Annotated in this window: 49 protein-coding genes and 1 pseudogene (1 of these 50 running past the window's edge); 20 read left to right on the top strand and 30 right to left on the bottom strand. The window is 61.7% G+C overall.

What is annotated here, in order from left to right:
- Positions 1–830 carry the 3' portion of a glycosyltransferase family 39 protein gene (locus ACMUVN_RS13885; protein ID WP_063474216.1) on the top strand. It extends 670 nt beyond the left edge of the window, so the window shows 830 of its 1500 coding nt (coding positions 671–1500); its start codon lies off the left edge, out of view; it ends in the stop codon at positions 828–830.
- Between the two features lies 1 nt (position 831).
- Positions 832–2316 (top strand): ArnT family glycosyltransferase, encoded by a 1485-nt coding sequence (locus ACMUVN_RS13880; RefSeq protein ID WP_414815187.1) that lies wholly within the window; start codon positions 832–834, stop codon positions 2314–2316.
- 25 nt (positions 2317–2341) lie between these two features.
- Here the strand turns inward: ACMUVN_RS13880 and ACMUVN_RS13875 are convergent, their stop codons facing one another.
- Entirely contained in the window at positions 2342–2845 is a 504-nt protein-coding gene (locus tag ACMUVN_RS13875) for a hypothetical protein (protein ID WP_097631103.1), read from the bottom strand.
- Between the two features lie 257 nt (positions 2846–3102).
- Here ACMUVN_RS13875 and ACMUVN_RS13870 point away from each other — a divergent pair, with 257 nt between their 5' ends.
- Positions 3103–3621 (top strand): tetratricopeptide repeat protein, encoded by a 519-nt coding sequence (locus tag ACMUVN_RS13870; RefSeq protein ID WP_097631124.1) that lies wholly within the window; start codon positions 3103–3105, stop codon positions 3619–3621.
- A gap of 221 nt (positions 3622–3842) precedes the next feature.
- Here ACMUVN_RS13870 and ACMUVN_RS13865 read toward each other — a convergent pair whose 3' ends face one another.
- The 14 genes from ACMUVN_RS13865 to ACMUVN_RS13800 form a co-directional block, all read right to left on the bottom strand.
- The gene (locus tag ACMUVN_RS13865) at positions 3843–4403 is read right to left on the bottom strand and encodes a hypothetical protein (protein ID WP_047616191.1); all 561 of its coding nucleotides are present in this window, start codon (positions 4401–4403) and stop codon (positions 3843–3845) included.
- A gap of 60 nt (positions 4404–4463) precedes the next feature.
- On the bottom strand, positions 4464–5768 hold the full coding sequence (locus tag ACMUVN_RS13860) for an AAA family ATPase (protein WP_168332355.1): 1305 nt from the start codon (positions 5766–5768) through the stop codon (positions 4464–4466).
- Between the two features lie 15 nt (positions 5769–5783).
- The gene (locus tag ACMUVN_RS13855; RefSeq protein ID WP_047616187.1) at positions 5784–6728 is read right to left on the bottom strand and encodes a type II secretion system F family protein; all 945 of its coding nucleotides are present in this window, start codon (positions 6726–6728) and stop codon (positions 5784–5786) included.
- Positions 6729–6731: 3 nt separating this feature from the next.
- On the bottom strand, positions 6732–7685 hold the full coding sequence (locus tag ACMUVN_RS13850; RefSeq protein ID WP_097542946.1) for a type II secretion system F family protein: 954 nt from the start codon (positions 7683–7685) through the stop codon (positions 6732–6734).
- Positions 7682–9130 (bottom strand): CpaF family protein, encoded by a 1449-nt coding sequence (locus ACMUVN_RS13845; protein WP_063474213.1) that lies wholly within the window; start codon positions 9128–9130, stop codon positions 7682–7684. The genes ACMUVN_RS13850 and ACMUVN_RS13845 overlap by 4 nt, the downstream gene beginning before the upstream one ends.
- 19 nt (positions 9131–9149) lie before the next feature.
- The gene (locus tag ACMUVN_RS13840) at positions 9150–9689 is read right to left on the bottom strand and encodes a L,D-transpeptidase (RefSeq protein ID WP_414815186.1); all 540 of its coding nucleotides are present in this window, start codon (positions 9687–9689) and stop codon (positions 9150–9152) included.
- The gene (locus ACMUVN_RS13835) at positions 9686–10828 is read right to left on the bottom strand and encodes a response regulator/pilus assembly protein (RefSeq protein WP_097631107.1); all 1143 of its coding nucleotides are present in this window, start codon (positions 10826–10828) and stop codon (positions 9686–9688) included. Before ACMUVN_RS13835 ends, ACMUVN_RS13840 begins: the two co-directional genes overlap by 4 nt.
- 28 nt (positions 10829–10856) lie before the next feature.
- On the bottom strand, positions 10857–11480 hold the full coding sequence (locus ACMUVN_RS13830; protein WP_063474210.1) for a TadE/TadG family type IV pilus assembly protein: 624 nt from the start codon (positions 11478–11480) through the stop codon (positions 10857–10859).
- Entirely contained in the window at positions 11474–11953 is a 480-nt protein-coding gene (locus ACMUVN_RS13825) for a TadE/TadG family type IV pilus assembly protein (protein ID WP_047616175.1), read from the bottom strand. Before ACMUVN_RS13825 ends, ACMUVN_RS13830 begins: the two co-directional genes overlap by 7 nt.
- The gene (locus ACMUVN_RS13820; protein WP_047616173.1) at positions 11950–13551 is read right to left on the bottom strand and encodes a TadE/TadG family type IV pilus assembly protein; all 1602 of its coding nucleotides are present in this window, start codon (positions 13549–13551) and stop codon (positions 11950–11952) included. Before ACMUVN_RS13820 ends, ACMUVN_RS13825 begins: the two co-directional genes overlap by 4 nt.
- Positions 13552–13645: 94 nt before the next feature.
- Positions 13646–13951, bottom strand: coding sequence for a hypothetical protein (locus tag ACMUVN_RS13815; RefSeq protein WP_047616171.1), 306 nt, complete (start codon positions 13949–13951; stop codon positions 13646–13648).
- Positions 13935–15422, bottom strand: coding sequence for a type II and III secretion system protein family protein (locus tag ACMUVN_RS13810; protein ID WP_097542945.1), 1488 nt, complete (start codon positions 15420–15422; stop codon positions 13935–13937). Before ACMUVN_RS13810 ends, ACMUVN_RS13815 begins: the two co-directional genes overlap by 17 nt.
- A gap of 55 nt (positions 15423–15477) precedes the next feature.
- A complete protein-coding gene (gene cpaB / locus ACMUVN_RS13805) occupies positions 15478–16395 on the bottom strand; it encodes a Flp pilus assembly protein CpaB (protein WP_414815185.1) in 918 nt (305 codons plus the stop codon).
- A gap of 99 nt (positions 16396–16494) precedes the next feature.
- Positions 16495–16692 carry a Flp family type IVb pilin gene (locus tag ACMUVN_RS13800; protein WP_097542943.1) on the bottom strand — a complete coding sequence of 66 codons (198 nt, stop codon included), beginning with the start codon at positions 16690–16692 and terminating at the stop codon, positions 16495–16497.
- Between the two features lie 258 nt (positions 16693–16950).
- On the opposite strand from ACMUVN_RS13800, the gene ACMUVN_RS13795 reads away from it, so the two are divergent.
- Together ACMUVN_RS13795 and ACMUVN_RS13790 are read left to right on the top strand one after the other, a co-directional pair.
- Positions 16951–17481, top strand: coding sequence for a prepilin peptidase (locus tag ACMUVN_RS13795; protein WP_097542942.1), 531 nt, complete (start codon positions 16951–16953; stop codon positions 17479–17481).
- Positions 17478–17726, top strand: coding sequence for a hypothetical protein (locus tag ACMUVN_RS13790; RefSeq protein ID WP_097631110.1), 249 nt, complete (start codon positions 17478–17480; stop codon positions 17724–17726). The genes ACMUVN_RS13795 and ACMUVN_RS13790 overlap by 4 nt, the downstream gene beginning before the upstream one ends.
- Before the next feature lie 6 nt (positions 17727–17732).
- On the opposite strand, the gene ACMUVN_RS13785 is transcribed toward ACMUVN_RS13790, so the two are convergent.
- Positions 17733–19100, bottom strand: a complete 1368-nt coding sequence (locus tag ACMUVN_RS13785) for an aspartate aminotransferase family protein (protein WP_414815184.1) — start codon at positions 19098–19100, stop codon at positions 17733–17735.
- A gap of 81 nt (positions 19101–19181) precedes the next feature.
- Between ACMUVN_RS13785 and ACMUVN_RS13780 the strand changes: the two genes are divergently transcribed.
- Positions 19182–20534 carry a glutamine synthetase family protein gene (locus ACMUVN_RS13780; protein ID WP_414815266.1) on the top strand — a complete coding sequence of 451 codons (1353 nt, stop codon included), beginning with the start codon at positions 19182–19184 and terminating at the stop codon, positions 20532–20534.
- A 17-nt stretch (positions 20535–20551) separates the two neighbouring features.
- On the opposite strand, the gene ACMUVN_RS13775 is transcribed toward ACMUVN_RS13780, so the two are convergent.
- On the bottom strand, positions 20552–21496 hold the full coding sequence (locus tag ACMUVN_RS13775; protein WP_047616159.1) for a diacylglycerol/lipid kinase family protein: 945 nt from the start codon (positions 21494–21496) through the stop codon (positions 20552–20554).
- Between the two features lie 300 nt (positions 21497–21796).
- On the opposite strand from ACMUVN_RS13775, the gene ACMUVN_RS13770 reads away from it, so the two are divergent.
- On the top strand, positions 21797–23023 hold the full coding sequence (locus ACMUVN_RS13770; RefSeq protein ID WP_414815183.1) for an MFS transporter: 1227 nt from the start codon (positions 21797–21799) through the stop codon (positions 23021–23023).
- Here the strand turns inward: ACMUVN_RS13770 and ACMUVN_RS13765 are convergent.
- On the bottom strand, positions 22949–23386 hold the full coding sequence (locus tag ACMUVN_RS13765) for a winged helix-turn-helix transcriptional regulator (RefSeq protein WP_097542936.1): 438 nt from the start codon (positions 23384–23386) through the stop codon (positions 22949–22951). The genes ACMUVN_RS13770 and ACMUVN_RS13765 overlap by 75 nt on opposite strands.
- Before the next feature lie 103 nt (positions 23387–23489).
- On the opposite strand from ACMUVN_RS13765, the gene ACMUVN_RS13760 reads away from it, so the two are divergent.
- Positions 23490–24503, top strand: a complete 1014-nt coding sequence (locus ACMUVN_RS13760) for a zinc-binding alcohol dehydrogenase family protein (protein WP_097542935.1) — start codon at positions 23490–23492, stop codon at positions 24501–24503.
- Positions 24504–24815: 312 nt separating this feature from the next.
- Positions 24816–26189, top strand: a complete 1374-nt coding sequence (mgtE, locus tag ACMUVN_RS13755; protein ID WP_063474203.1) for a magnesium transporter — start codon at positions 24816–24818, stop codon at positions 26187–26189.
- A 27-nt stretch (positions 26190–26216) separates the two neighbouring features.
- On the opposite strand, the gene ACMUVN_RS13750 is transcribed toward mgtE, so the two are convergent.
- Positions 26217–26738 (bottom strand): Lrp/AsnC family transcriptional regulator, encoded by a 522-nt coding sequence (locus tag ACMUVN_RS13750; RefSeq protein WP_174824460.1) that lies wholly within the window; start codon positions 26736–26738, stop codon positions 26217–26219.
- Between the two features lie 95 nt (positions 26739–26833).
- Here ACMUVN_RS13750 and ACMUVN_RS13745 point away from each other — a divergent pair, with 95 nt between their 5' ends.
- A complete protein-coding gene (locus ACMUVN_RS13745) occupies positions 26834–27739 on the top strand; it encodes a DMT family transporter (RefSeq protein WP_414815182.1) in 906 nt (301 codons plus the stop codon).
- 74 nt (positions 27740–27813) lie between these two features.
- Here ACMUVN_RS13745 and ACMUVN_RS13740 read toward each other — a convergent pair whose 3' ends face one another.
- Both ACMUVN_RS13740 and ACMUVN_RS13735 read right to left on the bottom strand, forming a co-directional pair.
- Entirely contained in the window at positions 27814–28428 is a 615-nt protein-coding gene (locus ACMUVN_RS13740) for a L,D-transpeptidase (RefSeq protein ID WP_047616146.1), read from the bottom strand.
- 136 nt (positions 28429–28564) lie between these two features.
- Entirely contained in the window at positions 28565–30229 is a 1665-nt protein-coding gene (locus ACMUVN_RS13735) for an electron transfer flavoprotein-ubiquinone oxidoreductase (protein ID WP_414815181.1), read from the bottom strand.
- 251 nt (positions 30230–30480) lie between these two features.
- On the opposite strand from ACMUVN_RS13735, the gene ACMUVN_RS13730 reads away from it, so the two are divergent.
- Positions 30481–31269 carry an SDR family oxidoreductase gene (locus ACMUVN_RS13730; protein WP_047616141.1) on the top strand — a complete coding sequence of 263 codons (789 nt, stop codon included), beginning with the start codon at positions 30481–30483 and terminating at the stop codon, positions 31267–31269.
- Positions 31270–31279: 10 nt separating this feature from the next.
- Here the strand turns inward: ACMUVN_RS13730 and ACMUVN_RS13725 are convergent, their stop codons facing one another.
- On the bottom strand, positions 31280–32158 hold the full coding sequence (locus ACMUVN_RS13725) for a phosphotransferase family protein (protein ID WP_063474868.1): 879 nt from the start codon (positions 32156–32158) through the stop codon (positions 31280–31282).
- A gap of 306 nt (positions 32159–32464) precedes the next feature.
- Here ACMUVN_RS13725 and ACMUVN_RS13720 point away from each other — a divergent pair, with 306 nt between their 5' ends.
- The 6 genes from ACMUVN_RS13720 to ACMUVN_RS13695 all read left to right on the top strand — a co-directional run bounded on the left by ACMUVN_RS13720 (position 32465) and on the right by ACMUVN_RS13695 (position 39939).
- On the top strand, positions 32465–33772 hold the full coding sequence (locus ACMUVN_RS13720) for an efflux RND transporter periplasmic adaptor subunit (RefSeq protein WP_414815180.1): 1308 nt from the start codon (positions 32465–32467) through the stop codon (positions 33770–33772).
- Entirely contained in the window at positions 33769–36891 is a 3123-nt protein-coding gene (locus ACMUVN_RS13715; RefSeq protein ID WP_414815179.1) for an efflux RND transporter permease subunit, read from the top strand. Before ACMUVN_RS13720 ends, ACMUVN_RS13715 begins: the two co-directional genes overlap by 4 nt.
- A gap of 219 nt (positions 36892–37110) precedes the next feature.
- Positions 37111–38403: an Hsp70 family protein gene (locus ACMUVN_RS13710; protein ID WP_414815178.1), complete on the top strand. Its 1293-nt coding sequence runs from the start codon at positions 37111–37113 to the stop codon at positions 38401–38403.
- 68 nt (positions 38404–38471) lie between these two features.
- Positions 38472–39362, top strand: a complete 891-nt coding sequence (locus tag ACMUVN_RS13705; RefSeq protein WP_097545377.1) for a uracil-DNA glycosylase — start codon at positions 38472–38474, stop codon at positions 39360–39362.
- A 132-nt stretch (positions 39363–39494) separates the two neighbouring features.
- Positions 39495–39686 (top strand): hypothetical protein, encoded by a 192-nt coding sequence (locus ACMUVN_RS13700; RefSeq protein ID WP_047616129.1) that lies wholly within the window; start codon positions 39495–39497, stop codon positions 39684–39686.
- A gap of 94 nt (positions 39687–39780) precedes the next feature.
- The gene (locus ACMUVN_RS13695; protein WP_414815177.1) at positions 39781–39939 is read left to right on the top strand and encodes a hypothetical protein; all 159 of its coding nucleotides are present in this window, start codon (positions 39781–39783) and stop codon (positions 39937–39939) included.
- Here ACMUVN_RS13695 and ACMUVN_RS13690 read toward each other — a convergent pair whose 3' ends face one another.
- Positions 39940–40812, bottom strand: coding sequence for a hypothetical protein (locus ACMUVN_RS13690; protein WP_048338623.1), 873 nt, complete (start codon positions 40810–40812; stop codon positions 39940–39942).
- A gap of 245 nt (positions 40813–41057) precedes the next feature.
- On the bottom strand, positions 41058–41996 hold the full coding sequence (locus tag ACMUVN_RS13685; RefSeq protein WP_097545380.1) for a DMT family transporter: 939 nt from the start codon (positions 41994–41996) through the stop codon (positions 41058–41060).
- 341 nt (positions 41997–42337) lie between these two features.
- Here ACMUVN_RS13685 and ACMUVN_RS13680 point away from each other — a divergent pair, with 341 nt between their 5' ends.
- The 3 genes from ACMUVN_RS13680 to ACMUVN_RS13670 all read left to right on the top strand — a co-directional run bounded on the left by ACMUVN_RS13680 (position 42338) and on the right by ACMUVN_RS13670 (position 48783).
- A complete protein-coding gene (locus ACMUVN_RS13680; protein WP_414815176.1) occupies positions 42338–43444 on the top strand; it encodes a methyl-accepting chemotaxis protein in 1107 nt (368 codons plus the stop codon).
- A 188-nt stretch (positions 43445–43632) separates the two neighbouring features.
- Positions 43633–46281 (top strand): aminopeptidase N, encoded by a 2649-nt coding sequence (gene pepN / locus ACMUVN_RS13675; protein WP_414815175.1) that lies wholly within the window; start codon positions 43633–43635, stop codon positions 46279–46281.
- Between the two features lie 192 nt (positions 46282–46473).
- Entirely contained in the window at positions 46474–48783 is a 2310-nt protein-coding gene (locus tag ACMUVN_RS13670; RefSeq protein ID WP_414815174.1) for a PAS domain-containing sensor histidine kinase, read from the top strand.
- Positions 48784–48808: 25 nt separating this feature from the next.
- Here ACMUVN_RS13670 and ACMUVN_RS13665 read toward each other — a convergent pair whose 3' ends face one another.
- The 6 genes and pseudogenes from ACMUVN_RS13665 to ACMUVN_RS13640 form a co-directional block, all read right to left on the bottom strand.
- Positions 48809–49459: a glutathione S-transferase family protein gene (locus ACMUVN_RS13665; protein WP_414815173.1), complete on the bottom strand. Its 651-nt coding sequence runs from the start codon at positions 49457–49459 to the stop codon at positions 48809–48811.
- A 103-nt stretch (positions 49460–49562) separates the two neighbouring features.
- Positions 49563–52535 (bottom strand): bifunctional [glutamine synthetase] adenylyltransferase/[glutamine synthetase]-adenylyl-L-tyrosine phosphorylase, encoded by a 2973-nt coding sequence (locus ACMUVN_RS13660; protein WP_097623080.1) that lies wholly within the window; start codon positions 52533–52535, stop codon positions 49563–49565.
- Between the two features lie 135 nt (positions 52536–52670).
- Entirely contained in the window at positions 52671–54080 is a 1410-nt protein-coding gene (locus ACMUVN_RS13655) for a sensor histidine kinase (protein ID WP_414815172.1), read from the bottom strand.
- Complete coding sequence (locus tag ACMUVN_RS13650) at positions 54077–54832, bottom strand: response regulator transcription factor (protein ID WP_373289194.1); 756 nt, start codon at positions 54830–54832, stop codon at positions 54077–54079. Before ACMUVN_RS13650 ends, ACMUVN_RS13655 begins: the two co-directional genes overlap by 4 nt.
- Positions 54833–54898: 66 nt before the next feature.
- Entirely contained in the window at positions 54899–56491 is a 1593-nt protein-coding gene (locus ACMUVN_RS13645) for a Do family serine endopeptidase (protein WP_414815171.1), read from the bottom strand.
- A gap of 213 nt (positions 56492–56704) precedes the next feature.
- Positions 56705–56831: pseudogene (locus ACMUVN_RS13640) on the bottom strand (cytochrome c-type biogenesis protein CcmH); the annotation flags it as partial.

Below are 56831 nucleotides of genomic sequence, written 5' to 3'. Positions count from 1 at the left end.
CCTCCTCCGACACTCTGGTCAAGATGGCCGCCGGCAGCGAACCGGCCGGCATTGTACGGATCGGCAAAGGCCTTCTCGCCTTTCTCGTCGCCATCATCGCCTTTGCGGCGCTGCCGGTCGCAATCTTCGCCGTCACCTTCCGCCGGGATTTCGTCCGGGCGCTTTCGGCCGGAAACCGCTGGACCGGGATGATGGAGCGGATGATGCTCGCAAGTCTTGCCGGCATCGCTTTGATCGTGCTGTTCACCGGCTCAACCACCGTGCGCGAACGCTGGCTCGACCCGTTCCTGCTGGTGCTGCCGCTCTATTTCCTGGCGAAGATGCAGGCTGCCGACCTCGACCTTTCCGCCGGGCTGCGCCGCTTCCGGCCGGTGCTGCCGGTGCTGATGGCCTGCGTGCTGATCGCGCTCGGTTTCCGTGTCGTCGGCGCCGGGCTGATCGGCATCTACAGCAGGCCGAATGTGCCGATGGCGGGTTTTTCGCGCGATATGACGCGACAGGCTGAACCGGCGCTGGTGATCGCTTCCGATCCCTATATCGGCGGCAACATGCGGCTGCAGCTTCCCGACGTCCCGGTGGTGATCCCGGATTTTCCGGCACCGGGCATTCCGGCCTATGCCGAGGCCAAGGGGCCGGTGCTGATCGTCTGGCGCGGCAAGAAGACGGCGACGGCTGCGGATGCCGTCATGCCGGAGCGGTTTTCATCGGCGCTGATGGCGGCGGGCATCGCACCGCAGGAGATCGGCTCGCTGTCGCTTCCCTATTATTTCGGCCGACCGGGCGACAATTTCGCGCTCGGTTATGGCTGGGTTCGGCCGGAGACCAGATAGGATGACCGAAACCAATCGTCGCGACATCAGTTGGATTTTCGCCCTGCTGGCCGCCTATTTCATGCTTCAGGTCGGCGTACGGCTCGCAACCTCGCATTCGCTCGATCTCGACGAGGCCGAACAGGTCTTCCGGTCGCAATGGCTTGCCGCCGGCTACGGCCCGCAGCCGCCCTTCTACAATTGGCTGCAATACACCGTCTTCCAATTGACAGGCGTCTCGCTTGCCGCCCTTTCGGTGGTCAAGAATCTTCTGCTGTTCATCTCCTACCTGCTCTACGGCCTGACAGCGCGGCTTATCCTGCGCGACAAGGCGCTGGTGGCGATCGCCACGCTCGGCCTGCTCACCATCCCGCAGATGGTTTTCGAGATGCAGCGCGACCTGACGCATACGGTTGCCGTGTTCTTCTCGGCGAGCATCTTCTTCTACGGCTTCATCCGCAGCCTGAAACAGCCTAGTCTTGCCTCCTATCTGATAGCAGGCGTCGGCATCGGTTTCGGCCTGCTTGCCAAATATAATTTTGCGATCCTGCCGGCGGCAGCCCTCATCGCCGCACTGGCGGATGCGCGTCTGCGGCCGCGGATCTTCGATAGGCGGCTGGTACTGACGGCGGTGGTGGCGCTCATCATCATCCTGCCACATCTCTTCTGGCTGAAGGACAATCTCGATTTCGCCACAGCACGCACCCTGGAGAAGATGACCGCCAGCGGCCATGCGAGCTATCCCGCGCAGGTGGCGATGGGCGTCAGCTCGCTCGCCCTCGCCGTCATCAGCTTTGCCGGATTGACCGTGGCGATATTCGCGATCATCTTCGGCAAAAGCCTTCGTCCGGCGCTCGGCTCCGGCTCGCAATGGACGCAGTTGCTCGAGCGGATGATGCTGGTCTTCCTCATCGGCATTCTACTTCTGATCGTCTTCGGGGGTGCTGCCGGCATCAAGGATCGCTGGCTGGTGCCGATGCTCTTCATCTTGCCGCTCTATGTCTGCCTGAAGATCGAGGCCGCAGGTGTCACGACCGCCAAGGCATTCCGGCGTTTCATGGCTGTCGTCGCCATCATCATGATCGGCGTACCGGCGGCCCTTTACGGCAGCGTCGCGGCCGCACGTTTCACCGGCCATTACGAGCGGCTGAACAGGCCTTATGCCCCGATGCTGGAAACCTTGCGCAAACAGGCCGAACCGGCGGCGATCCTTGCCGGCGACAGTCTGCTCGCCGGCAATCTCAGGCAGGATATTCCCGGCGTGCCGGTCCTCTCGGTGGATTATCCCGGTTTCAGCCCGGATCTCTCCGGCCGGCGACCGCTTCTCCTGGTGTGGCTCCTCCCCAAGGACGGAAGCGAAGCACTGCCGCCTGATATGGCGCAATGGCTACAGACCAATCTCGGCGCATCCACGCCTGAGGCATTGGTGATCGACAAGCCCTATTTCTATCAGCGCGGCGACGACCGCTATCGTTTCGGTTATGCCTGGGTCAACCAGCCGGGCTGAACGAAATCAGGATTTTGACCCTTTTCTATCGCGCCGATATTGCACGCTTGATGACTGTCAAATGGCAGCAAATGCAAGCCAAAAACACGGATATGAAAAGGAAGGTCCCAAGCGGTTGGGATAGCGGCAGGAACGACCAGTCGCCTCGTTGAAATTGAGGCAATGCAAACTCGGAAAGGCCGGCTTGCGCAACGGCTCCCCGCCCCATAGGCAGACCGGTCGCGATCAGCGCGATATGGGCATGGATGAAGCCTGAACGGGGGTGCCTTTGTGGCTGCATGGCCACTCTGACCCCGAAAATCGATGCAAGCATCAACAGGACCGTGGCGCTCCAAATTCCAATGCCGGGTACCGCCAAAAGCAGATAGATGGGCTCGCGCATGACCGGAAGTATTGTCATGTAAAGCCACCAGGCGGAGGCACTTGAGGGGTGGCTTTCCAGGAGCGGTATGCTGAGTACGAAGATCGATGCTATCGCGTAAGCCAGCGATGGCCCAAGTCGCATCAGCGTGAAAATCGCGATCCACATGCGGCGTTCCATCCGTTGACCTGACGAGCAGGATAGGCGACGTCGATTGATTTCTACTCAGGAGTCACGAGGCAGATGATGCCTACCTTGGATAGTAGGCATTTTTATCACACCGTCGCATTCCGGCGAAGACCGCCTCTCTCGCTTTTTTGTGAGTATATGCTTAAATTCTTGAGTTGTTAGCTTTTTTTCACGATGATCTCAGGTGAACACATCCGAGTCTTAGGTAAGAATGTCTGATGGGGATCAAATTGCCAATGTTGCAGATCAGAGCTGGAACGAAATGCATTGCGCTTTTGATAGCGACCGGAGCGATTTTAGCTGGTTGCCAGTCATCCAGCGATGGTCTGGCTGCTTATGGCGATAGTGCAAAGACCCTCGAGGATGACTCAGCCGTCGCCTTCTATAAGAACGACGAGTTGATAACCAACGGCAAACTGCAGTTTCAGGAAAAGAACTACGGAAAATCTTACGCCATTTACAAGCGAGCAGTTGACGTTTTTCCGCAGGATCCGGCCGCTTGGCTAGGCTTGGCAGCCTCCGCCGATATGGTTGCCCGCTTCGACACCTCCGACCGCGCCTACCAGCAACTCTCGCGCATGATCGGCAACACCCCGGTCTACTACAACAATATTGGATATTCTCACCTTTTACGCGGCGATTTGCGCACTGCCAGAGGGTATTTCCTGAAAGCCTATGAGCTTGATCCCGGAAACGAAGTCACAGCCCGTAATCTCGAGTTGATGAAGAACAGCGTCAATTACGCTCAGCGGTGATCGGCCCTTCGGCGATCGGCAATCTGTGTAGAGATGAGAGCGCCCCTTGCCGCGTTGCGAGCATCGGCGCGGCGCCCCTGGCAGCGTCCGGCGATTGCCTTAAAACTGTCGCGCAAAACTGTGCGGCGGTTTGCGGCAGGGAGATCATGTAAAAGCAAAGATCTGAAGCACGTCACATGAAGCACGTTTGATGCCACGTGCTTTGCAGGTGAAGCCTTTATCTACCGTGCCTTGCGAAGGATGAGCTGGCCTTCCGGCGAGAGTGTTCGTTCGTAACGCGGCAGGTCGCTGACGGCAATGCCCCCGGCTGCGATCGACGCAAGACTGCTATCCGGCATCAGAGTCTCCGCCGGCGCAGCACGGGGTGCGAAAAATTGTGCCGGTTCCTTGCCGGGCGCGCTCAGGACCAAAGCGGAACCCATGCGAAGACCGTCTGTGTCGTTGTGCCGTTCGTTGACCACGGCTTTTTGCAGCTCATCCATCCCCTGGCGGATCAGCGCGACGTCGTCGGCCTTGGCATTGTCGTCGATCTTGCGCGACTGCTTTTCCATCTGTCCTTTCAGGCCGTCGATGGACCTTTTCAGCGCGGCGATGGTCTCGCGGCTCTCGCGAACATCCGCCGAGTTTTTGGCGGTATAGATGAGAACGCCGGCATTCACCGGCAGGAGCATCAGGAGCAAACCGATGAGCAGCGGGCTTTTTGAGCCCCTCTGCTCTACTGTTCGCAAATTGCCTGGTTTTGGGCGTTCTGCTTCGACCTCGATACTCGGAATGCTGGTCATTCGTTTACTCCCCCGTAAGTCATCAAATCTACCTGGCCGCGATCGGCGGCAAGTGCGCAATCATTCCGACGTAAAGACACCTTCCCACGCCCGTTCGAGCATATCGAGCGACGCGTTTCCTGCTATGCCGTTGAACTCGCAGTAAGAACCGACGAAATCCAGAAGATATTTCGGATGATAGCAAGACGCCAGCACATCGCCCTTGTACTTGCGATCGTAGAACAGGTTCAGGTCTGGATCACAGACAGCCAATCCGGTGCTGCTGGCATAGGATTTGAAAATTCTGATATATTCGTCGCGCGACGGCGTGTTCACAAAGATCTTGTACTTGAGTCGCCGCAAGCCCGCCTCGTCGGAAAGGTCCTTCGGTGCGATATTCGTCGAAAATACCACCAGCTCGTCAAAGGGAACCCTGAACTTCTTGCCGGTGTGCAGCGTCAGGAAGTCATATCCGCGCTCGAGCGGCACAATCCAGCGATTGATGAGCGCCTGCGGCGCCACTTGTTGGCGTCCGAAGTCGTCGATGATGAAAACACCTCCGGACGCCTTTAAGTGTATGGGCGCTTCATAGACATTCGGTCCTTCGTTGAAGGTGAGATCGAGCTGATCGAGGGTCAATTCCCCGCCCGTCTTGATCACCGGACGGCGGCATTCGATCCATCGTTGATCCGCTTTCGGATGAGATTCCGTGTCAGCCTGCGATACGGGGTGATGCACCGCTTCGTCATAGAAACTGATGACATGGCCGCCGACCTCGATGGCATAGGGCACCCAGATCGTTTGGCGAAACAGTTGCGACGTCCGCTCGGCGATGCTCGTCTTTCCGTTGCCGGGGGGGCCGTAAAGCAGGATAGAGCGACCGGAGTTGATGGCCGGGCCGAGCTTTTCGACCAGGGCGTCTGAGAGCACCAGCCCGTCAAGGCTGTCGTTCAGCCGCTCCGGGGTCACGCGCTCGTAATGGATGGACTGCAAACCGACTTGCCGGCAGAACGCGTCGAGCGACACCGGCGCCGGCCCGACATATTGGCTTTGACGCGACGCCGCGTGGGCATATTCGAGCCCCTTCATGGAAAGAGCATATCGAATATCGGATCGCACATCCTCACCAGCCAAGCCGCGAGCTTCAAGGTATGCGAGTTTCACGAGCTCCTTGATCAGGATATTGACGATCACTTTCGGCAATTTCATGCGGTCAGCCAGATGAGATACCGTGGTCGTATCCTGCTCGGCCGCGCATTTTGCCGCCAGCCGAAGCAGGAACGACGGATCCAGTCCGGCTTGTTCTATGCTTGCCGGTGCCATGGGCATACGCGGATCGAGGGTAATGATGGCCTCGTTACGATTCTGTTCGAGCGAATACTGCATACGACCTCGCTTGGCTCAACCGCCGGGTTTCATGCCGATGAGAAGACTGACGACACGCATAACAACGGGTACAAGAACGATGACCAGGCTTACCGGAAAAAGGAATGCGCCGAGCGGCAGCAGCATTTTGACCGGCAGGGCGTTTGCCTTTTCCTCCGCGCGAACAACACGGAGGTCGCGCATTTCCTTGCAGTAGACCCGCAACGTCTGCGTTACGCTAGTCCCGAGTTCCTCCGATTGGCGGAACAGAACGGAAAGGGCCCTGGCCTCGTCGATCCTCAGGCGGACGGCAAGATTGGCGAGCGCCTCACGCAATCGCCGGCCGCCTCGCACTTCCAGCATCATGATCGAGAGATGCAGGCCGAAGTCCTGCTGCTTGGCAACGAATTCCCGGGCAACGCGGTTCGCCGCCGCCTCGATGCTCATCCCCGCATCAAGGCAGACGATCAGCATATCCATGAAATCGGGAAAGAGGCGGCGGTACTCCCTCTCTTTGGCGGCACCACGCCGGTCAATATAGATGTTGACCAGAATAAAGGTCGCGCCCGCAGCAAACATGCCAAGGATGAGCATCACTATCTGCGACATATCAGGCGCGAACCGGTTTAGGGCCCAGACCGCTGCGACGAGCATGCTGATACAGACCACCGCGCGAACCACCTGGAAGGTGGTCACGGCGCCGGCAGCGAAATACCCCGCCCGGATCAGCCGGTTCTGGGTGGAGTTCACATTGGTGTCACGTCGCGTAATCTCGAAATAGCGACGGATCAGACGGTTTTCCGCCTCGCCGAGATCGGCAATCGTCGTATCGCCAAGGTGGAACTCGTCGCCTGATGCCACCGAGCTCTTCGACACCCGGACCGAGACCTCGCGCTGTCGAAAAAACAATTCCGATGCTGCTGCGGAAAAGATCAGCACTGCAAAGAAGACGATGAGGTAAATTCCATACTCACTCGACATGACTCAGTACTCGAAGTTGACCATCTTGTAGAGAATGACATTCCCGACCGCCATGACGGCCAGCAGCACGCTCACCACCATGGTTCCGTGGCCGCTATCCCAGAGGGGATCGAAGTAGGTCGGCGACAACGCCTTGATCATCGCGTAGAGCAGAAACGGATAGGCCGACATGAAGATCGCCGTGATGCGTCCTTCCGACGAAATCGCCTTGACCTTTGCCTTCAGCATCATCCGGTCACGCAGCGTCTTCGAAAGGTTCTGCAGGATCTCCACGAGGTTTCCACCGGTTCCGGCCTGCACGCTCAGCGATATCGCAAGCAGGTTCAGATCCTCGACGCCGACCCGGTTCGCCAAGTTGACAAGGGCATCGTCCAACGTCACGCCGTAGGTGAGCTCATCCGAGAGGAGGCCGAACTCGGTGCCGATCGGATCAGGCATCTCGCGTGCCACCAAAGAAATCGCCGCCGGCAGCGGGTGGCCGGCGGCCAAGCTGCGATTGGCGACATCGAGCGCTTCAGGAAGCTTCAGTTCGAATTTCCGCATGCGGCGCGCCCGGGTTCGCCAGACGACGAGTACAGGGATGAGGAGGCAGATCAGGAGGAAGACGGGGATCCGAAACAGAGGGTTCGGCACGAGGAATCCCACGGCCAACCACGTCAAAAGGGCGCCCGCGATCGCGAAGAGAGCAAATCGCCTGGCATCGAACTTGATTCCGGACTGGGCGTAGAACTGCAGCAGCCGCTGCGTGATGGGGGTTTGCCGCCAACCGCCGCCGGCACCGCGCTCCTTCAGCATATCGCTATAGGTCTTGCGATGATCATCGCTGACCTCGAGCAAGCTCAGCCGATGGTTCACGGCCCGGTGTCGTTCGGAGCTCTTGAAGTAGCTGCGCATGATCGCTTCGACAGCAACAAGGGCGGCGGTGAAAACGGCGGCATAAAGGAGCGTCAGGGTCATTGAACAGGTCCTGTCTGCAGCGGTTTGCCGGGATCAAAAATCGTCAAAGGGATCTCGATCCCGAGTTCGGCAAATTCCTCGACGAACCGCGGCCGGATGCCGGTGGCGCGGAATTCTCCATGGATCCGTCCGCCTTCGTCGGTGCCGATCTTCTTGAATTTCATGATCTCCTGCATCTGCACGACTTCGCCCTCCATGCCGGTGATCTCGGAAATCGAGACGATCTTGCGGCTGCCGTCGCTCAGGCGCTGGACCTGCACGATCATGGTGATGGCGGACGAGATCTGCGAGCGAATGCTCAACTGCGACATCGGCATCCCTGCCATGCCGACCATCTGCTCAAGCCGACCGACGGCGTCGCGCGGCGTGTTGGCGTGAATGGTCGTCATCGACCCCTCGTGACCGGTATTCATCGCCTGCAGCATGTCGAACGCCTCGTCGCCGCGTACTTCGCCGACGATGATGCGGTCGGGACGCATGCGCAGGGCGTTTTTCAAAAGCTCGCGTTGCCGGATCTCGTTGCGCCCGTCGAGCGTCGGCGGCCGGGTTTCCAGACGCCCGACATGTGGCTGCTGCAGTTGAAGCTCGGCCGCATCCTCGATGGTGATCAGGCGCTCCTTTGGAGAAATCTGCGACGAGAGCGCGTTCAGCAAGGTGGTCTTGCCAGAACCGGTGCCGCCTGAAATGACCATGGACACCTTGCCCTTGACCGCGGCGCTGAGCAGGACGCGCATCGCATCGGCCATGGCGCCATATTGCACCAGGCGCTCCATTGTCAGCGGCTTGCGCGTGAATTTGCGAATGGAAACGAGCGGTCCATCGACAGAGATCGGCCGGATGGCGACGTTGACACGCGAGCCATCCTTGAGGCGGGCGTCAACCATCGGCGTTGACTCGTCGACACGGCGGCCGACCGCCGAGACGATCTTGTTGATCACCCGAAGCAGGTGGTCCTCGTCTTTGAAACGCACGGCGGTGCCTTCCAGCTTGCCGCTCCGCTCGACATAGACGCTGTTGTAGCCGTTGATGAGAATATCTGCGATTGTATCATCGGCCAGCAGCGGCTCGATCGGTCCCAGCCCCAGCATCTCGTCGGTGATATCGCGGATCAGATCATTGATTTCCTTGGCATTCAGCGGAAAGTTGTTGTTCCGGATATAGTCCTTGACCAACGGCCGGATCTCGGTCGCGATCTCCTCGTTGTCGAGCGTGTCGAGGATCCCGAGGTTGATGCGATCGAGCAGGTAGCGGTGCAGATTGACCCGCTCGGAAACCATGTCCGGCCCCAGCGAAGCCTCTTCGCCGCTCGCAGTGGCGCTGTTGGAGGCCGGTTGGGCAGGCATGTTCTCAACGGCGCCGACCAAAGACAGTTCGGCCGCCTCCAGATCTTCGCGGCTTTCCGGCTCCCGCTGCTTATAGAAACGCCCGATGATACCGTTCGCCATGTTTCCCATCCCCGAACTCTTATTTTACAATGACCGTGGAACCGACTTTCACCCTCGCATAGAGATCGATGACGTCGGCATTGCTCATGCGAAAACAGCCCGATGACGCGAAACCGCCGACCGTCGACTGCTCGTTCGTTCCATGAATGCGATAGAGCGTGTCGGTCCCGCGCTTGTAGAGATAGATCCCGCGGGCACCCAATGGATTGAGCGGCCCAGCCGGCACAAGGTCCGGAAGTCCGGCCGCGCGCGCCTTCATCTCGGCAGGCGGGCGCCAGTCAGGCCACTCTGCCTTGCGTCCAACCTTGACGGTACCGCTCCAGCGAAATCCGTCTCGTCCGACTCCGATTTTGTAACGGATCGCGCGTCCTTCGGAGATGACGAGATCCAGCGTACGATTGCCGCTGACGATGACGATCGTCCCAGCCGCGTAGCTTTTTTCGATCGTCACCACGGCGCTTGTCGTCGGCCCAAGGCTTCGCGGCACAAGCCCGCCTGCCGCGGCGTCGCCGACAGCGGCCAGAATTGCCAAAACTGCAAGGCCGACGATCGCCTTCATCGCACCAGTGCTCCAAGCTTACCGACCGCGCCGCAGAAGCGCGCCCGGGAATTCACTTGAAATGGCAGCACGCCGCGGTTGACTGCCTCGCTCAGAGTATCCCAGTCATCCGCAATGACATGCGTCGGGATCTCCTTGAAGATCTTCTCCGTTTGTTGTCGGCGCAGGCCGAGGCCGAAAAGCTTGCTGCGGTATTTGTTGATGACGATGAATATCTGATCCGAACTACCGCGCAGCCGTACCAGATTGGCAAACAAATCCTTGGCTTGAGAAAGCGCAGGGACCGTCATTTCAGTGACGATGCAGATGCTGTTGACCGACGTGAGCACCTCGTATTTCCACGGCGTGTCGTAATAGGGAACGTCGATGATCGTGTGGTCGCTCTCGAAGGCGGCCACGTCGAGCATACGCAGCACGAGTTCACGGCCCTTTGGCGCCAGAAGGACTGATGGCTGCTTGAAGGACAGCAGTGAAAAGCCGCCCGAATGACGCTTTCGGACCAGATCGATGAATTCCAGATCGACCCGGGAAGGATTGGCGATGACCGGCTTCAAGTCGTAGTCGTTGACAAGGTTGAGATAATAGCCAAGCGCCCCGGAGCAAAAATCCGTGTCGAACAAGTCGATCCGCGGCGTGGAATTCTTGGTCGGCTGGGCCAGCACATGCGCAAGCGACGAAGCAATCATGCTGGCGCCCGCCCCACCGACGGCCGAGACCACGGCATGCACCCGGCTGTCGCTGGCCCCGGTGCCCGGCGCGTGGGTCGAAATCATGTCGATCAGTGCGCGGCGATCGAGCGGCTTCTTCAGCCAGTCATTGCCGTTTAGGCGGAAGAGCAGCCGCAGCATGTCGTCCGCCAGGTCTTCGGAAACGACGACGAGCGGAATGTCCCGATAGCTGGTGCGAAACGCGAAAAGCTCCGGCTGGTGCAGCAATGTCCCGTTGTCGACGTCGAGAACGATCAGGTCGAATTGCGCCGGATCGAAGCGGCCCTTTTCTCCGAGCGCCTTCAGCGAGAGATGGCGGACATCGTAACGCGAAAGCGACCCGAACGTATCGAGCATGAAGCTCGCAGCAGCCGCGTCGTCGGACAGAACCAGGATCTTGGTGGATGCGGCAATGTTCATGTGAGCTGTCATTTCGCTTTCCTACGCATAATTTAAGGAGTCAGCAGGTTGAGCACGTCTTTAGATCTTCCGTCGTGATCGTCACCGGGTGGGCCGGGACGGTGATGTCGTTCAGTCCCAGCAGCCCGCCGAGGATCGGCAGATCGAAGGTGATATCGCGCACCTCCAGCCGCATCGTCAGCACGGGCCCGTCCGGCCGGCCCCAATAGCCGAGCCCCGATCGCTGGTAGGTGACCATCAGCTTATCCGGCGTGATGCGCCAATTGAGGTCGCAAATGCCGGGGTGAGGATCAGTTCCCGCGTTGCAAACGCCGTCGCTTCCCAGGACGATCCGGTTCAATGCCGCCGTGCAGTTCGCCAGAGCCGGCCCGCAGGTCGAGGATATCGTGGCATCGTTCGGCGCCGCTTTGCCGTTGTTGAGTGGATCGGCAGCTTCAATCGGGAAAACGGCATTGAAATTCGTCGTCACCGGATCGGATACGGCCGCCAGACGGGCACCATATTGCAGTGCCTTGACGGTCTGGTTCCACTGCGACATGGCATAGCCGAACTCGATGAAGGCGGCGAATACCAGCATAACGATCGGAAAAGTCAGCAATGCTTCGACAAGGCTGGCGCCGCTGCTATCCTGCCAGAAGGTCTTGATCGCCCTAGAGGTCACCATCCGATGTACCTCTCTTCATGGAAGGAAGTGATCGTGATGGCGTCGATTCCGAGAAAGCCGAACACCGGCGAGGTCTCGTAGAGATGAGCAGTGGAAATGGTGATGTTCCCGTCTGCATCGGGTGCAGTGATGGTGATGTCGGCAGCATCCTTCCAGCCGGGGACACGGGGTATGGCGCCTGCCGCAGGTGTTTGCGTTCCGTAAAAGGCGATCGTCTTCGCAGTCGCCTGATTGCATGTCGGCACATAGGTTCCCGACACCGGCCGGCATCGCGAAAGGTAACGCCCCGCATCGCGCAAGCCTGCGTCGATCTGCATCCGCTCCCAGAAGATGCTGCCAAACTCCAGTATCCCCGCCGCAAAGAGCGTCACAAAGGGAATGGCGAGTAGCGCTTCGGCAAGCACCGCGCCTTCCTCCCGCCGCCAGAAGCCGAGGCAAAGCCGATGCCGGATAAAGTTGCGGAGCGCCATCATCTGACCAGCTCCGCTTCTTCCCGCAGGAATTCGTCGAGCGTACCGCGACCACCCTTGCCGGTGATGTCGATCATCTCCAGGGAAAGGTATCGTTCGCCGCCATCCTTTATCGCCGGCTTGGTCAGGAACATGCGCGCGAAGGCCACGGCGCGCGTGGCCTTGTGGCCGTTCAAATGGCCGACCGAGGCTTCATAGCCGCAATTGACGATGGCTGAGAAGATCTCGCGGCGATCACCGTATTCGGCCGCCGTATAGTTCGAAAGGTCCGGGCCGGTATAGCACTGGCCGCCGGTTGCCGGTGTCCCGGTCTCACCATTGGCCGAGGCATGGCTGATGAGAGACGGGTTTGCCAGCTCGTAACGATAAACATCGTAAGCGGAGGGTTGACTTGGCGTTCCGGTCGGCGCCGGATAACTGGAGTGGCTGCCGAGGACCGTGCTCACCGAGGGCGCGGCCGTTCCCTGCGCGACATTCCAATATGTCATGTACTGCCAATTGTTGCTGCTGCTGATCTTGCCGCCGGCAAGCGAGGTCATGGACGCTCCGTAGCCGAGCGGCAAGGCCTTGGTGGCATCGCCGACAACGGCTCCGACCGTGACCGGATCATAAGTATCGCAGTCGTTCTTTCCCTTGCCGCTGATCGACTGAGCGGAGCGTATGTTTTGGGCGGGTCGGTAACGATAGTCGCCGTTCGCCTTGTTGAACGACGAGGAGTAAAAACCGAAGCGCGTATTGACGCCGTCCTCGACTGGCCCCGCCTTTGCGCCGGTCTCCGTATCGAGGCTGTCCTGCGTGTAGCAGGTACCGGGGTTGCCGGTGGCGAGAGCCTCCGCCAGCACGGACGCACCATTGCCCAAGGGGGTCCGCAGGAACCCGAAATTGCCGGGACCGGGATTGGACGCCGAGGTGCTGTGAAGCTCGATCTGTCGCCCGTAGAGATTGCCGGCCGCAAAATTGGTGTGCAGGGCCGCGGCTGCAACTTCGCTGGCGCTTTCACTCGTGTTGCCCGCCGGCTCGAACGGATTGCAGATAAAGATCGGCGTCACGTCGCAGGCGCTGGCGTGGTATACCGCCACGGCGTCGGCAGCGATATTGATCGTACTGCGGGTGAAGCCAACCGGGATCGGAAAGATCGTCTGCATCGCCTGCGGCTTGGCAATGACCCAGGCGTAGGACGCTTCGCTGGCCGTTGTCGTTTCCATCGAAGACGGGATGGGCGTATCGTCATTGGCCGGGATGCTCTTCAGAAAAAGCACGGTGACCGTGCTCCCGGCATCGTTGCCGGCGTCATAGGCCACGGTAATATGCGAGCCAAGCGACATGCCGGCCCCGCCCCCGGAAAAAGCCGCGCTATTGGCGATTTTCTCGATCGCCGTCTGCGCCCTCGAAATGGCATCATCGCGGCCATCGAGTTCGCGGGCTCCGGCCAGCGCCATCGCATCGACCGCGTTCTGGAGATCGGTGTGCAGGTTGCTGCTGCGGCCGACATCGATGATCAGCAGCGAAAAGCCGAGAAGCATCGGCATGGCGATGAGCGTCAAGGCGATGACATAGCCACGATGATCGTTCCAGAACCGTCTGATAACCCTGCTCAGCATTGGCATACCCCCATCGCGGCGCTATCGCCGTGACGACCCTGTTTCGTGCATTTCCCCTTCCGGCGCGCTGCCGCCGTTCATGCCTTTCGAACAGCTACTGGCTGACGGTGGCCCCACTGGACGCCCCGTTGGCCTCCATGGCCGGCGACGGCTGAATAACGCCCACCCCGCCGTTCTGATACTGAGTGACCGCCCTGCGGATTACCTTGCCGTCGCTTGCGATGCGGGTTCGCTGAGCTTCCGGCGGGAACGGGTCCTCGGTATGGATGGCCTTGTTTGCTTCCATGGCGTTGCCGGCCCCGAAGGTGATCGTATCGCGATGGTTCATGTAGTCGGCACAGCCGGAAGCGAGGCCGGCGGCTGCAAGGACGAGAAGGACGCGTTTAGCGTTTTGTAGCAACGGCTTGGACTCCCTGATTCAGGTCGAGACGATGGCCATAGGGCCCAGTCACGCCTACGCCATTGCGAAAGCGTCGGAGCATGTCCTTGTCGACTTCCAGGACACCGAGCGCAAAAAGCTCGACGTCGTTGGACGAACGCGTCTGGTCGAGCGGACTGTAGAGGTCCTCGCCCGGGCGAGCCGGTCGCACTATGTGCGGGGTGACGACGATGACGAGGTCGGATTCCTTCTTCTGGAAACTCGTCGAACGGAACAGTGCGCCGAGGATCGGTATCTTCCCGAGGCCCGGCAGTTGCTGGATGTCTTTGGCATTGATCGACTGCAGCAGGCCCGCCATGGCAAAGCTCTGGCCGTCGCGAAGCGCTACCGTGGTGCTCGCAGCACGCGAGATGAAACCTGGATTGCCGTTGACGTTGATCGACGGATCAAGCTCGGAAACCTCCGGCTCGATCTCCAGATTGATGACGCCGTCGTCAAGCACCACCGGCTTGAAGGTCAGCCGCACACCGAAGGGGCGATAGTCCGTCTCGGTGGCGACTGTCGTGCCGTTGTTCGTCGTCTTCAGGATCGGCACTTCACCGCCGGCATGGAAGCTGGCGGTCGAGCCGCTCATGGCGATGAGGTTCGGCTGAGCCAGGCGACGCACCAATCCCTTCTGCTCGAGCGCATTGATGACCACGTCGATGCGGCCGCCGGAGATTTCCAGCACCTTGGCGATCAACTGGCCGAAGGGCAGCATACCCGTTGCCGCACCCTTGGGATCAAGGAGGCTACGGGCCAGGTTGCCGTTATCGTCCACGGTGATACCCTGGCTGGTCGTTGCCTTGCCGATGCCGTTGTTGCCATGCCCGGACCAACCGATCCCGAGATCACGACCCGTCTGACGCGAGGCTTCGATGACACGGACCTCCAGCATCACCTGCTGGCTGTCGCTGACGCGCAACTGGTTCAGCACCGGCTGCTCAGAATAGGACTGGGCGATTTCCATCACCCGCTGCAATTCGATGCCGTCGCGGACGATGCCTGTCAGGCGAATACGATCGTTGGAGTTGACCACTCTGACCCGGGCCGAGGGTGCGGCAGAGCGAATGGCGGCGGCGACTTCGGTGAAATCGCTGGCAACGCGGATGTCGATGACGCCGAGAAGCGATTTGTCGTCGCCATAGACCGAGATATTGGTGGCGCCGGTCTTTTTGCCGCGAATGAACAGCGATCGATCGGAAAGCGGCACCACGTCGATCATATCGGCGCTACCGATGACGAGATCACCGAAGGGCTGGCCGGTATTGAGCGTCAGCGTCTCGTTCGGAGGCAACGTCACATGCTGGACCGATTTGCCGAGGGTGACCGACTTTTCCTGTGCGTTGGCGCAGCCGGCAAATCCGGGCCCCAAACACACACAGGCCGAAAACACTGCCCCAAGTGCCGCAAGGCTTTTGGTCCTTGCGATTCGTCTCTTGTCGTTCGCCATGCCTGCTTTAGCCCCCCTCATTCGGCTGGCCGCGCCGCGGCAGGCCGCATAAACATCACTGGATCAGGCCGACTCGATGCTCCTCGCGCTTCGTCGTGTTCCAGACCCCCACTGTCACCCACTTCGGCTCGACCGGCAACACCGGCTCGACCTTTGGCTCCACAATCTGCACTTGTTTTTCAGCTTCTGGCAACTTATTCTTTTCCAGATCATTGCCGAGCTCCGTCGCCATCGCCCCGCCACCCAGGTCGGCGACGGTGATCGGTCGGGTTTGCTCGACAGAGGAAGAGGCAATATTGCGAAGCGCCAGCGAGAGCGTGCCGATACTGGAGCCGAGGGTAAGGCGCTGCGCCTCATCGGTCGTGACCTCAAAGGTCACGGTTTTAACGACGGATGGCTCGTCCTTGCGCTCGTCTGCCGTCTGGTCCACCGCCAGCACCTTGACGCCTTGGAGCAACACGTCGACGAAGGTCTGATCGTTGCCGGCCGGCCCGCGCACGACCCGCGTCAGAAGCACGTCGACGCGATCGGAAGGCCTGACGAAGCCGGCAACGCCGAGCACGTCGTTGACGCGGATGGAAACCGCCTTCATACCCTGGTCGAGCGCCGCCGACAGCGTGGCGCGTTCGCCGGTACCAGTGATTTTCGAGGATAGCACCGGCTCGCCGGGGTCGATCGCCGCCATGGCATAGCGGGGCTGGGCATCGCTGCCGACGACCGTCTCGATGCTGACGAACGAGCCTGTAGGTGTTTCATTCGAGGGCCACGGAATGGCTCTGAGATTTTCGGATCGGATCCGATCGCCGAAGCGCATCGCCTTGGCGGCGACAACGAGTGTCCGTTCCTCGGCCTTGATGCCGTTCATCGCCAGCAGCCGGGCCTTCTGATCGGAGAGATACTCGCGCATGCCGAAAACTGCTGCTGCTGCGAGGACAAACGCAATAACGAGACTTAAAATCGTTGAAGAACGCATCGCGGTTACTCGCTACACTGGACGGAACGCATCCATTCATTGATGCTAATTTAGGAGGGAGGGGTTAACAAAAACCCCTCGCCTCTTCGAACGCCAATATCAGGCTGCTGGGACAGCCAGCTTGGCCGTAAACCAGCCTGCCCAGCCGTTCCAAACGGTAGACAGATTGGTGCCGGCCAATGTCACCGCCCCGATCACGCCGCCAACCAGCAAGGCGAGCAGAATGAGGTATTCCGTGAGTGCGACGCCGTCTTCTTCCCGCGCGAAAGCGCGTACGCTATTTACAAAGGCTTTCATCGAGAATTTCCTCCCAGATAAGTTGTGCGCCGTAACTTCCCCCGGCCACCTTGTCGTCGAGACCGCCCCTTCGACTGGGAATATTAATAATCTCTTAAGACTAATTTAGTCAATTGTTTTATACGTGAGCGTTCGGCATCTATACTTTATGGTTAAGACCAAAGTCCGGCCGTCATTCGCAAAAACTGACACACTCGTCTGGATTTATTGGAACGGAACTTAAAGATCCGACTATAGTAGCCCAAAAGGTTGAATACCATGCTGCAAGTAATCGATGTCATTAGTTCGCTTTCGGTATTTCTTTTTCTCTACGCCGCCTGGACCGATTTCCGCACATGGAAGATCCCCAACACGATAGTGCTCGCGCTTGTTGTACTTTATGCATTGCGCACGGTGGCCGTGATACTTGGCTCACAGGACGTCGGCGCCGCGCTATTTGCTTCGAGCGGAATTGGCGGCGACGTCGGGGCCGGCCTGCTGATGTTCATGCTGGGGGTGATGCTCTGGGCGTTCCGGCTGTTTGGCGCAGGAGACGCCAAGCTTTTCCTGCCGATCGGCCTTTTTATCGGATGGCACGGAATGCTGCCGTTTTCGTTTTTGCTCCTCGTCCTCGGCGTCGTGACGCTCCTGGTCCTGCGGCTGCCGGTGCCGCTGCCCGTCGCACATCTCGCCTTTTTCATGCGCGTGGAGGAAATCCGGGCGAGCCGGAAGGTGCCCTATGGCGTCGTCATGGTTTTCGCCGCGCTCCTCACCTTGGCTCTGCCCATTATCCGACAGCAGCTGCGGTGACCTGGCATCGGCATAGCCGCTTCCTCGCAAGCGCCCCATCGCCAAAGCAGGATGTTGCGCGCCTGCGGCCACGGATCTTCGACCGGTGGGTCGAAGCGAAGCGCCGCCGCCAGCCATGGTTCAATGCTGTAGGCAATCTCGGCGTAGCCGCACCTGAGCCCTCAGTGGTCGACTTGCCCTATTTCCATGGGCGTGGCGGCGGCAGCTACCGTTTCGGTTATGCCTGGGTCAACCAGCCGGGCTGAACGGCATCAGGATTTCAGTTCCTTCCAGGCCGCGTCCAGCGCCAGCTTGGTAATCCTTGCCATCTCATCCACCTCCGCATGGCTGATGACGAGCGGCGGCGAGGCCAGCATGCGGTCGCCGGTGGCGCGCAGCACGAGGCCGTTCGCCAGCGCGTGGTTGCGCACCAGCGCACCGACCTGATCGGGCTTGACATAACGGGTGCGAGTGCTTTTCTCGGCGGCAAGCTGCAGGCCGCCCATCAGGCCGATGCTGACGGCTTCTCCGACGAGATCATGTTCGGCGAGCGCTGCCCAGGCCTTGCCGAAATAGGGGCCGATATCGTCGCGCACGCGTTCGACCAGTCTCTCCTCCTCGATGATGCGCAGGTTTTCGAGTGCGGCGGCCGCACAGACCGGATGTCCGGAATAGGTGAAGCCGTGATTGAACTCGCCGACCTCGTTGATCAGCACATCGGCAATGCGGTCGCTGACGAGCACGCCGCCGATCGGCAGGTAACCGGAGGAAAGCCCCTTGGCGATCGGCGCGAGATCGGGCTCGACGCCGAAATGCTGATGGCCGAACCAGGCGCCCAGCCGGCCGAAGCCGCAGATCACCTCGTCGGTCACCAGCAGAATATTGCGCGCCTTGCAGATCCGGTCGATCTCCGGCCAGTAGGTCTCGGGAGGGATAATGACGCCGGCAGCGCCCTGCACCGGCTCGGCGACGAAGGCTGCGACATTCTCCTCGCCCAGCTCGTCGATCTTCGCTTCGAGCTCGCGCGCGACTTTGAGACCGAATTCGGCGGGCGAGAGATCGCCGCCCTCACCGTACCAGTAGGGCTGGCCGATATGGACGATGCCTGATATCGGCAGGTCGCCCTGTTCGTGCATGTATTTCATGCCGCCGAGGCTGGCGCCGGCGACGGTCGAGCCGTGATAGCCGTTCTTCCTCGAGATCACGATCTTCTTCGACGGCTTGCCGACGGCGCTCCAGTAGACCCGGGCCATGCGGAACCAGGTGTCGTTGGCCTCCGAGCCGGAGCCGGTGAAGAAGATATGGTTGAAACGGGCGCCGGCATGGGAGGCGACCTTCTCAGCCAGCAGCGTCGTCGGCGTCGAGGTCGTGCCGAAGAAGGTGTTGTAATAGGGCAGCTCGTTCATCTGCCTGGCGACGGCGTCAGTGATCTCCCGGCGGCCATAGCCGATATTGACGCACCAGAGGCCGGCGAAGCCGTCGAGATATTTCCTGCCGTGATTGTCGAAGATGTGGACGCCCTCGCCGCGCTGGATGATGCGCGTGCCTTCGGCATTCAGCTTCTTCATGTCGGCGAAGGGATGCAGGTGGTGTGCGGCGTCGATCGCCGCAAGGTTCGAGGGCGGGTAGGTAACGGGCATGGTGGTAAAGACCCTCGCGGATTGAAAGGCTGATGTCGATGGGTTAGGAGCTTGGCCTTGTCCCGGAGGATTTTCAAGGTCATGGCGAGCGACAGGATGGACGGCACGGCCGAAGGCGGCGACCCGCGTTTCGAGGTCCTGATCGTCGGCATGAACGGCGACCTGCGCGGCAAGCAGCTTCCGATCGGCGCCGAAAGCAAGATCTGGTCCGGAGACATCCGCCTGCCGACCTCGACGCAATCGCTCGACATCTGGGGCGACGACAATGACGGCATCACCGGCCTGTCGCTGACGATCGGCGATCCCGACGGCATGCTCGTTGCCGACCGGCGCAGCCTGGCGCCGATGCCCTGGGCGCCCGAAGGCTCGATGCAGGTGCTCGCCAGCATGCACGAATTCGACGGCAGCCCGAGCTTCATGGACCCGCGCGCCATCCTCGCCTCGGTGCTGGAGCGCTATGCCTCGCGCGGCCTGACGCCAGTGGTGGCGACCGAGCTGGAATTCTACGTGATGGCGGGAGACTGGCGCGAGACCGGACGCCCCGCCCCGCCCGAAAGCCTGACCTATCGCGGCGAGCCGAACGGTTTCCAGCTTTACGACATGAGCGCCGTCGACGCGCTCGACGATTATCTCAAAACGCTGAGGGCCTATGCGAGGGCGCAGGGGCTGCCGGCGGATGCGACGACGGCGGAGTTCGGCCCGGGCCAGTTCGAGGTCAACCTGCTGCACCGCCCCGATGCGCTGGCAGCCGCCGACGATTGCCTCTATCTCAAGCGCATCGCCGAGCAGGCGGCGCGCCGGCACGGGCTGAAATCGACCTGCATGGCCAAGCCCTATTCCGAACATGCCGGCTCCGGCCTGCATGTGCATGCGAGCATCATCGACAGCCAAGGCCGCAACATCCTCGATGCCGAAGGCGGCGAGCCGAAGCGGCTCAAATCGGTGACGGCAGGCCTGCTTAACACCATGCGCGAGGCGCATCTGATCTTCGCGCCCTTCGCCAATTCCTACCGGCGGTTCCAGCCGGGCTCGTTCGCACCGGTCGATCTGACCTGGGGCAGCGGCCATCGCGGCACGGCGATCCGCATACCCGACAAGGACGGGCCGGCTGCACGCATCGAACATCGCGTCGCCGGCGCCGACGCCAATCCCTATCTGCTGCTCGCGGCGATCCTTGGCGGCATGCTCACCGGTCTCGACGACGAACTCGACCCCGGCGAAGAGACGACGCCGTCGCACATGCCGGCGAATACGGCACGGCTGACGCATGATTTCCTGAGCGCCGTCGAAAGCTTCCGCACCTCGCCCTTCATCGCCGATATCTTCGGCGCCCGGTATCAGGCGCTCTATGGCGACACCAAGCGCAAGGAAGCGCTGGCGCATCTGCGCACCGTCTCGGATTTCGACTATCGCACCTACCTGCCGCGGCTCTGAAATCTACGCGCGCCGACTTACGCGGCGGGCTCGCGGCGTTCGCTGGCGTGCACCTGCGCCGCAAGACCCTGCTTGACGAGAACCTTCAATTCGCCCGGATGCAGCCGGATCGAGACATCGCGTTCGAGTGGCAGCAACTCACCGTCCATGACACAATTGGCCTTGAAGCGCAGTTTCGGGAAATGCAGGTGCACTTCGGCCGGGTGCATCACCATGACGTCGGCATTCTCGCGGAACTTGCCGCGCAGCATGTCGATGGCGAGACGGGCGACACCCAGAGGCTTCAGCGGATTTGCCGTGTAGAAGCCGAGTTCGCCGCTTGTGAGATTATCGGCATAGAGCAGCGCATTCTCGCCGAAGGGGTTGTTGGAGACTGAAATCGCCGACACCCTGCGACGCTCCCTCATGCCGGCCGCCTCGAAATCGACCTCGAATTCCGGCGGATTGAACACGACGCCCAAGGCCGCCTTCGTGCTCGCCCGGATCTTGCCGAGCCGCGAGCGATAGCTGTAAGCGTTGCGGTAGCGCACCATGCGGGCATGCAGGCCGGCGGAAAACTGGTGGATGAAGGGCCGGCCGTTGGCGCTGGCGATATCGACATTGTCGATCTCGCCGGTGGCGAGCACATCGAGCGCCTGCCAGATGTCGAGAGGCACACGCAACGAGCGGGCAAAGAGGTTCATCGTGCCCGCAGGCACGACACCGAGCGCAATGCCGTTTTTCCAGGCGATCGAGGCCGCCGCCGAAATCGTGCCATCGCCGCCGCCGGCAACGATCCCGTCGATATCGTCGCGCTTGGCCGCTCGCTCCATGGCGGGAATGATTTCCTTTCCGGAGAAGACGATAGCATCGAAATCGTGCCCCGCTTCGCGGAAAGCCGCCTCTGCCCTCTTTTCGTAGGCCAGCATGTCGGTGGTCTTGAAGGTACCGCCGTCGCGATTGAAAAAGCCTACAAGCTTCATAAGGGCTCCAGTCCCTGGCGTGGAGATAATCCTGCCTTTGTCCATCAGATGGTTGCGATCATGGCGATTTCAAGCGCCACCGCTTCCCCGCAGAAATGACAGAAATGCAAAATTTGCAATAGACGTATGCACATAGCAGGACGCTGCACTGCAAAAAATGCACTCGACGCCAGCCTGAACGTTAGGGATAGATGAAGTATCGGGGACATGGGTCTCCACCTCCCGCCATTTTACGATCGGCTCGCGGCCGCGCCTGCGCCAAGGGCCATTTCCAAGCAGAAACCGCCTCGAGGAGCTCTCGTGAGTGAGATTGTCGTCAATATTTCCGTCGATAGCCGGGATGAAGAGCTGCCGTCGGCAACGACAGTGGCGCTGGTGCAACTGGCGCTCGCCTGCGGCGGCTTCGGCATCGGCACCGGCGAGTTTGCGATCATGGGGCTGCTGCCCAATGTCGCCGAGACTTTCTCGGTCACCACACCGCAGGCCGGCTACGTCATCAGCGCCTATGCGCTCGGCGTAGTCGTCGGCGCGCCCGTCATCGCCGTGCTCGCCGCGAAGATGGCGCGCCGCACGCTGCTCCTGACCCTGATGCTGATCTTTGCCGCCGGCAATATATCAAGCGCCATGGCGCCGACCTTCGAGACCTTCACCCTGCTGCGTTTCATCAGCGGCCTGCCGCATGGCGCCTATTTCGGCGTCGCGGCTCTTGTGGCCGCCTCGATGGTGCCGGTGCACCGCCGCGCCCGTGCCGTCGGCCGCGTCATGCTCGGCCTGACGGTCGCTACCCTCCTCGGCACGCCGCTGACGACGTTCTTTGGCCAGTCGCTCGACTGGCAGGTGGCGTTTTTCTCGGTCGGCGTGCTCGGCCTGCTCACCGTGGCGCTGATCTGGTTCTACGTTCCGAAGGACCAGGTTTCCGAGGAAGCGGGGTTCCTGCGCGAACTCGGCGCCTTCCGCCGGCCGCAAGTGTGGCTGACGCTCGGCATCGCCGCCGTCGGTTATGGCGGCATGTTCGCGATGTTCAGCTATATCGCCTCGACGACGACTGAAGTGGCGATGCTGCCGGAAAGTGCGGTCCCGATCATGCTTGTTCTCTTCGGCGTCGGCATGAACGCAGGCAATTTCATCGGCTCGTGGCTCGCCGACAAGTCGCTGCTCGGCACGATCGGCGGGTCGTTGGTCTATAACATCGTCGTGCTGACCACCTTTTCGCTGACCGCCGCCAACCCCTATATGCTCGGCCTTTGCGTCTTCCTCGTCGGCTGCGGTTTTGCCGCCGGCCCGGCGCTGCAGACGCGGCTGATGGATGTCGCCGCCGATGCGCAGACGCTTGCCGCCGCTTCCAACCATTCCGCCTTCAACATCGCCAATGCGATCGGCGCCTGGCTCGGCGGCCTCGTCATCGCCTGGGGTTACGGTTTTGCGGCAACCGGTTATGTCGGCGCAGCGCTCTCATTCCTCGGCCTCTTCGTGTTTGCAGCCTCGTTCCACCTCGAGCGCCGCAGCCGGAGCGCGCAGGCCGTCTGAGGCCATGCGCAACTCGCGGCCTTCCGGGCTGCAGAAGACATAATCATCGCCCCATGCTGCGAGCGCTCGAATGACCGGCTTCAGCGTCATGCCGAGCGGCGTCATTGCATATTCGACGCGCGGCGGCACCACCGGAAAGACGGTGCGCGACACCAGACCGGACTCTTCCAGTTCGCGCAGTTGCTTGGTCAGCATGCGCTGGGTCACGGCCGGCAGTTTGCGGCGCAGTTCGTTGAAACGCAGGGTTCCTTCCATCAGATGAAAGAGGATCACGCCCTTCCACTTCCCATCGAGGTAAGTCAGCGTCGCCTCGACCGGGCAACCGGGAAAGTTCTTGACGAGCTTGGCGCGCGGCAATGACATTTTACGGTATCCTTTTGGGTACTACGTACAGAATTTGTGCATTCTTGCGTTGTCAGAACATAGTGCGCATCTAGCTTCCGTGCAATTAACACAGGAGTCTCCCATGCGCGCCGTCGCTTATAAAACGCCCCAACCGATTTCCGCCGAGACCTCGCTGATCGATGTCGAACTGCCGATGCCGGAGGCCAAGGGTCAGGATCTGCTCGTCGAAATAAAGGCCATTTCGGTCAATCCCGTCGATGTGAAAGTCCGCGCCCATTCGGCGCCACCCGCTGACGAGCTCAAGGTGCTCGGCTGGGACGCCGCCGGTATCGTCAAAGCCGTTGGCGCAGAGGTCACGCTGTTCCGGCCAGGCGACGAAGTATTCTACTCCGGCGTCATCAGCCGTCCGGGCAGCAATGCCGAATTCCATCTCGTCGACGAGCGCATCGTCGGCGCCAAACCGAAGAGCCTCGATTTCGCGGCCGCGGCCGCCCTGCCGCTGACCTCGATCACAGCCTACGAAGCCCTGTTCGACCGGCTGAAGGTACAGGACGCAGTTTCGGGAGCGGCACGCTCCATCCTGATCGTCGGTGGCGCTGGCGGCGTCGGCTCGATCGCCATCCAGATCGCCCGGGCGCTGACCGATCTCACCGTGATCGCCACCGCGTCGCGGCCGGAAACGCAGGATTGGGTAAAGGGACTCGGTGCGCATCACGTCGTCGACCATTCCAAACCGATCGCGCCACAGGTGGCAGCGCTCGGCATCGGCGCGCCGGGATTCATCTTCTCGACCACCAATACCGACAGCCATATCGGCGACATCGTCGAAGCGATTGCGCCGCAGGGCCGCTTCGCGCTGATCGACGACCCGAAGACGCTCGACATCGTGCCCTTCAAGCGCAAAGCCATCTCCGTTCATTGGGAACTGATGTTCACCCGCCCGCTCTACGGCACGCCTGACATGATCGAGCAGCACAAGCTGCTGAACAAGGTTTCCGAGCTCGTCGACGCCGGAAAGATTCGCACGACGCTTTCGGAGATCGTCGGGCCGATCAATGCTGCCAATCTCAAGAAGGCGCATGCCATGGTCGAAAGCGGCAGGATGAAGGGCAAGGCGGTGCTTGCAGGATTCTGAGATCGCCAGCATGGCAGGTATTTTTTCGGAACCGCAAGGTCATGCAAACCATCCGCCCGGAATGCCGCATCGCGGGGTGCGACATTCTGGCGTTAAGCATTGACCCCGCTTGACTTTTTCCGCATTCGGGACCACCTAGCAAACACGTGGCCGACACCTGTCAGCCACGGATTTCAACGGAGCCATCTTCACGATGCCAAGTGACAGTAGCAGTCGATTGCCTTTGCCGTACGCGGCCCTCGTGCGCTGACCGACTCCTGTCGGCTCGCCCGATCGGACGCTACGGCGGATCGACGGAAAGGCGAGCCTCACATGAATATCAATCGCTTCCCTCTTCGGGCAGGCCATGCCGCCCGTGCCTTCATCAACAACAGCCGCGGCGCAACGATCGCCGAACGCGTCGATGCGTTGAACGCGCTCGCCGTCCAGGATGCCGGACGTGTGCTGTCCGGCATGCCGCTGGACTATGCCGTCAACATTCTCGACCGGCCGGAGCTTCGCAACGCTGCACAGATCCTTGCACTGATCAGCGCGGAGGACGCCGCACGGCTGCTGCACGGCATGTCCAACGACCGCGTCGCCGACGTGCTGCTCGAACTCGACGGCGAGACTCGCGCCCGGCTGTTCTCCAGCCTCGACGAGCCGGTGCGCATCGCGATCCAGCACCTGATGGGCTATCCGCCACGTACGGCCGGCGGCATCATGACGACTGAGTTCGTCAGCGTGCCTGACAGCTGGACAGTTGCCCAGACGCTCGACCATGTGCGCCAGGTCGAACGCTCGCGCGAGACCGTCTATGCCATCTACGTGCTCGACGAGATCAGCCACGCGCTCATGCATGTGGTGACGCTGCGCCGGCTCATCACCGGCGAGCCGGAGGCTTCGATCCTCACGGTGGCGCAGAAGGGTGCGCCGGTTTCGGCCGATCCGCTGATGAAGCAGGAAGATGTCGCCCGGCTGATCCGCAAGCACGACCTGCTCGCCCTGCCCGTCATTGACGAACATGGGCAGGTGCTCGGCATCGTCACCGTCGACGACGTGATCGACACGATGATATCGGACACGACGGAAGCCGCGCAGAAGTTCGGCGGCATGGAAGCGCTCGGCCAGCCCTACATGAAGATCAGCTTCGCCGGCATGATCCGCAAGCGCGCCGGCTGGCTCGCCGCGCTCTTCCTCGGCGAAATGCTGACGGCAAGCGCCATGCAGCATTTCGAAGGCGAGCTGGAAAAGGCCGTGGTGCTGACGCTGTTCATCCCGCTGATCATGAGCTCCGGCGGCAATTCCGGTTCGCAGGCGACCTCGCTGATCATCCGGGCCCTGGCGCTCGGCGAGCTGAAGCTTTCCGACTGGTGGAAGGTGCTGTTGCGCGAACTGCCGACCGGCATCGTGCTCGGCGCGATCCTCGGCCTGGTCGGCTTCGTCCGCATCGTCTTCTGGCAGTCGGCCGGGCTCTACGATTACGGCCCGCACTGGCAGATGGTCGCCGTCACGGTGTTTGCCGCCTTGATCGGGATCGTCACCTTCGGCTCGATCTGCGGCTCGATGCTGCCCTTCGTGCTGCAGAAACTTCGGCTCGATCCGGCCAGCGCCTCGGCCCCCTTCGTCGCCACGCTGGTCGACGTCACCGGGCTCGTCATCTACTTCTCGGTGGCGCTGCTCATCCTCAGCGGAACGCTGCTGTAGCGCCCAAAACGGCAAGCCCGAGGAGAATTATTTCCCCTCGGGCAGCTTCAACGGGCCATGCGTCTTGATGCTGCGGATGGCGAAGTTGGAGCGGATGTCGCTGACATTCGGCAGCGTCAGCAGCGTTTCCGTCAGAAGCCGTTCGTAGGCGGCGAGATCCTCCACCACCACTTCGGCGAGGAAATCGGCCGTGCCCGAAATCAGGAAGCAGGAGACGATCTCGGGGATGGCGAGCAGCGCCTTCTGCTGCGCCTCGGAATTTTCGCGGCTGTGATGGACGACCTTGAATTCGACGAAGACGGTCAAGCCGAGACCGACCTCCTTGCGATCGATATCGGCCGTATAGCCGCGGATGACGCCGGAGCGTTCGAGATTGCGGATGCGGCGCAGGCAGGGCGACGGTGAAAGGTTCACCTTCTCGGCGATCTCGACATTGGTGGCGCGCGCATCCTCCTGCAGGCACTTCAGGATGGCAATATCGAATTTATCGAGATTTGGCATTTTCGCGATCCCTGTCGGCACGGATTGGCAGAAGATTGCGTCTAGCATGATTTTAGAGCCAGAGATAGCAAGGACATGCCCTGCCCTCTAGCGCTAGTCTTTTCTCAACCGGAGAGGCTCCGGACGAGAGAAAGGACAGGACGATGACCACCATTGCATTTACGAACGACAAGTCGCCGTCGCAGGCGTTGGGCTATGCCGGCGGCACTCTGACCGTGTTGATCTGGGCGACATGGTTTCTCGTCACCCGCCACAGCGCCGCAACGCCACTCGGCTCGATCGACATCGGACTGATCCGCTTCGGAATTCCGGCGCTGGTGCTTGCACCCGTCTGGCTGAAGACGGGACTGCTGCCGAAGGCCCTGCCGCTCCACCTGCTGGCGATCATGGTCGCCGGTTCCGGCGCCGTCTTCTTCCTGCTGACCACGCTGGCAATCCATTCGACGCCCGCCGCCTCTTCAGGCATTCTGCTCGGCGGCTCGATGCCGCTCGCTGCGGCGCTGATCGGCATTGCGCTGTTTCGCGAAAGACCTGACAGCACGCGCATCGCCGGGCTCGCCGCGATCATCGCCGGAGTACTGATCCTGCTGACGCAGAGCCTTGCGGACGCCTCGCTGCCCTGGACGAGCTTCGTGTTGCTGCCGGCCGGCGCCGTTTTGTGGGCAAGCTATACACATGCCTTCCGCCGCTCCGGCCTGACCGCCGTACAGGCGAGCGCCCTGATCGCCGTCTGGTCCTTCCTGATCATGGGCGCGCTTGCCCTTGTCTTCGGCATCTCACTGCCGCAGGCTTCTCTCCCGGATATCGGCCTGCAGGTGCTGAGCCAGGGCATTCTGTCCGGCCTGGTCGCCATGCTGGCTTATGGCACCGCCGTCAGAACACTCGGCGGAACGCAGGCCGCCGCCTTCACGGCGCTGACACCGGTGCTCGCAACCCTCGGCGGCGGATTCCTGCTCGGCGAAGCGATCGGCATCACCGAAATCAGCGCCGCGGTGATCACCGGCATCGGGGTGGCGCTTTCGACGGGTATTGCCGCGCCGCGCCATTGACCATCAGCGGGAACCAACACGTCAACAGCCGCCGACAGCGATCGCTGCGGCGGCTTTTTCAGCAGACATGTTGGTCAAGCCTGGATGACGACGACCCTGGCGCCGACCTCGACGCGGCTATAGAGGTCGATCACGTCGTGGTTCATCATGCGGATGCAGCCGCTCGACATGGCAAGCCCGATCGATTGCGGCTGGTTGGTGCCGTGAATGCGGAAATGCGTGTCGCCGCCGCCGCGATAGAGATACATCGCCCGCGCACCGAGCGGGTTGTTCGGGCCGCCCGGCATGCCGCCGGCAAGCTTGCGATAACGCTCTTCGCGGCGCTGCATGTTTTCGGTCGGCGTCCAGCTCGGCCACTCGGCCTTGCGGCCGATATAGGCGTCGCCGGCAAAGGCCAGCCCCTCGCGGCCGACGCCCACCCCGTAACGCACTGCCCTGCCGTCGCCGAGGACATAGTAGGCGCGGCGCGCCGGGGTATCGACCACCACTGTGCCGGCAGCGTGTGTGGTTTCATAGGCCACTTCCTGGCGGCGGAGCTCCGGCTTGATCTTGTCGATCGGCACCTGCTTCAGCGGAAATTTTTCTTCCGGAAGTGCGGCGTAATTGGTCTGGCTGTTCAGGCCGGTCGAAGAGCAGCCGGCGACAAAAAGCGGCAGAGCGATCAGAAAGCCCCGGCGGGAGATCGTCATGAATGTGTCCTTAGTGCGTCAACATGATGTCGCAAGCTAAGGAAATTATGGTTAACGAACGACTAACGACGGCCCGCAATAAGCGATCACGAAGGCGTCAGCACGTGAAAATTGGCGGCGGCGGGGATAATCCGCCTCACATATTCGGATAGACCGGCCCCTCGCCGCCCTGCGGCGGCACCCAGTTGATGTTCTGGTTGGGGTCCTTGATGTCGCAGGTCTTGCAGTGCACGCAGTTCTGGGCGTTGATGACGAAGGTATCCTGCCCGTCCTTCTCCACCCACTCATAGACGCCGGCCGGACAGTAGCGCGTCGACGGGCCGGCATAGATATCGTGCTCGGAACGCTTCTGCAGGCCCATGTCCTTGACCTTGAGATGCACCGGCTGGTCTTCCTCGTGATTGGTGTTCGACAGGAACACCGAGGACAGACGGTCGAAGGTCAGGACGCCGTCCGGTTTCGGATAGGCGATCGGCTTGTGCATCGAGGCAGGCTCCAGGCTCTGCGCATCGGTCTTGCCGTGTTTCAGCGTGCCGAAGAACGAAAAGCCGAACAGCGTATTGGTCCACATGTCGAAGCCGCCGAGCGCCACGCCAAGGGCGGTGCCGAACTTCGACCACAGCGGCTTGACGTTGCGCACCCGCTTCAGATCACGGCCGATGTCGCCCTGGCGCCATTCGTTCTCGATCTCGGTGACCTCGTCATGGCTGCGGCCGGCTGCGATCGCCGCCGCCAGCTTCTCGGCCGCCAGCATGCCCGACAGCACCGCATTGTGGCTGCCCTTGATGCGCGGCACGTTGACCAGACCGGCCGAACAGCCGATCAGCGCCCCGCCGGGGAAGGTGAGCTTCGGCACCGACTGGTAGCCGCCCTCGGTGATGGCGCGCGCCCCATAGGACAGCCGCTTGCCGCCCTCGAAGGTTCCGCGAATGGCCGGATGCGTCTTGAAGCGCTGGAATTCCTCGAAAGGATAGAGATAGGGGTTCTTGTAGTTCAGATGGACAACGAAGCCGACCGCCACCAGATTGTCTTCGAGGTGATAGAGGAAGGAGCCGCCGCCGGTCTTCATGCCCAGCGGCCAGCCGAAGGAGTGCTGCACCAGGCCCGGCCGGTGATGCTCGGGCTTGACCTGCCAGAGTTCCTTGATGCCGATGCCGAATTTCTGCGGTTCACGATCCTTCTGCAGATCGAACTTGGCGATCAGCTGCTTGGCGAGCGAGCCGCGCACGCCCTCGCCGATCAGGGTATATTTGCCGAGCAGCTCCATGCCGCGGGTATAGTTGGGTCCAGGCTCGCCGTTCTTCTCGATGCCCATGTCGCCGGTGGCGACACCGATCACCGCGCCCTCTTCATTGTAGAGCACTTCGGTGGCGGCAAAGCCCGGATAGATCTCGACGCCGAGTTCTTCGGCCTTGGTCGCCAGCCAGCGACAGACGAGCCCAAGCGAAACGATGTAATTGCCGTGATTGTTCATCAGCGGCGGCATCAGCACATTCGGCAGGCGAATAGAGCCGGCCGGGCCGAGCAGCAGGAAGTGATCGGCGCTGACCTCGGTCTTGAACGGGTGCCCCTCCTCCTCACGCCAGCCGGGCAGCAGCCGGTCGATGCCGATCGGATCGACGACGGCGCCCGACAGGATATGCGCTCCGACCTCAGAGCCCTTCTCCAGCACGACGACCGAAAGCTCCGGATTGACCTGCTTCAGCCGGATCGCCGCCGCAAGACCGGCCGGACCGGCGCCGACGATCACAACGTCGAATTCCATGCTCTCGCGTTCGGGCAGATCAGTCGTCTCGGTCATTCACTCGTCTCCGCTTGGCCGCACGCGGCCGTCATCCCCGTCATGGCACTTTCTTGTCAAAACAAGAAAGCATTGTCGAGCCGGGATACGACAGCCAATCTTCCAATTCGCACAATGATATGCCTCACCAGTCAGAATTATATAACGTTTACGTTAACGTCAATTATCAAACGCCACCAACCCGGCGACATTCCCTTTCCTTTTCCGCTGCTTGCGCCTTATACATCGCTGGAAAAATATCGGAGGATATCATGGATCTCGGCATCACAGGCAAACGGGCGCTTGTCCTCGCCTCCTCGCGCGGCCTCGGCCTCGGCATCGCCGTGGCGCTGGCGCGGGAAGGCGCGAACGTGCTGCTCTGCGGGCGCAGCGGCGAACAGCTGGAAGCCAATTGCAAGGCGATCAACAGCGAAGGCAAAGGCCGGGCCGACTGGATCTGGGCCGATCTCGGCGACGAACGCTTCGTCGAGATGGCGACGACGGCGGTGAAGGAAAAGTTCGGCGGGCTCGATATCCTCGTCAACAATACCGGCGGACCGACGCCGGGCACGACGGAGGAGATGACGGGCGAAAAGCTCGAGACCTATTTCTTCTCCATGGTCGCCCGCGTAATCACGCTCACCAACGCGCTGCTGCCCGGCATGAAGGCGCAGGGCTGGGGCCGCATCCTGACGGTTGCCTCATCCGGCGTGATCGAACCGATCGCCAATCTGGCGCTGTCGAATACGCTGCGCCCGGCCCTTGCCGGCTGGAGCAAGACGCTTGCCTCCGAAGTCGCAGGCTTCGGCATCACCACCAACCTGCTGCTACCGGGCAGCATCCTGACGGCCCGGCTCGACGATCTCGACGGGGCTGCGGCTAAGCGAACGGGCAAGAGCCTCGAAGAAATCCGCGCCGACAAAGAAGCGCGCATTCCGGTCGGCCGCTACGGCAAGGTGGAGGAATTTGCCGCAACGGCTGCCTTCCTGTGCAGCCAGCCGGCAAGCTACATCACCGGCTCGCTCATCCGCTGCGACGGCGGCGCGGCACGGTCCGTCTGACCATCGCCTCTCAGCCGACGCGGGCGGCCGCCGCCCATGTGGCCACACTTCGGATCATCTGTTCGACGTTCGCCGGATCGTCCGCCAGTTCGGCGAGTTCGGAAAGGCGATGGAAACCCGTCAGGATCGCAATGCGCCGCCGGTCGAGCCTGCGTCCGGTCAGCATTTCATATGCCGATACGATGCGGGCGGTCAGATCGGGCGAGATGAAGTTCGAATAGATGAATTCCTGGTGCAACGGGCCAAAGCCTGAATCGGCAAAATCATAAATGCCGTTCAGCCGCTTTTGCCTATGGTCGAAGGCCATGTTCCAGCCATGGCCGTCGAAGAAGCCGTAGATGCTGCCAAAAGGATCGGGCGGCAAGGCTTCGAAATCGGAAATGATGGCCTGGGCAAAGCTCTTGATGTCCGGCGGCAGCAGCGGCAAGGCCCTCGTTCGCACCGCCTCCGGCGATTGCCATGGCTGAATGGGGCCGGCACCGGCCGAGCGCAGCCGATCGGCATCGAGCACGTGCAACTCGGCGTAAAAACGGGCGAGATCTTCTGCGAGGTGCTGACGATCGCCTTCGCGAAGCGCGTCGTAATCTTCGGCAATGAGATGTTCGCCGTCGAGCTTGGCATGGCTGGAGAAGATCGGCGGCCCGTCATGAATGCGCATGTCTGGAACCGCCATCGACAGCGACGGCCGAACGATGTCGAGCAAGGCGGCTTCCTTCTGAAGCGCTCTTTCGGCGCCGAGATTGCGGGGAAACTTGAAGATCAGCGTGTCGTCGACGTCAACCGCCATCGAATCCCAGCCCTTCGCCGCCAGCTTGAAGACGGAGGCCGTGAGTTCAGGAAACACGCTTGTGATGAGAGAGCGAAACTCGCTGGCGTCCAACTCAGTCATGACGACCTGCCTTCTCTGGTTTTTTTCCGTGTTTTTCCCGCGCTATGGCCGACATGCAGGTCGATATCGTCGCCTGGCGAACCGCCCGCGCCTCTGCCGCCGAGCGGCATCGGGTTACACTGGATCTATATTAGTATAATTTGAATATTACGGAATATTCATTACAAAAATTTAAGCCGTTATAACCACTTAGTGATCGCGTCCCGGGAATTGTGTCTTTTTTGCGCCGCAATATAAGCGGCTCAATCAGAGCATAAAATTCGCAACCTTGCCCCCCGCAACCTTGCCCAAAGACCGGTCTCGCCCATGAAGAAATTTTGGATCACCGTCAGCGTTATCGCAGTTGCCGCCGTCGGCGTCTGGCAATTCGGGAATCTGATCCCTTATGCCTCCCGCATCCCCTACCTCTCGCAGTTCATCAAGCAGCCGGCAGCCGGCAATGGCGGCGGGCAGCAGGCACAGGCCGATCAGGCGCAAACCGATCAAGCGCAGAACGGTGGGCAACATCAGGGCGGCGGGCGCAGACGCGGCGGCGGCGGCCCGACCGTCGTCAAAACAGTCGCAGCGGTGAAAACGACGCTGCCGACGGATGTGACGGCTTCCGGCTGGGCCGATGCCGATGACAATACGACCATCGCCGCACAGGAACAGGGCCTGATCGTCAGCATCCATGCGCAGGATGGGGCGACCGTCAAAACCGGCGACCTGATCGCCAAGCTGGACGACCGGACGGCCAAGGCGGCTGTCGACAAGGACAATGCGATGATCGTGCGCGACACGGCAACTCTTTCGGAATCCGAGACCGCATTGACGCGCGCGCAGGATCTCTTCAACCAGAAGGCCGGCACCCAGCAGAGCCTCGACCAGGCAGTCGCCGCCCGCGACACCGCCGCGGCCACCGTCGATGCCGACAAGGCCTCCCTTGCTTCCGATCAGATCATCCTCGAGAACACCGACATCCGCGCTCCCTTCGACGGCCGGCTCGGCGATATCGTTATCAGCAAGGGCGCCTTCCTCAATGCCGGCTCGGCAATCGTCACCATCGCGAAATACGATCCGATCTATGTGAAATTCCACCTGCAGGAACGTTATCTGCGTGTGCTGAAGAAAGCCCTGGCAGCCGGTCCGGTCGAGGTCAGCACCGCTCCCAGTTCCACCAAGGGGCAAGTTCGCAAGGGCGAGATCAGCTTCTACGACAACACGGTCGACACGGCATCGGGCACGATCCTCGCCAAGGCGAAATTCGAGAATGCCTCCGGTGCGCTCTGGCCCGGCCAGTCGGTCAATATCGTCGTGCATTTCAACAATGACGAACAGCAGGTGGTCGTACCCACGGTTGCCGTCAGCCCCGGTCCCGACGGCTTCTTCGCCTTCGTCGCCAAGGACGGCAAATCGCATCTGACCCCCGTCACCATCGCCCGTGCAAACGGCGGCTTCACTGCCATCGAGTCCGGCCTTCAGGCCGGCGACCATGTCGTCGTCGAGGGTCAGGGCCAGCTCAGCGACCAGCAGGCGATCAACGAGCAGTTCGACGAAAAGACGCTCGATGTCGCCTCGGCCGAAGAGCCTCGGCAGCAGCAGTCCGAGACGATCACGGTCGGAGCTCAGCAATGATCCCCAATTTCTGTATCCAGCGCCCCGTTGCGACGACGCTGCTTGCCATCGGCGTCATTCTGGCCGGCCTTGCCGGTTACCAGCTCGTGCCGGTCGCGGCGCTGCCGCAGGTCGACTTTCCCACGATCAACGTTTCGGCGCAGTTGAGCGGCGCCTCACCGCAGACGATGGCGACCGCGGTTTCGACGCCGCTGATCAAGCAGTTCGAGACCATTCCCGGGATCAGCGAAATCAGCGCCTCCAGTTCGCTCGGCAGCACCAGCATCGTGCTGCAGTTCGACCTCAACCGCGATATCGACGCGGCCGCAGCCGACGTGCAGGCGGCGATTTCGCATGCGACCCGGCAACTGCCCGACAATCTGACGACGCCGCCGAGCTATCGCAAGACGAACCCGGCCGATGCGCCGGTCATGCTGCTTTCGGTGCAGAGCAACACCATGCCGCGCAGCAAGCTCGACGAGATCGCCGAGGACATCATCTCACCGTCGCTTTCCACGCTTCCGGGCGTTGCCCAGGTCAGCGTCTATGGCGCGCAGACCTATGCCGTGCGCGTCGAGGTCGATCCCAACAAGCTTTTGACCCGCGGCATCGGCATCGACACCGTCAACAAGGCGCTTGCTGCCGCCAACAGCCAGCAGCCTGTCGGAACGCTGCAGAACAACTCGCAGAGCATGACGATCACCGCGAATACGCAGCGCACCAACGCCGAACAGTTCCGCTCGCTGGTCATTGCCAATCCGAACGGCGCGCCGATCCACCTTGGCGATATCGCCGATGTGCAGGACAGCGTCGAGAACCAATATACCGGCAGCTGGTATGACGGCCAGCGCGGCATCATCCTCGCCATCCAGCGTCAGCCGGATGCCAATACGGTCGATGTTGTCGATGCAATCAACGCCAAGCTGCCGCAGCTTCACGCCGAAATTCCGCCTTCGGTCAACACCGTCGTCATGAACGATGCCGCGAAACCCATTCGCGCCGCCATTGCCGATGTGAAGTTCACACTGCTCCTGACGATCGGTCTCGTCGTTCTCGTCATCTACCTCTTCACGGGCCATGCCACGGCAACGATCATTCCGGGACTTGCCGTTCCGCTGTCGCTGATCTCGACCTTCGGCATGATGTATGTGCTCGGCTACAGCATCGACAACATCTCGCTGCTCGGGCTGACGCTCGCGGTGGGGCTGGTGGTGGACGACGCGATCGTCATGCTCGAAAACATCCTGCGCCATGTCGAGGAAGGCATGCCGGTGCGGGAAGCGGCGATCAAGGGTGCGGGCGAAGTCAGCTACACCATCATTTCCATGTCGGTTTCGCTGATCGCCGTCTTCATCCCGATCCTGCTGATGGGCGGCGTCGTCGGCCGCGTGTTCAACGAATTCGGCATGGTGGTCGCCATCGCCATCATCTCGTCGGCCGTCGTCTCGCTGACCGTGACGCCCATGCTCGGATCGCGGCTGTCCAACAATCACAGCCGCCCGCCGCTGCTCATACGCATCTTCGATGCCGGCTTCGAGCGAACGCTCAACGGCTATGACAGGGCGGTCGGCTGGTGCCTTCGACATCGCCTGACGATCCTCGGGATTTTCCTCGGCTCGGTGGCGCTGACGGTCTATTTCTTCATGACGCTGCCGACGAGCTTCTTCCCGCAGGAGGATATCGGCCGCCTGACGATCAGTACGCAGGCCCGCCAGGATATTTCCTATTCCGCCATGGAGGCGCTGCAGCAGCAGGCGGCAGCGGCCGTCAAGGCCAATCCGGCGGTCAACCACGTGATGTCGACGATCGGCGGTAACCCGAACAAACCGCAGAACAACGGCTCGATGTTCGTCGAGCTCAAGGACAAGACGGAGCGCCCGCCGCTCGACCAGACGCTGCGCGAGCTGCGCACGGCGATCAACAAGATCCCCGGACTGCAGGCCTTCGTGACGCCGAACCAGAGCCTGCGCTTCGGCGGCCGGCAGACCGCCAGCCAGTATCAGCTGGTGGTGCAGGCGCTGAGTGCCGATCAGACCAACCTCTGGGCCGGCAAGATCCAGGCGGCAATGCGCAAGGACCGGCTGTTCACCGACGTGACGTCGGACGCCCAGAACAACGCCCTGCAGGCCAATATCGTCATCGACACCGAGCGGGCAGCCGCCTACGGGATCGACAACGACACGCTGCGCACGACGCTGCAGGAATCCTTCAGCGGCTATTCAGCGGCGGAAATCCAATCGACCGGCGACAGCTACGACGTCATCGTCGAATACGACACCAGCAAACCCTGGGACGACCAGAAGCTGTCGGAGATCCGTGTCGCCTCGTCCAATGGCAGCCTGGTGCCGCTTTCGAACTTCGCGCATGTCCAGCGCACCACCGGCCCGGTCACCATCAACCAGACCGGCCAGTTGGTCTCGACCACCGTTTCCTTCAACCTGCCGGAAGGCGTCTCGCTCAGCGATGCGACGGCGGCGATCGATCAGATCAAGAAGGACATCGCCACGCCGGCTGATGTCTTTACCTCCTATGGCGGTACGGCCGAGATCTTCGAGCAGTCGCAGGGCAACACGCCCTATCTGATCCTGGCGGCCATTCTGACCATCTACGTCGTGCTCGGCGTGCTCTATGAAAGCTTCATCCATCCGCTCACCATTCTCTCCGGCCTGCCGGCCGCCGCCTTCGGTGCGCTGCTGGCGTTGAAGATCATGGGCTTCGACCTGTCGATCATCGCCCTTATCGGCCTGTTGATGCTGATCGGCATCGTCAAGAAGAATGCGATCATGATGATCGACGTGGCGGTGGAGACCATGCGCACCACCGGAGAAAAGGCGACGGCGGCGATCCACGAGGCCTGCGTGCGACGCTTCCGGCCGATCATGATGACGACCTTCTGCGCCCTGCTCGGCGCCTTGCCGATCGCGCTCGGCACCGGCGCAAGCTCGGAGCTGCGCCAGCCCCTCGGCATCGCCGTCGTCGGCGGCCTTGTTGTCTCGCAGATGCTGACGCTGTTCATCACCCCGGTCATCTTCGTCGAGATGGACCGCTTCGGAAACTACCTCGGCCGGCTGATCGGCGGAAAGAAGGGCGAGGAACCGGAGGTGCAGGTGCAGGAGGCAAGGGCAATGGCTGCCGAATGATGACGGCCCACTGAGTTCGGCATTGCCGATTGACCCTTCTTGCGGCGCACTTCTTCTTCCAACCGGGAGAAGAAGTGCGCCTCGATCACATCAACTTTCGCTCCTCTTGAATGTGTCACGCCTCTGTGGCATCACCCGCCCTCCTTGATCCGGGCGGTAGCACGCCCTTGCGGAGCAACGCTCCGTCTCCAATAACAATCGGCATGAAGAGGTGCGGGCATGGCTCAGGCGCTGGGTTTGGACTTCGGCACGACGAATACGGTTCTCGCCATGGCGGATGGCGGGGCGACGCGCTCGATGGCGTTCACGAGCACCGCGGGCACAGCCGACAGCATGCGCACGGCGCTGTCCTTCATGAAGGATGCGCAGCTCGGCGCCTCGGCACTGAAGGTGGAGGCGGGCCATGCGGCGATCCGGCAGTTCATCGACAATCCCGGCGAATGCCGCTTCCTGCAATCGATCAAGACCTTTGCGGCGAGCGCCCTGTTCCAGGGCACGCTGATCTTCGCCAAGCGGCATAATTTCGAAGATCTGATGGAGATCTTTATCAGGCGCCTGCGCAACTATGCCGGCGACAACTGGCCTTCCCAAGTCAGCCGCATCGTCACCGGCCGTCCAGTGCATTTTGCCGGCGCCAGCCCCGATCCGGCGCTGGCGACCGAGCGCTACAACGAGGCGCTGTCGCGCTTCGGCTTTCCCGAAATCCACTATGTCTATGAGCCGGTCGCCGCCGCCTTCTACTTCGCGCAGAACCTGAAGCAGGATGCCACCGTGCTGGTCGCCGATTTCGGCGGCGGTACGACCGACTATTCGCTGATCCGCTTCGAGACCGTTGCCGGCAGGCTGACGGCAACGCCGATCGGCCATTCCGGCGTCGGCGTCGCCGGCGACCATTTCGACTACAGGATGATCGACAACATCGTCGCGCCGCTGATCGGCAAGGGCAGCCATTTCAAGAGCTTCGACAAGATTCTCGAAGTGCCGTCCAACTACTATTCCAGCTTCGGCCGCTGGAACCAGCTGTCGATCTTCAAGACCACGCGCGAATTCGAGGATCTGAAGAAGCTGGTGCGCACCAGCCTGGAACCGGAAAAGCTCGAAATCTTCATCGACCTCATCGACCATGACGAGGGTTACCCGCTCTATCAGGCGGTGTCGGCGACGAAGATGGCGCTCTCGGCCTCGGAAGAGGCGCCTTTCGATTTCGCACCGCTCGGTCGCGGCGGGCGTCGCAGCATCAAGCGCAGCGACTTCGAAGGCTGGATCGCCGAGGATCTCGCCCGCATCGAAGGTGCACTCGACGACGTGCTCGAGAAGACCGAGACGAAGCCCTCGGAGATCGACAAGGTGTTCCTGACCGGCGGTACCTCCTTCGTACCGGCGGTGCGCCGCATCTTCACCGAACGCTTCGAGCGCGACCGGATCGAAAGCGGCGGCGAGTTGTTGTCGATCGCCCATGGCCTGGCGCTGATCGGCGAACGCGACGACATCGGGCAATGGACTGTGCAATAGCGCTGACAAGGGCCTGCAATCCGTCGCCTGCCCTTTCAATGCCACTGTCTCTCCGCTAAACCTGTCGCATGATCTCCGCCAACGACCTTTCCCCCGCCGAGCTTGCGGCACTTCTGCATTTCCATGCGGATGCCGGCGTGGAATGGCTGCTGGAAGAAGAGGCGATCGACCGCTTCGCCGAGTTCGAGGCGATGAAGGCCGCCCGCCGCCCGGCGGCGACACAGGCGCAGCAGCAACAGCCGCCCGCCGGCGAACGCCAGACACCGCCGCGTCCGAATGCAGCGGCGCGCCCGGCGCCTGCCGAACGCGCAGCGTCCGGCCCGCAGCCTGCCATTCCGGATGGCGAGGCGGTGCAGCAGGCGCGTTTCGTCGCCGAAACTGCGCGATCGCTCGCAGAGCTCAAGACCGCGATCGAAGCCTTCAACGGCTGCAATCTCAAGCACAGCGCCCGCTCGACGATTTTTGCCAGCGGCGATGTCGAAAGCGGGATCATGGTGATCGGCTCGGCGCCGAGCGCCGAAGACGATCGCGAAGGTGCGCCCTTCTCGGGAAAATCCGGCCAGCTGTTCGACAAGATGCTGGCGGCGATCGGGCTGACGCGCTCGACCGTTCTGCTGACGCAGGTCATCCCCTGGCGGCCACCTGGCAATCGTGCGCCGTCGGCGGCGGAAATGGACATATGCCGCCCGTTCATCGAACGGCAGATCGCGCTTGCCGAACCCAAGGCGATCCTGCTGCTCGGCAATTTTTCGGCGCGTTTCTTCTTCGGCGAAAACGACACGATTCACGGCCTGCGCGGCCGTTGGAAGGAGATTGCGGTTGCGGACTGTGTCATTCCTGCCATAGCCAGCCTGCATCCGCAGGATCTATTAACTGCACCTGTCAACAAGCGGCTGGCCTGGAACGACCTGCTGGCCTTTCAAGCAAAGCTTAAGTCCCTCTCTTTGCTTAGAAATTAGTCAATGTTGAATATTTTATGAATCAAGCCATGCACGTTTCGCATGGCTGCATCCCGCCGTGACGCATTGCGAAATCAATGCTGCATCGCAATATGAAGATGTGTCTTGGGAGGAATCACAGGAACCAAGGCCATGAACAAGCGTTTTCGTCCTATCCATTGCGGGTTTGAAACCCTTCGCCTCGCCGGCGACCATGTTCGCTCCACTCAGGGCTACAGCCGTTACGGCTTTGCCACGAACGAGCAGATGATTGCCCGCGGCACCGGCATCAACAGCCGCACGGCGCGCCCCGACGCGATTTTCTCGGACTTCCAGCAATATTGAGCGGCAGCCGCCGACAGCCGCTGCGCGTCTTCGGACGCGCAAAGGATGCTGTCGCACCTCGAATTGCCGCCCTTTCGTATCATGAGTAACGCCAATGTCGACGATCCTGATATCGCTTTTGCGCAACATCGAAACCTTCGAGCATATCCGCGTCGCCGTCTGCGCCGCGCGGGAATATGAGCGGGAGCTTTCCGTCAAGCCGGCTGATGGCGGCGAGCGTATTGGCGCAGGCGCTGCGGCGATCGTTCACTGATCAGCCGGCCATATCCTCGATCTGGGCTTTCGCCCATTCGAAAGCTTCGTCGACATAGGCGAACTTGACCGACTGCCAGGCGCAATATTCCTCGACGAAATCCCGCGATATCCAAAGGTGCGTCTTGCGCGGCTCGTCATACCAACCGACGCAGCCGCGCTGCGCCGCCTTCGCCAGCACACGCTGCAGATGGGTGCGCGACATCATGAAATCGGCAGCGAGCGCCCGGGTTTCGACGCGGCCGACGGAAAACCTGTCCGGCTCGCGGCTTTCTATATCCATCCGGGCGATGAAGTTGTCGACGACGAGGCCGCCGGCTTCCGTCCAAAGGAACAGTGCCACCTGCTCCGGCGGCTCGCGCCAGGCGGCATCTTCCAGGCAATGGCGGGCGATGCGCGGCTGAACGAGCCGCATCAAGGATGGGTTTGCCTGGAAAAAGACCGCCCTTTGACCGCCGTCGAGCAGGTCGAGCGCAGCGAGATTGCCGAGAATCCAGGCAAACATCGCCTGATGGCTGACATCGGCCGGCTCGAAATGACGTGGCCGCCGCCGCTCGTCGCCGGGCGTGTGGACAATGAAGCGGTAGGTAAAGAGCTCTTCGATGAAGGCGAGCACGGTGTTACGGCTCGCCACCTTGTGCCCGGTGATGCGTCCTGTCAGCCGGACGGCGGTGAAACCCGACGTCGGGTCGCGCGGATCATATTCCAGGTTGAGGGCATAGGCCGTCTGGGTCAGAAGCCAGCGCTGATGCGAGGCGAGCAGTCGCGCCAACCGCGGACCGGCATCGAACATGCCGCGCATCTGCCCAGCCAAAAAGCGGATGCTCATCAGAAAGGAAGGGTTCCCCGCCAATTGCGCCGCTGTGAATGTCATTATGCTCTTCTCCACCTCCGCTCGCAGGCCAGCGTTCGGAGCAACGACACCGAGAGCTCCTCCGGCATCAGCGGCCATTCAAACATGCACAGCTTGGAATAAATGATACTCTCTCATCTTCAACAATCACATTCCGCAGGCCGGTGGTATCCCAAGAATTCACCATTCTTTTCACGCTTTGAGAGCAAGCTTCAAGCTTGAGCAATCCCCGCGTTAAAACCTTCGATATCATGTGCTTGCAGGTGTCAGGCTTGCGGCGTCGAGGCCTTGCGCGCCTCTCTCTGTTCGATGCCGAGCTGATGCTCGCGATAGATGATGAAGATGCCGGCGCCGATGACGATCGCGGTGCCGATCAGCATGGTCACACTCGGCACATCGCCGAAGACGAAATAGGCGACGATGCCGCCGAGCAGGATCGAGGTATATTCGAACGGCGCGATGGTGGAGACGTCGGCATGGCGGTAACTTTCCGTCAGCAGGATCTGCGCGACACCGCCGCAAAAGCCGGCGGCGATCAGGTAGAGCGCCGAAGGCCACGGCAGGAGGAGCCAGCCGAAGGGAAGAGAAGCCAGCGAGAAGACCGATGCGGTGATCGAGAAATACAGCACGATCGTTGCCGTTTTCTCCTCCTCGACGAGGCGGCGCACCTGGATCATCGCCATGCCGCCGAGAACGGCCGAGAGCAGCACGCAGAGCGCGCCGACCGCCTGTTCCGCTTCCATGCCGCCGTTGCGAAACAGTGTGAGTTTCGGCCAGGAGATGATGGCGACGCCGACGATGCCGACCAGGACGGCACTCCAGCGATAGATACGCACGGTCTCGCCGAGAAAAACCGCAGCGAAGACAACGGCGACGAGCGGCAGGGCGTAGCCGAGCGCAATCGCCTCCGGCAGCGGCAGATGCAGCAGGCCATAGAAACCGAAAGCCATCGACATGATGCCGATCGTGCCGCGCTTGAGGTGACCGATCGGATTGGACGTGTAGAAGGCGGCGCGCAACTGTCCGATATAGGCGAGATAGGCCATGATCGGAAAGAGCGCGAAGAAGGACCTGCAGAAGGTGACCTGACCCGGCGGGATGTCTGAGCCGGCCAGCTTGATGAAGGTCTGCATGGCCAGGAAGACCACGACCGACGAGACTTTCAGCGCAATGCCTCTCATCGGGTTTCTGAGAACCGAGTGCATGATCCTGGCTCTTATATCGACTTAAGCGGAATGGGGAGACGCGTTCGACTCGGGAACGCAATGGATGACATCTTCCATCGTAGCGAAAGAAAATCCCGATGGGCGAAAAAACCGCAAGCCACGCATGAGAATCATAAAATCGCGTTCGGCCACAGGCGCAACCGTGCCTCAACCGCGCCACCGCCCTTAAATCTTTCTGTCTTGAGCCGTTTCACCCTAAAATGTTCACCGCTGACCGCTCGGCGTTAACCAATTGAAAACCATAGGCAAGCATCGTTTGTGGCTTATCCCGAAATTTTCTTCGCCACAAACAATTGCCCGTTCCTGCCAGGATCATTTTGATGAAGCCGCTTAGCGCCGAAACCATTGCCCAGTCGCAGAATGCGACTCCGCGCTCGATGCGCGTCGTCACCGACGGCATCAGCACCGACCTCGAGCGCTTCAGCGCCGACAACACGCATATCGTCAAGCAGATCAAGCTGCTGGCGATCAATGCGTTGATCGAGGCGGCACGCGCCGGCGAGACCGGAAAGGGCTTTGCCGTCGTTGCCAACGAAGTGCAGCGGCTGGCGCAGATCGCAACCGACATTACCGGCCGGTTCGAGAGCAACGTGCTCGGCCGCATCGGCCTCAGCCGCGCCATGGCGGATTCGCTGGTCGAGGAGATGGAGGGCGTTCGCCTCACCGATCTGGCGCAGACGCTGGTGCAGCTCATCGTCCGCAATCTCTTCGAGCGCACGGCCGATGTGCGCTGGTGGGCGACGGACCCGGCGCTCTGGCAGGCGCTGCACAACCCGGACCGGGAAACCGTCGCCTTTGCGGCGGAGCGTCTCGGCGCCATCAACCGCTTCTACACCGTCTATCTCGATCTCGTCATGACCGATCTCTCGGGCAAGGTGATCGCGTCGGCCAATCCCAAGTTCCAGCGCAAGATCGCCGGCACGAGCCTGGCCAGCGATCCGTGGTTCCGCGCCGCATCGGGCTGCGCTTCCGGCGACGCCTACATTGTCGACGAGGTCAAAGCGAGCCCGCTGCACGACAACAGGCATGCGCTCGTCTATGCCACAGGTATCCGCGAAGAGGGCAAGCTCGACGGACGGCTGATCGGCACGCTCGGCGTCTATTTCGACTGGCAGAACCAGGGCCAGGCGATCGTCGAGAAAGAGGCGAACCTGCCGCCGCAGTTGGCGGAAAGAACGACGGTCATGCTGCTCGACGGCAAGAGCCGGGTCATCGCCACCACCAATCCTGCCTTGCTGTTTTCCCATTTCGTGCTCGCCAACCCGTCCGGCCAGTCAAAAGGCAGCTACTACGATAATAACGGTTCGATCGTCGCCTTCGCGCGTACGCTCGGCTATGAGGATTATGACGGGCTCGGCTGGTACGGCGTCGTCGTGCAGCAGACCGAAAACGACGCGACAATCAAGGCTTCGCTCAATCTTAAGTAGAGTCCCTCCCCCTGGCGACCACGTTCATCAGCCCCAACAAGGTATTTTGCCCGCGAACTTCGCGTTCGCGGGCAATTTGCTTTAACTTTAGTTCAGACTTTAATGTAATCATGCCCGGCAAAATTTATGGCAGAGTGCGCCCGCCTCTGTATTCCGCGGTTGTCTAATAACGGTCTTCAGGAAACACCATGCGAACAGATACCGGCCAGGTCATTCATCTGGCAGATTACCGTCCCACCGACTTCGTGCTGGAACGCGTGGACCTCACTTTCGAGCTCGACCCGACGGAGACAAAGGTCGAGGCGCGACTGATCTTTCATCGTCGTCCGGGCGCCGATCTCAAAGCGCCGATCGTCCTCGACGGCGATGAGCTGGCTCTGTCGGGACTGCTGTTCGACCAGGTGGAGCTGGAGCCTTCGCGCTACGACGCAACACCGGAAAGCCTGACGGTGCGCGACCTGCCGGAGAGCGCGCCCTTCGAACTGACGATCACCACGATCATCAACCCCGAAGCCAATACCCAGTTGATGGGCCTTTACCGCACCGGCGGCATCTACTGCACGCAATGCGAGGCGGAGGGTTTCCGCCGCATCACCTATTTCCCCGACCGGCCCGACGTGCTGGCGCCGTTCACCGTCAACATCATCGCCGACAAGGACGCCAACCCGCTGCTGCTGTCGAACGGCAACTTCCTCGGCGGCGCCGGCTACGGCCCCGGCAAACATTTCGCCGCCTGGTTCGACCCGCATCCGAAGCCGAGCTATCTCTTCGCCCTCGTCGCCGGCGATCTCGGCGTCGTCGAAGACACGTTCACCACCATGTCCGGCCGCGAGGTGGTGCTGAAGATCTATGTCGAGCACGGCAAGGAGCCGCGCGCGGCCTATGCCATGGACGCGCTGAAACGTTCGATGAAGTGGGACGAAGAGCGGTTCGGACGTGAATACGACCTCGACATCTTCATGATCGTCGCCGTCTCCGACTTCAACATGGGGGCAATGGAGAACAAGGGCCTCAACGTCTTCAACGCCAAATACGTGCTTGCCGATCCCGAGACCGCGACCGATGCCGACTATGCCAATATCGAGGCGATCATCGCGCATGAATATTTCCACAACTGGACCGGCAACCGCATCACCTGCCGCGACTGGTTCCAGCTGTGCCTCAAGGAAGGCCTGACGGTCTATCGCGACCACGAATTCTCGTCCGACCAGCGCTCGCGCCCGGTCAAGCGCATTGCCGAAGTGCGCCATCTCAAATCGGAGCAGTTCCCGGAAGATAGCGGCCCGCTCGCTCATCCGGTGCGGCCGACGAAATATCGCGAGATCAACAATTTCTACACGACGACCGTCTATGAAAAGGGCAGCGAAGTCACGCGCATGATCGCGACTTTGCTCGGCAAGGACGGCTTCAAGAAGGGAATGGATCTCTACTTCGACCGCCATGACGGCCAGGCGGTGACGATCGAGGATTTCGTCAAATGCTTCGAGGATGCGAGCGGGCGCGATCTCACGCAATTCTCGCTCTGGTACCATCAGGCCGGCACGCCGCTCGTCACCGCATCGGGCAGCTATGATGCGGCAGCCGGCAGCTTCTCCCTGTCGCTCGAACAGATGATCCCGGCAACGCCCGGCCAGCCGAGCAAGGAGCCGATGCATATTCCGCTCAGCCTGGCGCTGTTTGGCGAAAACGGCGGCAAGATCGAACCGACCGCGGTCGACGGTGCGGAATATGCCGGCGAGGTACTGCATCTCACCGGCCGCACCCAGACGGCGGTATTCCATGGTGTTGGCTCGCGGCCGGTCGTTTCGATCAACCGCAGCTTCTCGGCGCCGATCAACCTCCATTTCGATCAGAGCCCGGCCGACCTCGCCCGTCTCGCCCGCAATGAGACCGATCATTTCGCTCGCTGGCAGGCGCTGACCGATCTGGCGCTGCCGAACCTCCTGAAAGCGGCACGCGACGCCCGCGAGGGCAAGCCAGTCGTCTGCGAGGCGACCTTCGTCGAGGCGCTGATTGCGGCAGCGGCCGACGAGAGCCTCGAACCGGCCTTCCGCGCCCAGGCGCTGGCTCTACCGAGCGAATCCGATATCGCCCGCGAACTCGGCGGCAACAACGATCCCGATGCCATCCATGCCGGCCGGCAGGCGATCCTGAACCAGATCGCCGATGCCGGAAAGGACGTCTTTGCCGGCCTTTACGCGGCGATGACGACGTCAGGCGATTTCAGCCCGGATGCGAAAAGCGCCGGCCTGCGGGCGCTGCGCAATACCGCCCTCACCTACCTCTCGCATGCCGAACAGACTCCGGCCCGCGCCAAGGCCGCCTTCGATGCGGCCAACAACATGACCGATCTCAGCCATGCGCTGACGATCCTCGCCCATCGTTTCCCTGACAGCGCGGAGACCAGCGAGGCGCTGGCACGTTTCCGCGACCGCTTCGCGGACAATGCGCTGGTCATCGACAAATGGTTCGCGATCCAGGCCGGCATTCCCGGCGCAAAAACCCTGGAGCGGATCCTCGCCCTGATGGACGACCCGCTGTTCAAGCGGACCAATCCGAACCGGGTGCGTTCGCTGGTCGGCACCTTCGCGTTTACCAATCCGACCGGTTTCGGCCGCGCCGACGGCGAAGGCTATCGCTTCCTCGCCGGTCAGATTCTCGATATCGACGAGCGCAACCCCCAGCTTGCCGCCCGCATTCTCACCTCGATGCGCTCCTGGCGCTCGCTGGAACCGGTGCGGGCCGATCACGCCCGCTCGGCGCTGACCGAGATCGAGCAGTCGGCCGATCTTTCGACCGACGTGCGCGATATCGTCGAGCGCACGCTTAAAGGGTAATTTTGATTCGGCTGGCCGCCGACGAAAACTCGGCGGCCGGTCGCCGATCGGTTCGAATCGCCTGAAAAGCACAAAATTATAAATAGTTAACGGATTTTTACCTTTGCCTCTGGACAAGGCGAATCACCCATGATTCTCTAAGTCAGGTTCGAGCGAGCGGCGCGCGAATCACACGAGGGACAAGGCGAAGAGATGATGGACGTGCGACGGGCAACCGTGGCCGAAGGACGGCTGCGTGTCGATTTTGACGGGCTGAAAGCCTGGCGAGACAGCCTTTCAGGCCGCGCGACATCGGAACCGCTGCTTCGGCATCTGCCGAAAGCCGAGCTCGTGCTGAAGCGGGCCATTCCGGCGCTGATCGTCGCTTTCCTCTCCGTCGTCGCCGCCTCGCATTTCTTCGGTATGATGAGCGAATATGGACGGCTGGAGTCCTCGGCCCGCCATGCCACGGCACTTTCGGCGGCAACCGCCTCTGCCGTGTTTGCCGATGCAGCCGACATCTTCGATAGCGGCGACGTCGGCCAAGCGCAGGCCCGGCTTGCCAAATTCCTGCCGCAGGACCGGCTGGACAACGGCGCCTTCGTGCTGCTCGTCCAGGCAAGCGGCAAGGTTTTTGCCTCGACCACCGCCGGGCTTTCGCATGTCGGCAGCAATGTCGGCGATTTCTTCCCCGAGGTCTCGGCGATCCGGCGTTTCGGCGATCGCGCCGGCGTCATCGAAACGACGATCGGCGGCGTGCCGCACTATGCCGAGATCACGCTGATGGGCAATGCCGGCGGTTATATCGTCGCTGCCACCTCGCTCGACGAGATCGGCCGGCTCTGGCGCGAGCAATTGGCGCTCAACGTCACGCTGTTTGCCGGTATCTCCTCGATCCTGCTCGTCATCCTCTACGCCTATTACACGCAGGTGAAGCGCGCCCGCGATGCCGACGACATCTTCCTGGAATCGAACCTGCGCGTCGAGACGGCGCTGTCGCGCGGTCGCTGCGGCCTCTGGGATTTCGATTTCGAGAATCGCGAATTCTTCTGGTCGCGCTCGATGTACGACATGCTCGGCCTGCCGGGTTCCGACAAGACGATGGGCTTCGGCGAAGCCGCGCGGCTGATGCATCCCGATGACGGCGGGCTCTACGAGATCGCCCGCGCCATCGCCAAGGGCGATTCCGGCCAGGTCGATCAGATCTTCCGCATGCGCCACGCCGGCGGCCATTATGTCTGGATGCGCGCCCGCGCCCAGGTGATCCGCAGCAATTCCGGCCGCATGCACCTGATCGGCATCGCCATGGACGTGACCGAACAGCATCGGCTCGCCCAGCGCTACGCAGAAGCCGACCAGCGCCTGGCGGACGCCATCGAATGCACCTCGGAAGCCTTCGTGCTCTGGGACAAGAACGATCGGCTGGTGATGTGCAACACGCATTTCCAGCAGGCCTATGGTCTGCCGGACAGCGTGCTGGTGCCCGGCACCGAGCGCTCGGCGGTCAATGCCGCCGCCGCCCGCCCCGTCATCGAGCGGCGGATCGCCGATGCCGACGGCTCGGGCTATTCGCGCACGACGGAAGTGCAGCTTGCCGACGAGCGCTGGCTGCAGATCAACGAGCGGCGCACCCGCGACGGCGGCAGGGTCTCGGTCGGAACCGACATCACGCTGATGAAGCGCCATCAGGAGCGGCTGCGCGAATCCGAACGCCGGCTGATGGCGACGATCGGCGATCTCTCCGCCTCGCGCCAGACGCTGGAGATCCAGAAATCCGAGCTTTCGACGGCCAACGCCAACTACCAGGCGGAGAAGGAACGCGCCGAGGCTGCCAACCAGGCGAAATCGGAATTCCTCGCCAATATGTCGCACGAGCTGCGCACGCCGCTCAACGCCATCCTCGGCTTCTCGGAAATCCTGCAGAACCAGATGTTCGGGCCGCTCGGCTCGCTGAAATACGACGAATATGCCCGCGATATCCATGACAGCGGCAAACATCTGCTCAACGTCATCAACGACATTCTCGACATGTCGAAGATCGAGGCCGGCCACCTCCGGCTGCACCGCGAGCGCATCGACCTCGTGCCGCTGATCGAGGAAAGCCTGCGCTTCACCGCCATGCCCGCGGCTGAAAAGAACATCGTCATCGAACAACGCATCTGCTCCGGCCTGACGCTGATGGCCGACCGCCGGGCGATGAAACAGGTGCTGCTCAACCTGCTCTCCAATGCGGTGAAATTCACCGACAATGGCGGCCGCATCGCGGTGCGCACCCGCCGCGTCGACGGCGCCGTCCTCGTCACCATCGCCGATACCGGCATTGGCATTCCCCGCTCGGCGCTGGCAAAGATCGGCCAGCCCTTCGAGCAGGTGCAGAGCCAGTATGCCAAGAGCAAGGGCGGCTCCGGCCTCGGGCTCGCCATCTCCCGCTCGCTGACCTCGCTGCATGGCGGCCGCATGAAAATCCGCTCACGCGAAGCTGTGGGCACCGTGATCTCGCTGCGCATCCCCGACGATATTTAAAGGCCACGTCAAAATCCGACCGTTGTCAGCCGGCCGATGCGGCGGTGAAAACCGCCAACTGAGCGGCGAAAGCACGCATGTATGCAGGCCGCGCTTCGCCGCGGGCGACATAGGCGGAGAGGTTCGGATGATCGTCCAATATATCCGATCCCTTCAGCCTGAGCAGCACCGTCACCATCAGAAGATCACCGGCGCTGAAGGCGCCGTCCAGCCAGTCGGCATCGCCAAGGCGACGGGAAAGATCGTCCAGCCGTTTCCGGATGCTGACCTCGAGGGCATGCAGGCGCTGCTCATACCAAGGCTCGTCGCGCTCCAGGATTCTGGCGAGAGCGCGGTCGAAGATCGGCGGCTCTATGGTGTTGAGCGCGGCAAACATCCATGCGATCGCGCGCCCCCGGGCATTCGCATCCTCCGGCAGCAGGCCCGCATGACGCTCGGCGATATGGAAGACGATTGCTCCGGACTCGAACAGCGCGAGATCGCCTTCCTCATAGGTCGGAATCTGTCCGAACGGTTGAAGTCTGAGATGCGCGGGTTCTCTCATCGCCTTGAACGAAACAAGGCGAACATCGTAAGGCAGCCCCACTTCCTCGAGTGCCCAGCGAACGCGCATGTCACGCGCCAGCCCCTTGCCGCGATCGGGCGAGTGTTCAAAGGCGGTAATGGTAATCGTCATTGGTGTTCTCCCTAGCGTGCCTGCCTTGAAGACGACCGGCTAAACGAGATTCCGACAGCCCATGTTCGAGATAATCCTCGCGGTCATTCCAGCTGATGTGAAATCATGCGCCTGAATTACCGGGCTTCACGACATTCTGGAATATTTTCCGAACCGCTTTCGAAAGCCGCTTTACCTCGGCTTCCAGGGTCTTGATGTCAGGGCAGTCGCCGGCGCGGCAGACGAGTTCGACGAGACCCGACGGCGCCTCCTTCGGATCGAACGGACCGTCAATGGACAGGCGGATCAGTTGCGAGAGGCCGGTATAAAGCGCGAAGGCCTCAAGGCATGTGTCGAGATCGGCTGTCGCCATCAGCCGGTCGCCAAGCACCTTCAGTGCCTCGCCGGTACTCATCCCGTTCACGGCAATGCCGACGCCTCTGGTCGGCGCAATCAGCGCCAGATATTGGGCGATGAATTCGAGATCGATGACGCCGCCGGGGATGAGCTTCAGATCCCACGGGCCGGATGGCGGCTTTTCCTTGTCGATCATTTCGCGCATCTCGGCGACGTCATGCGCCACCTTGGCAACGTCGCGATCGGCCGACAACACCTCCTGGACGATATGCTCAGCTTCGGCGATCAGGCTTTCATTGCCGCAGATCAGTCGGGCGCGGCTGAGCGCCATATGCTCCCAGGTCCATGCCTCCTCGCGCTGGTACTTGCCGAAAGCATTGATGCGGGTGGCGACCGGCCCCTTGTTGCCGGACGGGCGCAGCCGCATGTCCACCTCATAGAGCACACCTTCTGCGGTGGGCGCCGAGAAGGCGGCGATCAGCCTCTGGGTGATGCGGGTGAAATAACGCGTCGCATCGAGCGGCTTCGGTCCATCGGATTCAGAGGCCGCATCGTCGTAATCATAGAGCAGGATCAGGTCGATGTCGGAACCGGCCGTCAGCTCGAAACTGCCGAGTTTGCCCATGCCGGCGATCGCGATACGCCCGCCGGGATAATCGCCATGGGCGGCCCGCATTTCGCTCACCACGGCATCGAGTGCCGCCGCGATGATGAGATCGGCCAGATGGGTGAAGGCGCGTGCGGCCATCGCACCATTGATCGCGCCGGTCAGCAGGCGGATACCGATCAGGAAGCGCTGCTCGGCGGCGAAGATGCGCAGCCGGTCGAGCACCTCTTCATAGTGGCGCGCCTGGGCGAGCGAGCCCTTCAGCCGTTCGCCGAGATAATCGCGGGTCGGCAGTTCGGCCATCAGGCCGGGGTCGAGCATGCCGTCGAAGACATGCGGCTTGGCGGCGATCACCTCGGCGAGCCGGGGTGCCGAGGACATGATGTTGACGATCAGCGACAAGAGCGCCGGATTGCTGCCGAGCAGCGAGAAAAGCTGGATGCCGGAGGGAAGGCCCGAGATGAAGCTGTCGAAGCGCAGCAGCGCCTCGTCGGCGCGCTTGCTTTCGCCGAAGACCCGCAAGAGCTCCGGCGCCAGCTCCGTCAGCCTTTCGCGCGCTTCCACCGATTGCGTCGCACGGTAACGGCCATAATGCCAGGTGCGGATGATGCGGGAAATGTCGGACGGCCTGGTGAAACCGAGTTTCTTCAGCGTCTCCAGCGTATCGGGGTCGTCGCCCTGGCCGGTGAAGACCAGGTTGCCGGTATCGGTGGAAAGCCTGCTCTCCTGCTCGAACAGGTGGGCATAACGCCGCTCGACCGTTTTCAGCACGCCGACCAGCCGCTCGGAGAAGCTCGGCGTGTCGGTGAATCCCATCATGAAGGCGATGCGCTTCAGGTCGGCATCCGTCTCCGGCAACAGATGGGTCTGCTCGTCGCGCACCATCTGGATGCGGTGCTCGACATCGCGCAGGAACCAGTAGGCCTCCGTCAGTTCGTCACGGGTTTCCGCGTCGATCCATTTCGCCTTGGTGAGTTCACAGAGCGTTTCTTCCGTCGCCCGGCCGCGCAAGGCCGGCATGCGGCCGCCGGCGATCAGCTGCTGGGTCTGGACGAAGAATTCGATTTCGCGAATGCCGCCGCGGCCGAGCTTGACGTTGTGGCCCTTGACCGCAATCGCGCCGTGGCCCTTATGCGCGTGGATCTGCCGCTTGATCGAATGGATATCGGCAATCGCCGCGTAATCGAGATATTTGCGGAAGACGAAAGGGGCGAGCCCGCGCAGGAAATCGCCGCCCGCCGCCAAGTCGCCGGCAACGGCGCGCGCCTTGATGAAGGCTGCCCGCTCCCAGTTCTGGCCCCTGCCCTCGTAATAGATCATCGCCGCATCGACCGGGATCGCCAGCGGCGTCGAGCCGGGATCGGGGCGCAGTCTGAGATCGGTGCGGAAGACGTAGCCGTCGGCCGTGCGCTCCTGCAGGATGCGCACCAGCCGGCGCATCATTCTCGGAAAGACCTCGATCGCGTCATCCGGGTCGGGCACCACGCCTGCTTCTTCGTCGAAGAAGACGACGAGGTCGATATCGGAGGAGTAGTTGAGTTCGGATGCGCCGAGTTTGCCCATGCCGAGCACGATCAAGCCCGAGCCATCACTGGGTGCCGCCGGATCCCGCAGCCGCAGCTTTCCGCCCTCATGCGCAGCAAGCAGCAGATGGTCGATGGCAGCAGCGACCGAAGCCTCGGCAAGCTCGCTCAGCCAGGCCGTCGTCCCCCGGCCGTCGAAGATGCGCGAGAGATCGGCGAGCGCGACGAGGAAGGCCACCTTGCGCTTGATGATGCGCAGCCTGCTCATCACCACGGATTCGGCGGGTGCCGCCCCCTCGCCGTCCGGTCGCCAGCACCCCCTGGCCTCGGCGACCAGCGCCTCGATCTGCGGCTCCAGCGGCTCGGTGACGGCACCGGCGAGGACGGCGGGGTCGAGATTGGCGATTTCGCGCAGGTAGGGCGACAGCGTCAGCACCGCCGCAATGAAATCGCGAAGCGGCCCTTCCGTCTTCAGCATCGTCGCCACCGACGGCTCGCTTTTGCCGGCCTCCTGAAGGTCGGCCAGCGCCAACTTCAATTCCGTCTGGTTCAGCGGACGCAGCAGCCCTTCGGCGACATCCTTCAGGCCATGCGTCGATTTCGTCAGCATGCGCTCTCCCTGCTTTGGCACCTCAGGAAACGACGACGCAGAATCGCAGACCGCGCCTTCGATCGAGATTAAACTAGGGTCTCGGCCGAAAACCGCCAATACGCGATTCAACCGATCGTATTTCGGCGGAAGAGATCAGGCAGCCTTGGCCGGGAAGATCATGCTGACGGTCAATCCCCGCTGTTCGGGCTTGTCGGGATCGGTATCGGAGAATTCCAGGCGGCCGTTGTGCAGCTCCATCACCGCTTCCACCAGCGAAAGCCCGAGCCCGGTCCCGGGTTTCGACCGGCTTTCATCGAGGCGGACGAAGCGCTTCACCACGTCGTCGCGCCGCTCGGCCGGAACGCCCGGTCCGTGGTCGGCGACCGACAGGCAGATGCCATCCGGGCGGCGGGAAAGCTTCAGCGACACCTTGCCCGCCCCTTCCGTATCGGAGGAATATTTGATCGCATTGTCGAGCAGATTGAAGATCGCCTGGCCGATCAGCTCGCGATTGCCCTGCACCTCGACATCCGGTTCGATGCTGGAGCTGAGGCCAAGCCCGGCCTCCTCCGCCGCCGGCTCATAGAGTTCGGCGCTGTCGGAGACGATCGCCGAAAGCTCCACCGGCGACATTTCGGCGGCGACCGACCCGGCCTCGACGCGGGAGATCATCAACAGCGCGTTGAAGGTGCGGATCAGCTGATCCGATTCGGAAATAATGCCTTCGAGTGCAGTGCGCCGCGTGTCGCCATCTGATATATCGAGCGCATCGGCCGCCTTGTTGCGCAGCCGCGTCAGCGGCGTCTTGAGATCGTGGGCGATGTTGTCGGAGACCTGCCGCAGCCCCTCGTTCAGCTTCTCGATGCGCTCCAGCATGGTGTTCAAAGACATCGACAAACGGTCGAATTCATCGCCGGAGCCGCCGACCGGCAGGCGCTGCGACAGGTCGCCGGCCATGATCTTTTTGCTGGCATCCGACATGCGGTCGATGCGCTTCAGCGCATTGCGGCCGATGGCAAACCAGATGATGATGGCGCCGAGCCCCATGATCGCCAAGGCGACCATCAGTGCCTGGCGCACCAGCAGACGGAAACGCTCGGGATCGCCGAGGTCGCGGCCGATCAGGATTCTGAGACCGTTGTCGAGCACGAAGATATTGGCGATCGCCTTGTGGCGCCGCTCGATACCGCTGTCGGTATAGCGCTGATAGATGAAGGGCGCGGAGGTCCAGCCGATCTCCTCGAAAACGCCAGGCTGCACCGACGCGACGTTGCCGGCGAGAATATCGCCCGAGGGACCGGCGATGATGTAGAGATTGGCGCCCGGCTGGCGGGCACGCCGCTCCATGGTGCGCAGGAGAAGGTTCATGCCGCCGGTGTCATAGGCGCGCTGCACCTGCTCCACCTCCTGTCGGACGGCGTCGCGGATCTGGCCGGTCAGCAGCCGTTCCGACATCGCCGTCACATAGAAGACGAGCGTCGCGGCGCAGATGGCGAAAAGCAGGATATAGAGTGCCGAAAGGCGGACTGCGGTGGACTTGAAGAGAACCCTGAAACGGCTCATCCCTCATCCTTGATCATGTACCCCGCGCCCCGGATGGTCTTCAGGAGGGGCTGGTTGTAGTCCTTCTCGATCTTCGAGCGCAGGCGCGAGACATGCACGTCGATGACGTTGGTCTGCGGGTCGAAATGGTAGTCCCAGACATTTTCGAGCAGCATAGTGCGGGTCACCACCTGGCCGGCATTCTTCATCAGATATTCGAGCAGGCGAAATTCGCGCGGCTGCAGCAAGATCTCCTTGCCGCTGCGGCGCACCTCATGGGAGAGCCGGTCGAGTTCGAGATCACCGACGCGATAGACGACGTCCTGATCCGGCGTGCCCTTGCGGCGGCCGAGCACTTCGACGCGCGCCAAAAGTTCGCTGAAGGCATAGGGCTTCGGAAGGTAGTCGTCGCCGCCGGCGCGAAGACCGGTGACGCGGTCATCGACCTGACCGAGTGCGGAGAGGATGAGGACCGGCGTATGGATGGCCTTGCGGCGCAGCTCGCTGATGACGGAGAGCCCGTCGCGGCGCGGCAACATGCGGTCGATGACGATGACGTCGTAGGTATTTTCCGACCCCATGAACAGGCCGCTCTCGCCGTCGCTGGCGTGATCGGCGACGATGCCCGCCTCACGAAAGGCTTTCGTGAGGTAGACCGCGGCTTCGAGATCATCTTCGATGATGAGAATCTTCATGCGGCCGACATTACCCACCGGCTGCGTTTCGGCAAGGCTCAAAGCATTTTCCTGCGGGGCGGCGCTCATGGCGATCATCCTTCAAAGCTCAGAAGAATCGAGCCGCGCGGACTTTCGTCCGCACGGCTCTCGTTTTCTTAAGGATCAGCCCTGGCCGTTGATCGGAAGCGCGACGAAACGGCTTCCTTCACCGGACTGGATCTGGAACAGTGCACGGGTGCGGCCGTCCTTCTTGGCCTGGTTCAGCACCTTGACGATATCTTCGGGGCTGGAGACCTCCTGGTTGTTGACCGAAGTGATCTTCTCGCCTTCCTTGATGCCCTTGTCGGCAGCGTCGGAATCCGGGTCGATGCCGGTGATCGTCAGGCCCTTGCCGTCGTCGGAAGGACCGACCGTCAGGCCGAGATCGGCAAGCGCCTTCTCGGAAGCCGGTGCCTCAGGCTGCTGCGGCTGGTTGTTGTCATCGGCCGACGCATCCTTCTGATCGATCGGCAGCGTGCCGAGCTCGACGGTGAGAGACTGGGCCTTGCCGGCACGCCAGACCGAAAGCTCGACCTTGCTGCCCGGCTGCATCGCACCGATGCGGCGGCTGAGATCACGTGCATCCTTGATCGTTTCGCCATTCAGCGCAGTGACAACGTCGCCCGCCTTCATGCCGGCCTTGTCACCCGGCGATCCGGCCTGCGGGGCCACGACAAGGGCGCCGCTCGGCTCGGACAGGCCGATGGACTCGGCGATATCCTTGGTCACCGGCTGGATCTGCACGCCCAGCCAGCCGCGCGACACCTGGCCGTCCTTCATCAGATCGGCAACGACATCCTTGGCGGTCGAGGCGGGAATGGCGAAGGCGATGCCGACGCTGCCGCCCGACGGCGAGAAGATCGCGGTATTGATGCCGACGACTTCGCCGCTGAGGTTGAAGGTCGGACCGCCGGAGTTGCCACGGTTCACGGCAGCATCCACCTGCAGGTAATCGTCATAAGGGCCGGAGCCGATATCGCGGCCACGGGCCGAGACGATGCCTGCTGTGACCGTGCCGCCGAGACCAAAGGGGTTGCCGACGGCAACGACCCAGTCGCCGACGCGGACATTGTTGTCGTCGGCCCAGTTGACGTAGGTGAACTTCTTACCCTTGCCGTCGACCTTCAGCACGGCGAGGTCGGTGCGCGGATCCTTGCCGATCAGCTTGGCATCGAGCTCGGTGCCGTCATTCATCACGGCGACGAAGGCCTGGCCATCGGACACGACGTGGTTGTTGGTGACGATATAGCCGTCTTCGGAGATGAAGAAGCCGGAGCCCTGGGCGACGGGGCGCAGACGACCCTTGCCGCCCGGACCGTTCGGGCCGCCATTCGGGCCGTTCTGGCCGAAGCGCCTGGGATGGCCCTGCTGGTCATTCGGATCCTGGCCGAACTGCTTGAAGAACCGCTTCAGCGGGTGATCGTCGGGAAGGTCGTCGAAGCCGCGGCCGTTGAAATCGAAGGAGAAGCCGTCATTGTTGTCGGAGACGGGATTGACGCGGTTTTCGACCCGGACGGAAACGACGGCCGGCGAGACGGCGTCGACCACATTGGCGAAGCTCGGAACGGCAGGCGCCTGAACCTTGACAGCTTCGGCATAAGACCGGGTGATTTCGAGCGGAACGCCGGTTGCGAGCACAGCGGCTGCGATACCGGCGACGGTAGAAGCCTTGAGCACAGTGGCGAGGGACGGACGTCCGTTGAAATTCTTGAGCATTGGAGCACCTTCTCTTGTTCTTAAATCTTCAGACCGGCGACGCCGGATCAGTCGATGAATGAAGATATAGGACGCCGCACCTTACTGCGAACTGTCCGGCCAATGAAAAGTTGGTAATGTTTGTAATGTTTGCTTTTGGCCAAACGTGCCGCCAGCTTCCCGGGTAGCGCGGACGCGGCCAGATATGCTCGTCCGCCGGCTCAGCCCGGTCGGTTATTTCTTCAGAAGCTCGCTCAGCTTCGCCTGTTCGTCGGCTGTCAGCTTGCTGCCGGTCGGCTTGCCGGCCCTCTTGCGCGCAAAGACCAGCAATGACAGCCCGCCGAGGGTCACCAGCAGCACC

The sequence above is a fragment of the Rhizobium sp. IY2 genome (assembly GCF_047532935.1).
GTDB classification, from domain to species: Bacteria; Pseudomonadota; Alphaproteobacteria; order Rhizobiales; family Rhizobiaceae; genus Rhizobium; species Rhizobium anhuiense.
This window is presented reverse-complemented; position numbering and strand designations above follow the sequence as displayed.

What these genes read in the sequence shown, in the direction of transcription:
- ACMUVN_RS13860 (WP_168332355.1), bottom strand. Translation starts at nt 5,768, where the DNA reads ATGCAGTATTCGCTCGAACAGAATCGTAACGAGGCCATCATTACCCTC.
- ACMUVN_RS13875 (WP_097631103.1), bottom strand. Translation starts at nt 2,845, where the DNA reads ATGTGGATCGCGATTTTCACGCTGATGCGACTTGGGCCATCGCTGGCT.
- ACMUVN_RS13670 (WP_414815174.1), top strand. Translation starts at nt 46,474, where the DNA reads ATGATGGACGTGCGACGGGCAACCGTGGCCGAAGGACGGCTGCGTGTC.
- ACMUVN_RS13725 (WP_063474868.1), bottom strand. Translation starts at nt 32,158, where the DNA reads ATGACTGAGTTGGACGCCAGCGAGTTTCGCTCTCTCATCACAAGCGTG.
- pepN (WP_414815175.1), top strand. Translation starts at nt 43,633, where the DNA reads ATGCGAACAGATACCGGCCAGGTCATTCATCTGGCAGATTACCGTCCC.
- ACMUVN_RS13660 (WP_097623080.1), bottom strand. Translation starts at nt 52,535, where the DNA reads ATGCTGACGAAATCGACGCATGGCCTGAAGGATGTCGCCGAAGGGCTG.
- ACMUVN_RS13850 (WP_097542946.1), bottom strand. Translation starts at nt 7,685, where the DNA reads ATGACCCTGACGCTCCTTTATGCCGCCGTTTTCACCGCCGCCCTTGTT.
- ACMUVN_RS13715 (WP_414815179.1), top strand. Translation starts at nt 33,769, where the DNA reads ATGATCCCCAATTTCTGTATCCAGCGCCCCGTTGCGACGACGCTGCTT.
- ACMUVN_RS13865 (WP_047616191.1), bottom strand. Translation starts at nt 4,403, where the DNA reads ATGACCAGCATTCCGAGTATCGAGGTCGAAGCAGAACGCCCAAAACCA.
- ACMUVN_RS13800 (WP_097542943.1), bottom strand. Translation starts at nt 16,692, where the DNA reads ATGAAAGCCTTTGTAAATAGCGTACGCGCTTTCGCGCGGGAAGAAGAC.
- ACMUVN_RS13720 (WP_414815180.1), top strand. Translation starts at nt 32,465, where the DNA reads ATGAAGAAATTTTGGATCACCGTCAGCGTTATCGCAGTTGCCGCCGTC.
- ACMUVN_RS13680 (WP_414815176.1), top strand. Translation starts at nt 42,338, where the DNA reads ATGAAGCCGCTTAGCGCCGAAACCATTGCCCAGTCGCAGAATGCGACT.
- ACMUVN_RS13855 (WP_047616187.1), bottom strand. Translation starts at nt 6,728, where the DNA reads ATGTCGAGTGAGTATGGAATTTACCTCATCGTCTTCTTTGCAGTGCTG.
- ACMUVN_RS13760 (WP_097542935.1), top strand. Translation starts at nt 23,490, where the DNA reads ATGCGCGCCGTCGCTTATAAAACGCCCCAACCGATTTCCGCCGAGACC.
- cpaB (WP_414815185.1), bottom strand. Translation starts at nt 16,395, where the DNA reads ATGCGTTCTTCAACGATTTTAAGTCTCGTTATTGCGTTTGTCCTCGCA.
- ACMUVN_RS13695 (WP_414815177.1), top strand. Translation starts at nt 39,781, where the DNA reads ATGTCGACGATCCTGATATCGCTTTTGCGCAACATCGAAACCTTCGAG.
- ACMUVN_RS13825 (WP_047616175.1), bottom strand. Translation starts at nt 11,953, where the DNA reads ATGATGGCGCTCCGCAACTTTATCCGGCATCGGCTTTGCCTCGGCTTC.
- ACMUVN_RS13700 (WP_047616129.1), top strand. Translation starts at nt 39,495, where the DNA reads ATGAACAAGCGTTTTCGTCCTATCCATTGCGGGTTTGAAACCCTTCGC.
- ACMUVN_RS13740 (WP_047616146.1), bottom strand. Translation starts at nt 28,428, where the DNA reads ATGACGATCTCCCGCCGGGGCTTTCTGATCGCTCTGCCGCTTTTTGTC.
- ACMUVN_RS13665 (WP_414815173.1), bottom strand. Translation starts at nt 49,459, where the DNA reads ATGACGATTACCATTACCGCCTTTGAACACTCGCCCGATCGCGGCAAG.
- ACMUVN_RS13840 (WP_414815186.1), bottom strand. Translation starts at nt 9,689, where the DNA reads ATGAAGGCGATCGTCGGCCTTGCAGTTTTGGCAATTCTGGCCGCTGTC.
- ACMUVN_RS13775 (WP_047616159.1), bottom strand. Translation starts at nt 21,496, where the DNA reads ATGAAGCTTGTAGGCTTTTTCAATCGCGACGGCGGTACCTTCAAGACC.
- ACMUVN_RS13835 (WP_097631107.1), bottom strand. Translation starts at nt 10,828, where the DNA reads ATGACAGCTCACATGAACATTGCCGCATCCACCAAGATCCTGGTTCTG.
- ACMUVN_RS13785 (WP_414815184.1), bottom strand. Translation starts at nt 19,100, where the DNA reads ATGCCCGTTACCTACCCGCCCTCGAACCTTGCGGCGATCGACGCCGCA.
- ACMUVN_RS13690 (WP_048338623.1), bottom strand. Translation starts at nt 40,812, where the DNA reads ATGACATTCACAGCGGCGCAATTGGCGGGGAACCCTTCCTTTCTGATG.
- ACMUVN_RS13730 (WP_047616141.1), top strand. Translation starts at nt 30,481, where the DNA reads ATGGATCTCGGCATCACAGGCAAACGGGCGCTTGTCCTCGCCTCCTCG.
- ACMUVN_RS13780 (WP_414815266.1), top strand. Translation starts at nt 19,182, where the DNA reads ATGGCGAGCGACAGGATGGACGGCACGGCCGAAGGCGGCGACCCGCGT.
- ACMUVN_RS13735 (WP_414815181.1), bottom strand. Translation starts at nt 30,229, where the DNA reads ATGACCGAGACGACTGATCTGCCCGAACGCGAGAGCATGGAATTCGAC.
- ACMUVN_RS13705 (WP_097545377.1), top strand. Translation starts at nt 38,472, where the DNA reads ATGATCTCCGCCAACGACCTTTCCCCCGCCGAGCTTGCGGCACTTCTG.
- ACMUVN_RS13655 (WP_414815172.1), bottom strand. Translation starts at nt 54,080, where the DNA reads ATGAGCCGTTTCAGGGTTCTCTTCAAGTCCACCGCAGTCCGCCTTTCG.
- ACMUVN_RS13820 (WP_047616173.1), bottom strand. Translation starts at nt 13,551, where the DNA reads ATGCTGAGCAGGGTTATCAGACGGTTCTGGAACGATCATCGTGGCTAT.
- ACMUVN_RS13810 (WP_097542945.1), bottom strand. Translation starts at nt 15,422, where the DNA reads ATGGCGAACGACAAGAGACGAATCGCAAGGACCAAAAGCCTTGCGGCA.
- ACMUVN_RS13765 (WP_097542936.1), bottom strand. Translation starts at nt 23,386, where the DNA reads ATGTCATTGCCGCGCGCCAAGCTCGTCAAGAACTTTCCCGGTTGCCCG.
- ACMUVN_RS13845 (WP_063474213.1), bottom strand. Translation starts at nt 9,130, where the DNA reads ATGGCGAACGGTATCATCGGGCGTTTCTATAAGCAGCGGGAGCCGGAA.
- ACMUVN_RS13745 (WP_414815182.1), top strand. Translation starts at nt 26,834, where the DNA reads ATGACCACCATTGCATTTACGAACGACAAGTCGCCGTCGCAGGCGTTG.
- ACMUVN_RS13870 (WP_097631124.1), top strand. Translation starts at nt 3,103, where the DNA reads ATGTTGCAGATCAGAGCTGGAACGAAATGCATTGCGCTTTTGATAGCG.
- ACMUVN_RS13645 (WP_414815171.1), bottom strand. Translation starts at nt 56,491, where the DNA reads ATGCTCAAGAATTTCAACGGACGTCCGTCCCTCGCCACTGTGCTCAAG.
- ACMUVN_RS13795 (WP_097542942.1), top strand. Translation starts at nt 16,951, where the DNA reads ATGCTGCAAGTAATCGATGTCATTAGTTCGCTTTCGGTATTTCTTTTT.
- ACMUVN_RS13880 (WP_414815187.1), top strand. Translation starts at nt 832, where the DNA reads ATGACCGAAACCAATCGTCGCGACATCAGTTGGATTTTCGCCCTGCTG.
- ACMUVN_RS13750 (WP_174824460.1), bottom strand. Translation starts at nt 26,738, where the DNA reads ATGCTAGACGCAATCTTCTGCCAATCCGTGCCGACAGGGATCGCGAAA.
- ACMUVN_RS13650 (WP_373289194.1), bottom strand. Translation starts at nt 54,832, where the DNA reads ATGATCGCCATGAGCGCCGCCCCGCAGGAAAATGCTTTGAGCCTTGCC.
- ACMUVN_RS13830 (WP_063474210.1), bottom strand. Translation starts at nt 11,480, where the DNA reads ATGGTGACCTCTAGGGCGATCAAGACCTTCTGGCAGGATAGCAGCGGC.
- ACMUVN_RS13685 (WP_097545380.1), bottom strand. Translation starts at nt 41,996, where the DNA reads ATGCACTCGGTTCTCAGAAACCCGATGAGAGGCATTGCGCTGAAAGTC.
- ACMUVN_RS13710 (WP_414815178.1), top strand. Translation starts at nt 37,111, where the DNA reads ATGGCTCAGGCGCTGGGTTTGGACTTCGGCACGACGAATACGGTTCTC.
- mgtE (WP_063474203.1), top strand. Translation starts at nt 24,816, where the DNA reads ATGAATATCAATCGCTTCCCTCTTCGGGCAGGCCATGCCGCCCGTGCC.